This window comes from Methylobacterium dankookense, from assembly GCF_902141855.1.
Classification (GTDB): Bacteria; Pseudomonadota; Alphaproteobacteria; order Rhizobiales; family Beijerinckiaceae; genus Methylobacterium; species Methylobacterium dankookense.
Genome location: NZ_CABFVH010000015.1, coordinates 1 through 53999 on the forward strand (window position 1 = coordinate 1; position 53999 = coordinate 53999).

Genomic DNA, 53999 nt, shown 5'->3' on the forward strand with positions numbered 1-53999 from the left:
GGCCCGGGCGGCGCCGGAGCAGGTGGCGGCGCTGCCGAGCGCGGAGGTGCTCCCGATCGTGGCGCCTCCGACCGCGGCGGCGCGGAGCGGGGCGGCCAGGGCCGGGATGCCGGCGAGCGTGGCACCTCCGACCGCGGTGGTGCCGAGCGTGGCGGTGCGGAGCGCGGCGGCCGCGAGGACGGCAAGGCGGGCGCCCGCGACGCGCAGGAGCGCGGCGGTCCGGGAGCCCGCGAGGGTCGGTCCGAGCGCGGTGGCGCCGAGCGTGGCGCGTCCGAGCGTGGCGCGTCCGAGCGCGGGGCCCGGGGCGGCGGCGAGGCACGCGGCGCGGTGAACCGGCTCGACACGACCAAGCGCACCGAGTTCCGGCAGTCGATCACCCGCACCGGCGTCAGCCGCGTCACCAACGTGAACTTCAGCCTGAATGTCGGCACGGCGATCCCGCGCTCGGTCTCGCTGCACCGCCTGCCGCCGGCCATCGTCAGCCTCGTGCCGGCCTACGAGGGCTACAGCTTCATCCTGGTGCGCGACGAGATCGTCATCATCGATCCCGACACCTACGAGATCGTGGACGTGATCCCGGCCTGAGCCGGCGGAATGCGAAGGCGGGGGGCGTCAGCGCCCCCCGTCGAGCAGCTTCGAGACCACCCGGGCGGTGTAGTCGACCATCGGCACGATGCGGGCGTAGTTGAGCCGCGTCGGGCCGATGACGCCGACCACGCCGACGATCTTCTGCGAGCCGTCGCGGAAGGGCGCGGCGATCATCGAGGAGCCGGAGAGCGAGAACAGCTTGTTCTCGGAGCCGATGAAGATCCGCACCCCGTCGCCGCCCTCGGCCCGGGCGAGGAGGTCGATCACGTCCTTCTGCGTCTCCAGGTCGTTGAAGAGCAGGCGGATCCGCTCGAGGTCCTCCACCGCGCGCAGGTCGTCGAGGAGGTTCGCCTGGCCGCGCACGATGAGCTGGCGCGCCTCGGAGGGACCCACCGAGGTGGCGAGCCCGGCATCGACGAGGCGCTCGGTGATGGCGTCGAGCTCGCGCTTCATCGCCTGCCGCTCGGCCTCGATATCGGCGCGCAGCGTGCCGAGGGTGCGGCCCTTCAGCCGCGCGTTGAGGTAGTTCGAGGCCTCCTGCAGGGCGCCCGCCGGCAGGCCGCGCGGCAGGTCGAGCAGGCGGTTCTCCACCGAGCCGTCGTCCGAGACGAGGACGACGAGGGCGCGCTCGGCATCGAGGCGCACGAACTCGATATGCTTGAGGTGCACGTTCGTCTTCGTGGTCAGCACCACGCCCGCGCCGCGCGAGATGCCCGAGAGGAGCGTCGAGGCCTCGGCGAGCGCCGTATCGAAGGTGTGGCGCGAGGCGGCGGCCCGCATCTGCGCCTCGATCCGCTCCTGCTCGTCCCGGCCGACATCGCCGAGCTCCAGCATCGCGTCCACGAAGAAGCGCAGGCCCTGCTCGGTCGGCAGCCGGCCCGCCGAGGTGTGGGGCGCGAAGATCAGCCCGGAATGCTCGAGATCCGACATCACGTTGCGGATCGAGGCGGGGGAGAGCGCCATCGGCAGGACGCGCGCGAGGTTGCGCGATCCCACCGGCTCGCCCGTGGTGAGATAGCTCTCGACGATCTGCCGGAAGATCTCGCGGGCGCGCTCGTTCAGAGCGTTGAGCGCGGGCCCGGAGGGCGGGGGGGTGAAGGTTGGGTGCTCGGTCACGGGTCGGATCCTGGTCCGGCATTGTGGGCGCGGGGGGGCGCGCGATCAATCGCCCCCGCGCCGCTCTCCCCGCCGCAGGGGCGCAATGTGACACGCAACGCCGTCGCGGCCGCTTCCGATGCGTTCAGGATAAACGCGAAGCGATGGGACGGAATGGCGCCGGCTCGCGTTTCAGTGATGAGGTGGCGGCTCCGGCCGGCCTCTCCGACATCGCGAATCGAAGCCAAGAACCGAGGATGGGAGTCCCACGCATGCGCTCTGGTGCCCGATCGATCCTGCCCAAGCTCGCCGCCGCCTTCGTGCTCTGCACCGGCCTCGGCCTCGCCGCCGCGCCCCGCGGCGCCGAGGCCGCGCCGCTCGCCGTGCCCGCCGTCGAGGCGCCGGACGCGCCCCTGGTCTCGGTGCGCCACGGCTGGGGTCACCGGCACCATGGCTGGGGCCACCGCCACCACGGCTACCACCGCGGCTGGCACCATCGCCGCCACTGGAACCACCACCGCGGATACCGCCACCATCACCACCACCACCGCCGCGGCTTCTACCGCTACTGAGCCCGTATGCGCCGGGGCGGGTTGCCGCCCGCCCCGGCGGCCCTTATGAGCCCGGCCTCGATCAGACATTGAGGAGCGGGTCATGCGGCCCTCGAAGCGCGCGGCCGACGAGCTGCGCAAGGTGACGCTGGAGCGCGCGGTGGCGCGCTACGCCGAGGGGTCCTGCCTCGTCAGCTTCGGCGAGACCAAGGTGCTCTGCACCGCCTCCCTGGAGGAGCGCGGGCCGCCCTGGCTGCGCGGCTCGGGCAAGGGCTGGGTCACGGCCGAGTATTCCATGCTGCCGCGGGCGACCCATACCCGCACCCGGCGCGAGCTCTCCTCCGGCAAGCCCTCGGGCCGCACCCAGGAGATCCAGCGCCTGATCGGCCGCAGCTTGCGCGCCGTCACCAACCTGCCCGCGCTCGGCGAGCGCCAGATCACGGTCGATTGCGACGTGATCCAGGCCGATGGCGGCACCCGCACCGCCGCGATCACCGGCGCCTGGGTGGCCCTGCACGATTGCTTCGCCTGGATGCGCGAGCGTTCGATCATCTCGGTCGACCCGCTGCGCGACCACGTCGCCGCCATCTCCTGCGGCATCGCCAAGGGCACGCCGGTGCTCGACCTCGACTATGCCGAGGATTCCGCGGCCGAGACGGATGCGAACTTCGTGATGACCGGCGCGGGTGGCCTCGTGGAGGTGCAGGGCACCGCCGAGGGCGCGCCCTTCTCCGAGGCGGAGCTCATCGAGCTCCTGCGGCTCGCCCGCGGCGGCGTGGCGCAGCTCGTCACCCTCCAGAAGCAGGCGATCGGATCGTGAGCCGCATCCTCTCGGGCAAGGTCGTCATCGCGACCCACAATGCCGGCAAGCTCGTGGAGATGCGCGAGCTTCTGGAGCCCTTCGGCGTCGAGGCGGTCTCGGCCGGCGATCTCGGCCTGCCTGAGCCGGACGAGACCGGCACGATGTTCGCCGAGAACGCCGCGATCAAGGCGCAGGCCGCGGCGCAGGCCTCCGGCCTGCCGGCCTTCGCCGACGATTCCGGCCTCTGCGTGAACGCACTCGACGGAGCGCCCGGCATCTTCTCCGCCCGCTGGGCCGGCGCCTCCAAGGACTTCTCCGGCGCGATGGCGCGGATCCTGGCCGAGCTCGACCGGCGCGGCGCCACGGATCGGCGCGCCCATTTCGTCTCCGCCCTGGTTCTCGCCTGGCCGGACGGCCATACCGAGCTGTTCGAGGGCCGCGTCTTCGGCGACCTCGTCGAGCCGCGCGGCACGGCCGGCTTCGGCTACGACCCGATGTTCCGCCCCGAGGGCTTCGATCGCACCTTCGGCGAGATCTCCTCAGCCGAGAAGCACGGGGTCGACTGGCAGAGCGGCAACGCCCTCTCGCACCGCGCCCGCGCCTTCGTGGCGCTCGCCGCCGCCTGCCTGCGGCGGCCGGGCTGATTGCGGCAGGATAAGCGGCTCCTCACATCGCAGCGATGACCATGCCACCGGACCACCCGACCCGCGATGCGGGCTTCGGGGTCTACCTGCACTGGCCGTTCTGCGCGGCCAAATGCCCGTATTGCGACTTCAACAGCCATGTCCGCCACGCGCCCGTGGACGAAGCGCGTTTCCTCGCGGCCTTCCGCGCCGAGATCGCGCATGTGGCTGCGCGCACGCCCGGGCGGCGGGTGACGAGCGTGTTCCTCGGCGGCGGCACGCCCTCGCTGATGCGGCCGGAGACGGTGGCGGGGCTGATCGAAGCGGTCGACGGTGCCTGGGGCATCCTGGGGGATGCCGAGATCACCCTCGAGGCCAACCCGTCGAGCGTCGAGGCCGGCCGTTTCGCCGGCTACAAGTTGGCGGGCGTCAACCGCGTCTCGCTCGGCGTCCAGGCCTTCGACGACGTCTCGCTGAAGAAGCTCGGCCGGCTGCACGACGCCGCTGAAGCCTTCGCGGCGATCCGGGTGGCGCAGACGCATTTCGCGCGCACCTCCTTCGACCTGATCTATGCCAGGCCCGGCCAGACGCCCGCGGCGTGGCGGGCGGAACTGACGGAGGCGCTGGCGCGCGCTGCCGAGCATCTCTCGCTCTATCAGCTCACCATCGAGCCGGGCACGCCGTTCTTCGGCCTCGCCGCCGCCGGCAAGCTGGTGCCGCCGGACGAGGAGAGCGCGCGCATCCTCTACGACGTGACGCAGGAGGTCTGCGCGGGCGCCGGGCTCCCGGCCTACGAGATCTCGAACCACGCACGGCCCGGCGCCGAATCGCGGCACAACCTGCTCTACTGGCGCTACGGCGAGTATGCCGGCATCGGCCCCGGCGCGCATGGCCGCCTGGTCACCGCGGAGGGCCGCATCGGCACCGTCACCGAGCGCGCGCCGGAAGCCTGGCTCGCCCGCGTGGAGGGCGCGGGCCACGGCATCGCCGAGACCGAGACGCTCTCCGAAGCCGACCAGGGCGACGAGTTCCTGATGATGGGCCTGCGCCTGTCCGAGGGCATCGACCCGGACCGCTACGCCGCTCTGAAGGGCCGGCCGCTCGACCGGGCCCGGCTCGACGCCCTCGTCGCGGACGGGCTGGTGGCGCGCCTCGCCTCGGGCCGCATCGCGGCGACGCCGCGCGGCGCGCCGGTCCTGAACGCCCTGGTCGCCGAACTCGCAGCCTGAAATCCGAGGATTCCAAAGGGATCATCCCTTTGGCGGGGTCCGGGGCAGCGCCCCGGTATTCTCCGTGATCAGGTCCCGGGCTTGGCCAGCGCCCGCGGGGCCGGGCTCACCACGGTCACGGCGTTGTTGCGGATCTCGTAGACGGCCAGCGCCCGCTCGCTCAGGCCCTCGGGCCGCAGGCGGAAGGTGCCGTCGACCCCGGCGAAGCCCGCGCCCGTCGTCAGCGTCGGCTCCGCGAAGCGCTGCGAGCCGTATTGCCGCGCCAGGGCGGCGGCCAGGGACACCGCGTCGAAGGCGAGCGAGGCGACCCGCGGCGGGTTGGTGCCGTAGCGGGCTTGGTAGCGCCCGGCGAAGGCGGTGAAGCCGGCCGTGTCCGGGGCGGCGAAGCGGCCGCCCTGCAGCGCCGGAAGGGCGAAGAGCCGCGGCTCGTTCCAGACCGCGGTGCCGACCGGGCGCACGCGCGCGGGCGAGAACCCCGCCTTCATCAACGCCGCCGAGACGGCGGGCAAGCCCTCCGCGGTCTCGGGCAGGAACAGGGCGTCGGCCTGCGGGGCGGGGCCGCCGATGACGGAGGCGAGCCGCTCCACCGCGGGGCCGGGCTGGCCGGGCGCATAGCGCTCGATCCCGGCGAGGCGCGCGCCCTTGCGGGCCACCGCCTCGCGGAACTGGGCCTCGACCGCGTTGCCGTAGGCGCTCTCGGGGATCAGCGCCGCGAAGGAGCGCTTGCCGCCGGCCACGGACTCGTCGACGATCCGGTCCACCTCCGTCTGCGGCAGGAAGCTGAGCAGGTAGACGCCGCGCGCCGCCACGGTCGCGTCCGTCGAGAAGGCGATCACCGGCTTGCCCGCATTGCGCGCGGGCATGGCGGCGGCCTGGACGTTGGCCGCGAAGAGCGGGCCGAGCACGAGGTCGGCGCCCTCGGCGATGGCGGCCTGCGTGGCCTCGCGGGCGCCGTCGGGCGAGCCGCGGTCGTCCTTCACCAGGATCTGCAGGTCGGGCTGATGGAACTCCTCGTAGGCGAGTTCGGCGGCGTTGCGCATCGCCGCGCCGACCTGGGCGCCCGGCCCGGTCAGCGGCAGCACGAGCGCCACCTTCACCGAGCCGGCGCCGATGGAGCCGGGCTGGCCCGCGGGGCCCGGCACCGCGGTCGGGGGAAGCTCCGCCTGCTGCGGGGGCGCTTGGCGGACCGTGCGCGGCCCGTCCGGGCCCGAGAGGCAGCCGCCGAGGGCGAACAGGCCCGCACAGAGCACGGCGAGGCGTGAAGCGGGAATGCGTGAGCGCGCCATCGCAGGTCTCCCTCGCCGGACGAAACGTCCCGCCACGCTGAAGCCCAACCTGTGAAAAGGCAACGCGGGCACGGGATTCATGCCAATTTCCCACAGCAGCCGTGGCATTGTGGCCATGATGACCGAGCGATCCGACCCCGCCCGCCGCCCTGGCTCGCCGCCCCGCCGCGAGGCGCCTGCGACCTTCACCGCCTTCGGCCTCGCCAGCGAGGCCGAGCCGCTCGCGCCCGGATTGCACGTGGTGGCGACGCCGATCGGCAACCTGCGCGACATCACCATCCGCGCGCTCGCGACGCTGGCCGCGGCCGACGCGGTGCTCGCCGAGGACACCCGCGTCACCCGGACCCTGCTCGCCCATTACGGGATCACGACCCCGCTCATGGCCTATCACGAGCACTCGACGGAGAGCGTCCGCGAGCGGATGGTCGAGCGCCTGCGCGAAGGGCAGGCGCTCGCCCTCGTCTCGGATGCCGGCACGCCGCTGGTCTCGGATCCCGGCTTCAAGCTGGTTCTCGCCGCGATCGAGGCCGGCATCCCGGTGACGCCGGTGCCGGGCGCCTCGGCGGTGATGACCGCCCTCGTCGCCGCCGGCCTGCCGACCGACCGCTTCTTCTTCGAGGGCTTCCTGCCGCAGAAGGGGGGCGCCCGGCGCAACCGCCTCGCCGAGCTCGGGCAGCTTCCGGGCACGCTGGTCCTGTTCGAGTCGCCCCACCGCTTGCCCGACATGCTGGCGGATGCCGTCACGGTGCTCGGGCCCGAGCGGCCGGCGGCGGTGACGCGTGAGCTGACCAAGCTCTACGAGACCATCCGGCGCGGCACGCTGGGCGATCTCAGTGCCGCCTTCGCGGCGGAGGGGGCGCCCAAGGGCGAGATCGTGGTGCTGATCGGCGCCGGCCCCGAGGACGCGCCGGACGACGGCGACCCGGATGCCCTCGACGCGGCGCTGAGGGCGGCGCTTGCCGAGCACTCGGTGAAGGATGCGGCGAGCCTCGTCGCGGCGCGGACGGGCCGCAAGCGCCGCCTCGTCTATGCCCGCGCCGTCGAGCTCGCCCGGACGGGATCCGATGACCCTGCCTGAGGCTGCGGCGGCGCGCCGCCGGGCCACGGAGCTGCGCGGGCGGCGTGCCGAATGGCTGGCGCTCGGCGCGCTGGTGCTGAAGGGCTACCGGCCGCTCGCCCTGCGCATGGCGGCTGGCGGCGGCGAGATCGACCTGATCGTGCGCCGCGGCGGCACCATCGCCTTCGTGGAGGTGAAGGCGCGCGCGAGCCTCGACGACGCGCGCGGGGCGATCGGCGCGGTCAAGCGGCGGCGCTTCTCGAAGGCGGTTCGGGTCTGGCTCGCGCGGAACCCGGCTTGCGCCGGGCTGACGCTACGCGCGGACGCGGTCTTCGTCGGGCGCGGGCGTTGGCCGGAGCACCGGCCGGACGCGTTCCCGATCGAGGGGCTCTGATCGGCCGGCCGTCAGCCGGCCCTGCCCTTGATCGCGCCGATCAGGGTCCGCTTCAGGTCGGACTGGCTGAAGGGCTTCTGCACCACCGGGCGGTCGCGGAACGGCTCGCGGATGCCGGCACCGCCGTAGCCGGTGGAGAAGACGAGCGGCAGGTCGCGCTGAGCGATGGCTTCCGCGACCGGGTAGATCGGCTCGCCCGCGACGTTCACGTCGAGGATCGCGATGTCGAAGGTCTCAGTGCCCGCCATCTCGAGGGCGGTGGCGAGACGCGCCGCCGGCCCGACCACGTCGCAGCCGAAATCGAGGAGCATGTCCTCGAGAAGCATCGAGATCGCGGCCTCGTCCTCGACGACGAGCACGCGGATGCCCTGGAGAAGGTTCTCTGTCGGTTCCGCACTCACGCCGAGATATCTTCCCTTGGATCCGTCCCGTTCCGAGCCTCCGGCGAGGCCCGAATCCCTGCCGGAGCGGTTCGTCCACGACCCCGGAAGCATGATCCCGCGAAGCTTTCGGCCCGCGGGATCGCCTGAGCCGTCGCCCGGATGGAGGGGTATGTCAAGCGGCTCCGGCTTCCATCGATGCGGCGTGTTCGCGTCAATGTTACGCAGCGATACATTTATGGGCGGCCGATGCGGCGCAGCATCGCCCCTAGTCTAACCTAGGTTGGAAGAATGGGCGGGGGCGCCGACCTGTTGCCATGCTCAGCCGTCCTTGAACGCGACTGTCGCGCCCTTGGCGACGTGGCGGCCGAGTTCCCGTGCGCTCCAGTTGGTGAGGCGGATGCAGCCGTGCGACTCGGTCTTGCCGACCTTCTCCGGCTCGGGCGTGCCGTGGATGCCGTAGGAGTCGATGGCGAGGTCGATCCAGACCGCGCCGACGGGATTGTTCGGCCCCGGCCTGATGGTGAACTTCTCGCGCGCCTTCACGCCCTTGAACGCGTATTTCGGATTGTAGGTGTAGGTCGGGTCGAAGGCGACGCGGGTCACCTTGGTCTCGCCGCTCGGGGCCGGCTTCTCGGCGCTGCCGATCGAGGCCGGATAGAAGGCGAAGAGCTTGCCGGTCGTGTCGTAGGCGCGCAGGTCGCGGCTGCCCTTGTCGATCTCGATCCGGTCGACCTTCGGCTCCTCGGGCAGCTCCTTGGCGTTCGGCCGCCCGCTGCCCATCGGGGTCACGGCGGCCACGAGGAGCACGGTGCCCGTCTTGTCGAAGGATTTTCCGGGGTTGAGCGCGCTGAGCAGGTCGCGGCTCATGTGGAAGCGCTCGGCCAGCATCTCCCGGGCATTGGTGTAGCCGAGATCGTCGAGATCGGCCTGATCCTCCAGCTTCGCCGGGATGCGCGGCACGAACTCGGTCTTCGCGTCCGCCTCCGTCACCGTGTACTCGGTGACGGCCGGTCCGGAATCGGCCTGCAGCTTGGCGAGGATCTCCGGCGTCGGCCCCTGCGCCTCCGGCAGCCCTTGAGCCTGCGCGTAGGCCTTCAGCGCGCGCCGCATGTTGTCGCCGTCCTTGCCGTCGATGGCGCCGGGCGAGAACCGGGCCCGGTCGAGCAGGATCTGGACCTTCACGAGGAGCGGGTCCGGCCGCTCGGCCTTCGCCGCCTTCCGCTTCCTGTCCGCTTCCCTCTGCGGCAGGGCGGCGCCGTTGATGGCCTCCGCGGTGAGGGGCGGCGCCTCGGGGGCCTCGGGTCTCTTGCGCGCCTCGGCGATCCCCGTGAATCCAGCGAGCACGAGGGCGGCCAGGGGGAGGCCCAACCCGGCCCGCGACGGGAACCCGCGCATCATCGCCGTTCGACTCCGGGAGCCACACGCTCCGCCGCCTCAAGCTCCGGCGGGCGCGAAGCGTTCCGTCCGCTCCGCGGCGCTCACTGACACAGACGGTGGCCGTTGCTCCGCTCGCGCTCGTCGAGATGGAGGTGGTTGGCATGCGCCGCGTTCGAGCCCGGTCCCAGCACCGTGCGGAAGAAGGCGCAGGCCTTGCCGCGCACCGCATCGAGGAAGCGGCCTTCCTCCGAGCCCGCCGGCTGCGCCGCCACGGGCAGGCTTGCGCGTCCCTCGGTCCCGAAGCTCATCACGTCGATGCCATTGGCGAAGGCGTGCTCGCTGAGCTTGGCGTCGAGGTCGTGGTTCTGGCCGCGGCACTCGTAGGAGGTGCCGACGACGATCGTGCGCAGGGGGCGCTTCAACTCGCGCTCGGCGATCGCCTCGACCTCGGTGGCCCAGCGCGCCAGGGCCTCGGCGGCGACGCAGGTGAGGATGGCCGATTGCGGCAGGGCGACGCCTTCGAGGGCCGTCACCTTCAGGGGCAGCGGCGCGCCGCACTGGCCGCTGCTGAGCGGCGGAAGCGGCTCGAAGGCGACGCCGAGGCGCTTCAGCCGCGCGCGGCAGGCCGTGTCGTCCGGAGGCGCGACCTTGAGGGCGAGCGCCGCCTCGCCGGAGAGTTCCGGCGGACGGGCCGGGGGCAGGGGCGCCGGCTCGGCCGGCTTGGGGGCTTCCTTACCGGCTTCCTGAGTCTCCGCCGGCTTCGGCGCCTCTGCGGCCGGTGCCGGCTTGAGCTCCGCCGGGCGCTCGGGCGGCTGCGGGGGCGCCTGGAGCGCCTCGCCGGGCGGCGGGGGCGGCGTCAGCTCCTGCGGGCGCTCCGGCGGCGCGGGCGGGGGCAGGGGGACGCTGGCGGGCGGATGGTCCTGAGGCGCCGCCGCGCAGGGCAGGGCGAGCATTGCCGCGACGCAGGTGCCGGCCGCGAGGCGCGCCAGGATCTTCCACGAATGTCCCCTCGTCGCGCCCTTCCGCGCCCGCCCCTGATGCATCGCGTCCCCCTCGCACCGCATCCCGGGGGCCAGGGCCGCCGACTCGGTCTCGGCGGCAACGCTGCCGAACCGGTGATGGCTCCGCCATGCGCGGCTCCAGCCTTCTTGACGCGCTCGCGCGCCGGACCGGTAGCCACCCCGGCGGCGGGCGCGCTAGGGTCCGACATCTTTGCGGTCGGCGCGGTGGACACCCATCTCGATGCCCGACACGGACGACCAGGACGAGGACCGGAATGACGAAGGCCAGCGCAGGGCTTCCCACGCTCGATGCCGAGAACCCCTTCTCGCAGGACGGATGGGGCACGCCCTACGAGTTGCCGCCCTTCGAGCGGATCCGGCCCGAGCATTACCGCCCGGCCTTCGATGCGGCGATCGCCGCGCACGCGGCCGAGGTCGCGGCGATCGCGGGCTCGTCCGAGGCGCCGCGCTTCGCCAACACGGTGGCCGCGATGGAGCGCGCCGGGCTCGCCCTCGATCGGGTAGCCGGCGTCTTCTACAACCTCACCGGCAGCCACACGAACCCGGATCTCCAGGCGATCGAGCGCGAGACCGGCCCGAAGCTCGCCCGCCACGGCAGCGCGATCTACCTCAATGCCGAGCTGTTGGCGCGCATCTCCGCGGTCGATCCCGAGGCCGAGGGGCTCGACGAGGAGGAGCGGCGCGTGCTCGCGCGCTACCGCACGCGCTTCCGCCGCGCCGGCGCCGACCTCGCGCCGGAGGCCAAGGCGCGCATGGCCGAGATCGCGGCGCGCCTCTCCGAGCTCGGCACCCGCTTCAGCCAGAACCTGCTCGCCGACGAGAGCGCCTTCGTGCTGCCGCTGGAGGGCGAGGACGACCTCGCCGGCCTGCCGCCCTTCCTGCGCGCGGCCGCAGCGAGCGCGGCGCAGGAGCGCGGCCTCAGCGGCCATGTCGTCACCCTGTCGCGCTCGCTGATCGAGCCCTTCCTCGTCTCCTCGACGCGGCGCGACCTGCGCGAGCGCGCCTACGAGGCCTGGACCCGCCGCGGCGAGTCGGGCGGCGAGACCGACAACCGGGCGATCATCCGCGAGATCGTGCAGCTGCGCGCCGAGCGGGCGCGGCTCCTCGGCTACGCGAGCTTCGCCCATTACAAGCTCGACGACACCATGGCGGCGAGCCCGGAAGCGGCCACCGCCCTCCTCTCCGAGGTCTGGGCCCCGGCCCAGAAGCGGGCGGCCCTGGAGCGCGGGCGCCTGCAGGAGATCGTGGCGCGCGAGGGCGGCAACTTCGCCCTCCAGGCCCATGATTGGCGCCACTATGCCGAGAAGCTGCGGCGCGCCGAGCACGACCTCGACGAGGGCGAGATCAAGGCCTACCTGCCGCTGGACGGCATGATCCAGGCCGCCTTCGACACGGCCTCGCGCCTCTTCGGCCTCCGGTTCGAGGAACTCGCCGAGGTGCCGCGCTACCATCCGGACGTGCGCGTCTGGCGCGTCTCGAACGCGGACGGCTCCGAGGTCGGGCTGTTCCTGGGCGACTACTTCGCCCGCGCCTCGAAGCGCTCGGGCGCCTGGATGAGCGCCTTCCGCTCGCAGGAGCGCCTGACCGGCACGGTGACGCCGATCATCGTGAACGTGATGAACTTCGCCAAGGCCCCGCAGGGCGAGGTGCCGCTGCTCTCCTTCGACGACGCGCGCACCCTGTTCCACGAATTCGGCCACGCGCTCCACGGCCTGCTCTCGGACGTGACCTATCCGCTGCTGGCCGGCACCGCCGTCTCCGGCGACTTCGTGGAGCTGCCCTCGCAGCTCTACGAGCACTGGCTGGAGCAGCCGGAGGTCCTGCGGGCGCATGCCCGGCACCACCGGACCGGCGAGCCGATGCCCGAGAACCTGCTGAAGAAGCTGCTGGCGGCCCGCACCTTCAACCAGGGCTTCGCCACGGTGGAGTACACGGCCTCCGCCATCGTCGACATGACGCTGCACCTCTCGGCCGCGGGCGAGGGCGGGCTCGACGTGCTCGCCTTCGAGGCGGAGGCCCTGAACCGCATCGCCATGCCCGGCGAGATCGGCATGCGCCACCGCAGCCCGCATTTCGCGCATATCTTCTCGGGCGACGGCTATGCCGCCGGCTACTACAGCTATCTCTGGTCCGAGGTGCTCGACGCGGACGCCTTCGACGCCTTCAAGGAGGCGGGCGACATCTTCGATCCGGAGACGGCCAAGCGCCTGCGCACCTACGTCTACGGGGCCGGGAACCTGCGCGACCCGCGCGAGGCCTACACCCTGTTCCGCGGCCGCCTGCCGAGCACCGGCCCGCTGCTGCGCAAGCGGGGGCTCGCCGCCTGATCCGCGCGGCCGTCATGGTAACGGTTCGGTAAAGAAGCGTCCTTAACCAATGCTTTCGCGGGCATCCGCGCGGGCGGGGTGCGAGGACGAGCGATGACGAGCAAAGCCACGGAAGCGGCCTCGGCCGGCGCGAAGGCCGAGACCCAGGCCGCCCTCTCTCCCGAGGCGCTGCTGAAGGCCGTGGTCACCGGCGGCCGGGCCGAGGCGCCCGCCGCCGCGGCGCGGCGCCGGCTGGACCCGCTCCTGATGGCCGTCGGCGGTGGCGCGCTGGCCCTCGGCCTGATCTGCGGCGCCGGCCTCACCGCGGCCTCGTTGCCGCGCCCCGAGCGCACCGAGGGCCTCGCCGAGATGCAGTCCGGCATCGACGCGGCGCGCGCCGAGACGGCGCGGGTCGCCAGCGAGGTCGAGCGCCTCGTGCGCGCGGTGTCGGCCGTCCAGGACGCAGCCGAGAGCGGGCGCAAGGAATCCGGCACCCGCAGCGCCGCCCTGTCCGAGCGCGTGGGCAAGGCCGAGCAGGCCCTCTCCGCCAAGTTCGCCACCCTCTCCGAGCGCGTCGAGCAGGCGGAGCGCGAGGCGGCCGCCCGATTCGCGGCGCTGAGCGGCCAGATCGAGAAGCAGCGGGCCGCGGCCCCGGCCCCCGTGGCGCCCGTCGCGGCCAAGGTCGAGCCGGCCAAGGCGGAGCCGATGAAGGCCGAGCCCGTCCAGACGGGCAGCATCGAGCCGAAGAAGGACAAGCCCCCGGTCATCGAGACCTGGGCGGTGCGCGATGTCTATGACGGGATGGCGATCCTGGAGGACCGGCGGCGGCGCCTCGTGGAGGTGGGGCCGGGCGGTGCGGTGCCGGGCGTCGGGCGCGTCGAGGGCATCGAGCGGCGCGGTCGCGAATGGATCGTGGTGACGCGTCAGGGATTGATCACGCCGCAGGCGTGGTGACCGCAGACGGCTCCCGACCGCGCGCGGCGGAGAGCGGGCTCAGGTCGCCGAGATCGGCGTGACGGCGAGGTCGTCCGCCCCGCCGAGGGGATGGCGCACCTCGAGCGTCGTGGGATCGGCGAGCAGCGATGCGCGCTTGGCCCGGCGCCGGCCATGGGTGAGGGCGCGGACGCGCTCGGCCCGCGTCGGATGCAGGATCGCCGCGAGGAGAGCCTGGCCCTCGAAGGCGGTATCGAGATTCTTGGATTCGAAGACGGGCATGGCCGGCCTTGCAAAGCTGCGGTGAGCGAACGCTACGCGCCCGGACAACCTGGGCTGTTGGTGCGTAACGGGCAGAACCTGAACAAGTTCCGAAAGATTTCGGACGCTGACGATTTTTTAAGGATTGCATCGCCACGGCCGCGCTGCGGTGCGCAGTCGCACACGGGCCCCGCGCGGCGGGAGATCTCCAGACTACGCAGCCCTGGCCCAAGATTTCGCAAAGGTTAATGACGGGTGCTCAGCGGGTGTCCTCGCGCAGGAGATCCGTGTTGGCGGCGAAGGCCGCCATCGCGCCCTCTGCCGCGGCGACCACCGCGAACTGCACCCGCCGCGAGGCGTCGCCCGCCACGTAGAGGCCGGGCACGTTGGTGTTCTCGTAGTCGCCGGTCGGAACGGTGCCGGTGGGCCCGAGCTCGCAGCCGAGCCCCGCGATCAGGTCGGAGGGGCGGCAGCCCTCGGGCATCAGGAACACCGCCCGGCAGGGAATCGTCGTCCCGTCCGCGAAGTCGAGGCGGCTCGGCATCCGGTCCGTGCCGGTGAGGCGCCGGATCGGCGTCTCGGACACCCTGACGCCGTTGCGGGCGAGGCGGTCGCGATCCTCGTCCGAGAGCTCCGTCGGCAAGCCGTGCGTGCAGAGCGTGACCTCGCGGCTCCAGGCCGAGAGTTCCAGGGCGAAGCCCTTGGCGCCCCGTCCGTGGCCATAGGCGACGATCGGCTGGTCCGCGGCCTCGTAGCCGTCGCAATAGGGGCAGGAATGCACCCCGGTGCCCCAGAAGGTGGCGAATCCCTCGATCTCGGGCAGGTCCTGGTGCAGGCCCGTGGCGAGGATCAGGCGGCGGCCCCGCGCCGTGCCGCCATCCGAGAGGTCGACGGCGAAGCCATGGTCGAGGCGGTGCGCGGCCACCACCTCGACGCTCCGCCGCTCGACGGTGGGGTAGCGGTCGAGGTCGGCATGGGCGTGGCGGCGCAGCTCGGCCGGGGGCGTGCCGTCGCGGGTGAAGACGCCCCAGGTCAGCGGCGTCGCGGCGTTGCGGGGCCTGCCCAGGTCGCAGAGCAGGACCTTGCGGCGGCAGCGCCCGAGGATGAGGGCGGCGTTGAGCCCGGCCGGGCCGCCGCCCACGATGATCACGTCGTACATCCGCGCGGCCCGGAGAAGCGAAGTCTTCGGGCAAACGGATACGGGCGCCGAGGTTTCCGTCGCCCGCCCATGAAAAAGGGCGCTCGCGCGCCCTGATCCGTTCCCGCGTGGGGACGCTCGCCTCAGGCGGCGGCGGTCTTCACCGGCACGCCCTTCTCGGCGAGGAAGGTCTGCAGCTCGCCCGACTGGAACATCTCGCGGGTGATGTCGCAGCCGCCGACGAACTCGCCCTTCACGTAGATCTGCGGGATGGTCGGCCAGTTCGAATAGGCCTTGATGCCCTCGCGGATGTTCTGGTCGGCGAGCACGTTCACGCCCTTGAAGGGCACGCCGAGGTAGTTGAGGATCTGTACGACCTGGCCCGAGAAGCCGCATTGCGGCATCTGCGGCGTGCCCTTCATGAACACGACCACGTCCTGGGACTTGATCTCGTTCTCGATCGTGGCGTTGACGTCGGACATGTGTCTGATCCCTGTTTTCCTTGAACCGTGATCTAGTGACGATCTGGCCCCGTGTCCAACGCCTCAGCGAGACGCTGCAAGGCCCGATCCATGTCGAAATCCGGGGATACCAGTTCCTCCGGCGCGAACGGCATCGCGTTCGGCAATCCGCGAACGAGACGGTCGCCGAACATCGTCAGCTGGGCTTCGGCCTGCGCCATGGCGGCGGTCCAGAGGTCCTGCCAGTCGATCCGCTGACGCATTGATGGACGGTAGTTCTTCCGGGCCGTCCGGAGGAAAACGAGCACCTCTGAACGCCAGGATTGGGTCGACTGCGCGTTCGGCGCCGACAGGTATTTGAGGATGTGGATCAGGGCGAGCCGGAGGGCGCTGTCGACGCTGTCGATCTGGGACCGCCCTACGCTCTCGATCTCCTCGGCGATGTTCTCCCAATCGACCGCGTTCGACAGATCGCTGCGCGCGCCGAGCACGCGCAGGGCGGCGGCCTGTTCCTCGGCCCAGGTCACGATGTCGTCGTCGTAGAGGCTCGGTCGGTCCATCGGGAGAGCTCCCGCGCGGGGGCTCAATCCTGCGGTACGCCCGTGGTGAGCGCAAGCGCGTGCAGCACGCCCCCCATCCGCCCCTGGAGCGCACCATAGACCATCTGGTGCTGGGCAACGCGGGTCTTGCCCTTGAAGGCGGAGGAGAGGACGGTCGCGGCGTAGTGGTCGCCGTCGCCAGCGAGGTCGCGGATCTCGATCTGGGCATCGGGCAGCGCCTCGCGGATCATCCGCTCGATCTCGCGCGCATCCATCGGCATCGCAGAAACTCCTTCGTCCGGTTCAGGCGGCGACCGCGGCCGGCTGGCTCGCCATGTAGGCCGGCAGCCAGTCCTCGTGGGCCTGGCGGAGATCGTCCACCGAGATGGTCTCGCCGCCGGGCAGGGTCAGGCGGTCGGAGCCGGTGACGCCCACCACCGCCGCGTCGATGCCCTGCGAGGAGGCGCTGTAGAGGATGTCCGAGGCGGTCTCGGGGTCGACGGCGATCAGGTAGCGGGCCTGGTCCTCGCCGAAGAGATAGGCGTGGGCGGGCAGGTCCACCGGAACCTCGGGGAGCGCCGCGCCGATGCCGCCGGCCATCGCCATCTCGGCCAGCGCGACGGCGAGGCCGCCATCCGAGAGGTCGTGCACCGTGTCGACGAGGCCGGCGGTGATCAGGCCGCGCACGAAGTCGCCGTTGCGGCGCTCGATGCCGAGGTCGACGGGCGGCGGCGCGCCCTCCTCGCGGCCCTCGATCACCGCGAGATAGGCGGACTGGCCGAGCCAGCCCTCGCCGGAGCCGATCAGCAGCAGCACGTCGCCCTCGCGCTTCAGCGCGATGGTGGCGTGGCGCTCCACGTCGTCGAGCAGGCCGACGCCGCCGATGGTCGGGGTCGGCAGGATGCCGACGCCGTTGGTCTCGTTGTAGAGCGACACGTTGCCCGACACGACGGGGAAGTCGAGGGCCCGGCAGGCCTCGCCGATGCCGGTGAGGCAGCCGACGAGCTGGCCCATCACCTCGGGCTTCTCCGGATTGCCGAAATTGAGGTTGTCGGTGATGGCGAGGGGCTTTGCCCCCACCGCCGTGATGTTGCGCCACGCCTCGGCCACCGCCTGGCGGCCGCCCTCGACGGGGTCGGCCTCGCAGTAGCGGGGCGTCACGTCGCAGGTGAGGGCGAGGCCCTTCGGCCCGTCCTCGACGCGCACGATGGCGGCGTCGCCGCCCGGCTTCTGCACGGTGTTGCCGAGGATGTAGTGGTCGTACTGCTCGTAGACCCAGCGCTTCGACGACAGGTCCGGCGAGCCGACGATGCGGCGCAGCGCATCCGTGAGGGAGGCGGGCACCGCCACCTCGGCCGGCTTCAGCACGGGCAGGTGGGTGTTGGCGATGTGCGGCCGGTCGTAGAGCGGCGCCTCGTCGCCGAGCTCCTTGATCGGCAGGTCGGCGACCGTCTCGCCGTGCCACTTGATGACGAAGCGGAGCGTGTCGGTGGTGCGCCCGATCACCGCGAAGTCGAGGCCCCACTTCACGAAGATGGCCTCGGCCTCCTTCTCCATGCCGGGCTTGAGCACCATGAGCATGCGCTCCTGGCTCTCGGAGAGCATCATCTCGTAGGGCGTCATGCCCGCCTCGCGGGCCGGCACCTTCTCGATGTCGAGCTCCACGCCGAGATCGCCCTTGGCGCCCATCTCCACGGCCGAGCAGGTGAGCCCGGCCGCGCCCATGTCCTGGATGGCGATGACGGCGCCGGACGCCATCAGCTCCAGGCAGGCCTCGAGCAGCAGCTTCTCGGCGAAGGGGTCGCCGACCTGCACGGTCGGGCGCTTCGACTCGCTCTCCTCGTCGAACTCCGCGGACGCCATGGTGGCGCCGTGGATGCCGTCGCGCCCGGTCTTGGAGCCGAGATAGACGATCGGGTTCCCGACGCCGGCGGCGGCCGCGTAGAAGATCGAATCCGTCCGGGCGAGGCCGACCGCCATGGCGTTGACGAGGATGTTGCCGTCGTAGCGCGGGTGGAAGCCGACCTGGCCGCCCACCGTCGGCACGCCGAAGGAATTGCCGTAGCCGCCGATGCCCGCGACCACGCCCGAGACGAGGTGGCGGGTGCGCGGGTGGTCCGGCGAGCCGAAGCGGAGCGCGTTCAGCGCCGCGATCGGCCGCGCGCCCATGGTGAAGACGTCGCGCAGGATGCCGCCGACGCCCGTCGCCGCGCCCTGGTAGGGCTCAATGAAGCTCGGGTGGTTGTGGCTCTCCATCTTGAAGATGCAGGCGAGCCCGTCCCCGATGTCGATGACGCCCGCGTTCTCGCCGGGGCCCTGGATCACCCAGGGGGCCGAGGTCGGCAGGCCGCGCAGGTGCTTGCGCGAGGACTTGTAGGAGCAATGCTCGTTCCACATCGCCGAGACGATGCCGAGCTCGGTCAGCGTCGGGTCGCGCCCGATCAGGCCGCGGAAGCGTTCGTACTCGTCCGGCGTCAGACCGTGCTGACGCACGAGCTCGGGCGTGATCGGAACATCGTTGCGGAACATGCGGCGGGTCTCGGCTGGTTGTGGTCCCGCCCGCGGGACGAATCCCGCGGACACGAGCCTGAACCGGGCGGCTCTCTTGAACCGTAACGCCTCTAGAGCGGAAGCGGCGGCCCTGGCAACCATACGCCGCCGCGGCAGCGCGCAGGATTTGGGTGTATCGCCGAGCTCATGCAACCCGCGCCGTGTCCGGCGCGGCGCGCGCCGGCATCCGGCGGCAGCGGTCGATCGCCGCGCGGACCGGCTCCGGCCCGGCCACGAAGGCGATGTAGTCGAACGCCTCGGGCTTCCGGCTCGACATCAGGAGCTGGAAATGCATGCGGAACAGGTTCCAGCGCCGCCGCGCCACCGTTCGCGGCTCGATCAGGTCCTCGATCTGGACGCGCATCACCGCCGGCCGGTCCGGACCGGGGGACGGCACGCCCGAGGCGGTCAGCGGATCGCGCAGGTGGATCGAGAGCCAGTCCCAGGGCGCGCGGATGTCGAGCCAGGCGATCTGCTCGGCCGCCGCGACCCGGGCGAGGGCCCCGCGGATCCGCGCTGCGGCCGGGTCGAGGCCGATCCAGGGGATGACGCTGCCGAGCGTCACGAAGGAGACGGGCACGCGGGCCCCGAAGCCGGGATCCCGGGCGAGGATCCGGTCGAGCACCTCGACGCCGAGGAAGCTCGACGAGGAATGGCCCACCACCACGATCTCGTCGATGCCGCCCTCGGCCTCCGCGGCGGCGATCCGCGCGGCGAAGGCGTCGAGCCGTGCGGGCATCTCGGGCGTGCGGCCCGCGGCGTGGTCGTGGGTGAAGGCGGTGTCGTCCACGAGATGGGCGACGTAGAGCGGCTTGCCCCGGGTGAGGCGGATCAGCAGCGCCAGCACCGCATAGGCCAGGACCGGCACCGCGGGCCACGCCCAGGGGCGGGCCTCGGCGGGGATGAGGGCCAGGGCGCTCCCTGCGAGCACGAGGCTGAGGAGAGCGAACGCCAGATAGATCCGGTGCACGCCGTAGATCACGGTGGAGAAGCGGCGCGCCTCCTTGCGCAGGCTGCGCGTGTAGCCCGTCCGGGACAGTCGCAGCAGGAGGGCCGGCACCGCCGCGAGGCGGCGCCATTCGGGCCGGGGGAAGCGGGCACGCACGATCGCGTCCCAGCGCAGCAGGCTGTAGGCCGTCCGCGTGCTCCCGGCGGTCACCGGCCAGTCGAGGCTGATGCCGTCCTCCGCGCGGCGCGGCTCGCCCACCGCGATGGCGAGGCCCCGGCGCTCCGCGGTCAGCCGCGCCTCGCGCCGGAACAGGCCCCAGTAGGTCTCCGGCTCGCGCGGGTCGAAGCCCGGCAGGTAGAAGACGGCGCGCCGGCCGATCCTCGGCGGGAGCGCAGGCGCCGCGCCGCGGACGGTGTGTGATGCAGGAGAAATGGTCGGGCGCTCGCGCGTCTTGGTCAGGGACACGCCGTCCCTAGCAGAGGGATTGGGGCGGGGACGAGGAGAAACCGCGTCGAGGCGGCGGCGGAGGCTCAGCCCGCCGCCTGGTGTGCCAGGAACTCCGAGATCGCCCCGACGAAGCGCTCGCCATAGGCCTCGCGCTTGCGCTCGCCGACCCCGTGGACGGCCCGCAGCGCCCAGAGGTCCACGGGCTTCTGGCGCGCCATCTCGACCAGCGTCCGGTCGGGGAAGACCATGAAGGCGGCGATGCCCTCGGCGCGGGCGATGGTCGCGCGCAGGCCTCTCAGATGCTGGAACAGGGCCTCGTCGGCCTCGGAGAGGGCGAGCGCCTCGTCGTCGCGGGCGGCGGGGCCGCGGCGGCGCTCGCGGGTCTCGGGCCGCGGCTCGGGATCGGGCCGGAGCTGGATCGGCTCCCGCCCGAACAGGATCGCCTCGCCCTTCTCGGTCATCGAGAGGCTGCCATAGCCGTCCGTGTTCTCGGCGACCGCCCCCGCGGCGAAGAGCTGGCGCAGGATGGCGCGCCAAGCCGCCACCGGCTTGTCGGAGCCGACCCCGAAGGTCTTGAGCTGGCCGTGGCCGTTGCGGCGGATCTGTTCGCTCTCCTTGCCGTGCACCACGTCGCAGATATAGGCCGCGCCGAAGCGCTGGCCGGTACGCACGATGGCGGACAGCACCTTCTGGGCGGAGACGGTGCCGTCGACGAGCTGGACGCCGCCGCGGCAGAGGTCGCAGCGGCCGCACGGCCCGCTCGCCTCGCCGAAATAGGCGAGCAGCGATTGCCGGCGGCAGGTGGCGCCCTCGCAGAGCGCGATCATCGCCTCGAGCTTGCGCCGCTCGACCCGGCGCCGGTCGTCGCCGACCTCCTTCTCGTCGATCTGGCGGCGGCGTAGCGCCATGTCGTCGAGGCCGTAGAGGGTGAGCGTGTCGGCGGGCAGCCCGTCGCGGCCGGCGCGGCCGATCTCCTGGTAGTAGCCCTCGATGTTGTTCGGCATGTCGGCGTGGCAGACGAAGCGCACGTCCGGCTTGTTGATGCCCATGCCGAAGGCGATGGTCGCGGCCATCACCACCCCGTCCTCCTGCAGGAAGGTGTCCTGGTTCCTCATCCGCGTGCCCTGGTCGAGGCCCGCATGGTAGGGGAAGGCGTTGAAGCCGTCGTTGCGCAGGGTCTCGGCGAGCTGCTCGGTGCGCTTGCGCGACGAGCAGTAGATGATCCCGCTCTCGGAGCGGCGATGCTTCAGGAAGCGCTCGATCTGACGCGTCGGGTTGTCCTTCGGCGCGAAGGTCAGGCGGATGTTCGGCCGGTCGAAGGAGTGGACGAAGATCTGCGGCGCGCGGCCGGCCGGGAACAGGCGCTCTGCGATCTCGGCGCGCGTCGCGGCGTCCGCGGTGGCGGTCAGCGCCAGGACCTGCACGTTGCCGAGCGCGTCGCGGGCGCGGGCGATGTCGCGATATTCGGGCCGGAAATCGTGCCCCCATTGCGAGACGCAATGCGCCTCGTCCACGGCGAGCCGCCGCACGCCGGCCCCGCGCAGGGCGTCCATGCAGCCGTCCATCAGCAGGCGCTCGGGGGAGACGAAGAGCAGGCGCAGCTCGCCGGAGCGGATCCTGCGCCAGGTCTCGCGCGATTCCGTCTCGGCCACCGTGGAGTTCAAGGTCGCCGCCGGGATGCCGAAGGCGCGCATCTGCTGCACCTGATCGTGCATCAGCGCGATCAGCGGCGAGACCACCACCGTGAGCCCGTCCTCGACGAGAGCGGGCAACTGGTAGGTCATCGACTTGCCCGAGCCCGTCGGCATCACGGCGAACACGTCCGTTCCGTCGAGCACGGCGCCGATCACCTCGTCCTGACCGGGACGGAAATCGTCGTAGCCGAAGGTTTTTTGGAGCGCGGCGCGGGCCTCGTCGAGGCGGGATGTCATGCGGGGTCCGAGGGCTTGAAGCTAGGATTAAATGGCTTGTTCGCTTGTGCAGGCCTGAGGCTGTGCTTAACCCTAGCGCGAGCGCACGAGGCTTGCAGCCATGACCCCAAAAATCGAGAGCGCGGCGGTCGACCGGCTCGCCGAGCAAGTGGCGGCCGCGGCGGAGAGCGACAAGACCGAGGCGGTGCGTATGACACGCGCCGACGCGCTGCAACTGCTCGAAGCGTCGCTGGCGGATGCGGCCGTGCGGCGCGAACGAAGAGGCTGGCGCCCTACCCCTCCATAAGTCTCATCGCGTCGCGACGCCGAACGGGGCGAGGCGCATGGGTCTCACGGAATCAGGCTTCGGACGGCACCACGCGGCCGTCGGCGATCCGTACCATATCGGCGCGGCCTTCGAGCTCGGCGAACAGGGCCGGATCCGCCCCCGTCATCCAGACCTGTCCCGGCAGGGCTTCGAGCGCGTCGAACAGGCCGGCGCGGCGGCGCGGGTCGAGATGGGCGGCGACCTCGTCGAGGAGGATGAGCGGCGCGATGCCGCTCATCGCCTGGACGAGGCGGGCATGGGCGAGGACGAGGCCGATCAGCAGCGCCTTCTGCTCGCCGGTCGAGGCGGTCGCCGCCGGCACGTCCTTCGGGCCGTGGCGCACCACGAGATCCGTGGATTGCGGGCCGACCAGGGTGCGTCCGGCGGCGCGGTCGCGGGGGCGGCCTTGGCGAAGAGCGAGGCGGAAGCGGTCCTCCGCTTCGACCGCCGGCCAGACCGCGACGAGGTCGTCGAGGTCGCCTTCGAGCCGCACGCTCGCCCAGGGGAAGGGCTGGGCGTCGTCGCGGGTCTCGGCGATCAGCCGGTCGAGGCGCTCCACGGTCTCGCGGCGGGCGAGCGCCACGGCGACGCCGAGCTCCGCCACCTCGCGCTCCACCGCATCGAGCCATTGCCCGTCGTTCGGGCGCTCCTCCAGGAGGCGGTTGCGCGAGCGCAAGGCCCGCTCCATCGCCGAGACCCGGGCGCCATGCGCGGCATCGACGGCGAGCACCAGCCGGTCGAGGAAGCGGCGCCGGTCGCCCGCCGGGCCGCGGAACAGGCCGTCGAGATCGGGCGTCAGCCAGACCACGCGCAGGAACTCGGCGAAGGCGATGGGGGAGGGGACGCCGCCGCCATCGACCCGGCAGACCCGGGCTGCCCGGCCGTCATAGCCCGGCGGCTCGACGCCGGTGCCGAGGCGGTGCTCGTCGCCGTCGCGGGCAAGCGTCGCCGAGACGGCGAAGCCGCCGGGCCCTCCTGCGCGCGCCATGGTGAGGAGGTCCGCCCGGCGCAGGCCCCGGCCCGGCGAGAACAGCGAGATCGCCTCCAGGAGGTTGGTCTTGCCCGCCCCGTTCTCGCCGACGAGCGCCACGAAGCGGCGCTCCAGCGCGAGGTCGAGATCGGCATGGTTGCGGAAGTCGCGGGCGATCAGGCGGGTGAGACGCTGGGCCTCGGGATCAGTCATGCGGCCACAGGGCGGAGAGGTCTCGGGCCGCGTGGACGACGCGGTCGATCCGCACAGTGTCGTCGTGCACGCGGTGAAGGATGAGATAGGCACGGAAGACCAGGATGCGCAGGTCCGGATCGATCTCGGGCGCGGGCCGGTCCTGCATCGGATGATGCGACAGGGATTGGCAGCGGGCGCGCAGCTCCGTGACGAAGCGCGCCGCCCGTGCCGGATCGTCGGCGGCGATGAAGGCCGCGATTTCCCTCAGATCTGCGCGCGCATGCCAGGACAGGACGACCGGCCTCAAGGGCCGGCCTGCGCGGGCGCCGCGAATTCGGCGGCCAGATCGTCGAGGAAGGCTTCGACCGGCTCGTAATCGCCGCTCTCGACGCCCTCACGCCACGCGTCCCGCAGCTCGGAGAGGCGCGCCTCCCGGGCGTTGAGCAGGCGCAGGGCGGCCGTCACCGCCTCGTCGGCCGAGGGAAAGCGCCCCGTCGTGACGAGGCCCTCGACGAAGGCGGCTTGTGCGGAATCGAGAATGACGGGCTTCGACATCGCAGGAGAGGCGGACGGCAGGGTCGTCAGTCTAGACCGACGACGCCCCGGGTGCCACCGACCTCACACCCGCATCGGCATCAGCACGTAGAGCGCGGGCGCGCCCTCGCGGTCCTGGATCAGGGTCGGCGAGCCGGGATCGGCGAGCTTGAACAGGGCGGTGTCGCCCTCGAGCTGGCTCGTGATGTCGAGGAGGTAGCGGGCGTTGAAGCCGATATCGAGGCCGGCCGCCTCGTAGTCGACGTCGAGCTCCTCCGTGGCGCTGCCGGAATCCGGGTTGTTCACCGAGAGGGCGAGGCGCCCCTCGCCGAGGCCGAGCTTCACCGCGCGGCCGCGCTCGGACGAGATGGTGGAGACGCGGTCGACGGCGCGGGCGAAGGCCTCGCGCTCGACCGTCAGGCGCTTGTCGTTCCCCGTGGGGATGACGCGCTGGTAATCGGGGAAGGTGCCGTCGATCAGCTTCGAGATCAGGGTGACGCCGCCGGCGAAGCGCAGGCGGATCTTGGCCGGCGAGAGATCGATCTCGACGCTCTCGCCGCCGTCGTCCACGAGCTTCTGGATCTCGGCCACCGCCTTGCGGGGCACGATGATGCCGGGCATGCCGGCGCTGCCCTCGGGCGCGTCCAGCTCGACGCGGGCGAGGCGGTGGCCGTCGGTGGCGACCGCGCGCATCTTCAGGGCGCCTTCGGTCTCCAGCGTGTGCAGGTAGATGCCGTTGAGGTAGTAGCGCGTCTCCTCGGTGGAGATCGCGAACTGGGTCTTGTCGATCAGCCGCTTCAGGTCGGCGGAGGCGATCGAGAAGGTGTGGGGCAGCTCGCCCGCGGCGAGATCGGGGAAGTCGCCCTCGGGCAGGGCGCCCAGCGCGAAGCGCGAGCGGCCGGAGCGGATCGTCATCTGGCCCGCGTCGCCGGTCTCCAGAGAGACCTGCGCGCCCTCGGGCAGCTTGCGCACGATGTCGTAGATGACGTGGGCCGGCACGGTGGTGGCGCCGGGATCGGCCACGTCCGCGGGCACCGTCTCGGTCACCTCGATGTCGAGGTCGGTCGCCCGCAGCTGCAGGCCGCCGGATTCCGCGCGCAGCAGCACGTTCGACAGGATCGGGATCGTGTTGCGCCGCTCGACGACGCGGTGCACGTGGCCGAGCGACCGAAGAAGGGCCGCGCGCTCGACAGTGACTCTCATCGCAGGACTCTGGTGCTGAAGCGCCGCCGCGGCCGGCAGCGGGACTGAACTGGCCGGCCAACTTGGCGAAGGGGCGGGGCGAAGGCAAGGGCGCGCCGAGAGCGGGCCGGGGGCGCCCACAGGCGGGGGCTCCCGATCCGCAATTCTCGCCGCGCGTGCCGTCGCGCCGCCCGCTGCCTCAGTCCCGCAGGCTCAGTCCTGCAGCATGCGCTTCAGGAGCTCGACCTCGTCGCCGAGCACCGCGTCCTCGCCGATCTGCTTCTCGATCTTGCGCACCGCGTGCAGCACCGTGGTGTGGTCGCGGCCCCCGAAGCGGCGGCCGATCTCGGGCAGCGAGCGCAGCGTCAGCACCTTCGAGAGGTACATGGCGATCTGGCGCGGCTTGACCACGGCGGCGGTCCGGCGCTCCGACAGGATGTCCGAGCGCGAGACGTTGTAGCGGGAGGCCACCAGCTTCTGGATGTCCTCGATCTTGATGCGCTTCGGCTCGCGGTTCTTCACGAGGTCGCGGATCGCGGTCTCGGCCGTCTCCATGGTCACGGCGGTGCCGGTCAGGGTCGCGTGGGCGAGCAGGCGGTTCACCGCGCCCTCGAGATCGCGGCCGTTCGCCGTGATCGCGCGGGCGACGTAGGCCGCGACCGCGGGCGAGACCTCGAAGGTCGGGTGGGAGACCCGCACCGACTGGAGGCGGGCGGTGAGGATCGAGACGCGGAGCTGCTCGTCGAGGTTGCCGATCTCGACCACGAGGCCGCCGGCGAGGCGGGAGCGCACGCGCTCGTCGAGGGCTTCGAGATCGGCCGGCGGCCGGTCGGAGGCGACGACGACCTGACGGCCGGCATCGATCAGCGCGTTGATGGTGTGGCCGAACTCGGCCTGGATCGACTTGCCCTGGATGAACTGCACGTCGTCCAGGATCAGGAGGTCGATGCCGCGCAGGCGCTCCTTGTAGGCGAGCGCGTTCTGCGTCTTGAGGGCGTTGACGAAGCCGTACATGAAGCGGTCGGCGGTCAAGTAGATGACGCGCCGTCCCGCCTCGCGGGCGGCATGGCCGATCCCGTGCAGCAGGTGCGTCTTCCCCAACCCCACGCCGGCATGGAGGTAGAGCGGGTTGTAGAGCGCGCCCTCGCCGTCGTGGCGGGCCACGCGCTCGGCCGCCGCATGGGCCAGCGCGTTCGAGCGGCCGACCACGAAGCTCGTGAAGGTGAGGCGCCCATCGAGCGGCGTGCCGGTGAGGTCGCCCCCTTCCGCGCGCGCCTCGGGGGTGGACTGCGCCAGGGCGGCGACCGGGGCCGGCTGCGGCGCCGCGTGCAGGCGGGCGAGGGGGCTCGCCGCGCTCGGCTTGGCCGCGCTCGGGAGGGCGGCCTTGGCCGGCGCTCCGGTGCCGCGCACGCCGACCTCCACGCGGGCGATCTCGGCGATCTCGGCCTTGAAGGTGGTGAGCACCCGGTCGAGGTAGTGCGACTCGATCCAGCTCTTGAGGAAGCGGGTCGGCACGGTGAGGCGGGCGGTGCCCTCGACCACGTCCTCCAGCTCCAGGCGGGCGAACCAGCTCGCGAACACGTCCTCGCCGAGTTCCGCCCGCAGACGGCGCTTCACCCGCGCCCAGGCAGCCGGGGTCTCCGAGCCGTTCCCGCCGTTCCGGCCATTGCCGTCGTCGCCCGCAACGTTCCCGTCGACTTGCATCAATCGCTCTCCTCGCTCCGGGAGCGGAGAACCGCTGCGGGGCGTACGCACAACTACGCTCAAGAGCCCCGCGAATACGGGCAGGGCGCAGATCACGAACGGAGTCAAGGTCTCCGCTGCCGGCTTTCGCCGACCCCGGGACGCTATCAACAAAGACCTATCGTAGTTTTAACAGTGGGACTTGCGGGGAAACCCCAGGACGACCGGGGGAGTGCTTGGCCCAGGTGTGTCGTTACCCGGCTACCACGTTGTTCCGCCATGCGATTCGCGCGGCGCGACTCGGGCTCGTCGGATCGGGGCGGGTCTGTGACTCGCGGGACCGGCAGGCTTGTGCGCAGGTTTCCGCCGCGGAGCTTTCGCAGACAGGGTTAACGGATGGTGTCCTGACGGCCGCGCGCTTGACGCGCTCGGCAGGCGTGGCCGTGCGTCGAGGGCTGTCGGCCATGAGATCGGCCATGAGATCGATCGGCCATGAAAAAAGCCCGGCTCGTGAGAGCCGGGCTTCTTGAACCGTGAGGTTCGGCTGCCGCGTCAGGCGGCGGCCGGCACCGAGAGCGCCTTCACGCGGGCGGCGAGGCGCGAAACCTTGCGCGAGGCGTTGTTCTTGTGAACGATGCCCTTCTGCGCGGCGCGCATGATCTCGGGCTGGGCGACGCGCAGCGCGTCGGCAGCGGCGGCGGAATCGCCGCCGGCAATCGCCTCCTCGACCTTGCGGAGGAAGGTCCGCATGCGGGAGCGGCGGGAGCGGTTGATCGCCGTGCGCTTGGCGATCTTGCGGGTCATTTTCTTGGCCGACGCGGTGTTGGCCATGGGCATCCTCGTCTCGTCGGGCGATACCGACGGTCCGGTCTGGGCCGGGGGTCGGTCAACGCGTGCAGGTTGTCAGGCAATAGCGAGGCCGGGCCGCGGAGGCCGCAACCCGGCAGAGCGCGCTCTATAGCCAGGGGGGGCGCCTTCGTCAACGCGCGCCGGGCGAAGATCGCGTGCGCACCCGCTCCGGGAGGCCGGCAGCGGCCCCGCGTGCGTCCTCACACGGCCATGCTCCGTCGAATCGAAGACTGTCCTTGTCGGATCTCGCGGGCAACAGCACAGTCTTGACCGCGAATCACGACCGTTCGCGCAAGGAGCCGGCCAAGATGTTCCGTACTGTTTCACTCGCTGCCCTTCTTGGCTTGAGCCTCTGCGGGCTGGCCCGGGCGCAGGGCGCGCCGCCCGAGGCGGCGCCGGCCGTGCGCAGCCCGCAGGCCGTGCCGGCCGAGGCAAGGCCGGGGCCGCGCGCGGAGCGGCCGGCCCGGCGGCAGCGACGCGCCGCCCGCGCGCCGCGCGAGCATCGCTCGGCCACCTACCCCGGCGGGCGGGGCGCGAGCTGGAAGACGGGGCAGGATTCCTACGGCTTCGCCGGCAGCTATGGCGGCTGCCGCTTCCGCGGCAATGCCGGCCCGAACGGCTACCAGCTCGACCGCAATTGCTGAGCCTGCCCGGATCCCGGGATCCCAGGACGCGCTCTCTTTCGCCGAACCGGTGTCCACTTCGGCGGACAGCGCTCTAGGATGAGGGGCCGGGGTTCGGCGGGGGATGTTCGCGTGCCGCACAGGGTCAGCGAGTCGGATGCGGCGCGGATCGCGAGGTTCCGCCCCGCATCCGGCATGGAGACGCCGCGATTCTCCGGCCTGCCGAGCTTCATGCGGCTTCCGGTACGCGCGCCCGAGGCGGCGGAAGGCGTCGAGATCGGCCTCGTCGGCATTCCCTTCGACGGGGCCACCACCAACCGGCCCGGCGCCCGGCTAGGGCCTCGCGCCGTCCGCGAGGCCTCGACGGGCACGCGCATGGTCAACCACGCCTCCGGCATCGCGCCCTACGCCCTCGCGGCCTGCGCCGATCTCGGCGACGTGCCGGTCAACCCGATCGACGCGGCCGAGACCTGCCGGCGGATCGAGGCGTTCTTCGCCGATCTCCGGGCCGCCGACATCGTGCCGCTCTCGGTCGGCGGCGACCATCTCGTCAGCTATCCGGTGCTGCGCGCCCTCGGCGCGGGACGGCCGCTCGGCCTCGTCCATATCGACGCGCACAGCGATACCGATGACGGCCAGTATGGCGGCACGCGGCTCACCCACGGCACGCCCTTCCGCCGGGCGATCGAGGACGGGGTGCTCGATCCGCGCCGCTGCGTACAGATCGGCATCCGCGGCAGCCTGGATGCGCCGGACGAGCGCGACTGGGCCTGCGCCCAGGGCGTCCGTGTGATCGCGATGGAGGAAGCCACGGCGCGCGGCCTGCCGGAGGTCGCGGCCGAGGCCCGCGCGATCGTCGGCGCGGGGCCGACCTATCTCAGCTTCGACATCGACGTCCTCGACCCGGCCTATGCCCCCGGCACCGGCACGCCCGAGATCGGCGGCTTCACCAGCCGCGAGGCGCTCTACCTCGTGCGGGCTTTGCGCGGGCTCGATCTCGTCGGCGCCGACCTCGTGGAGGTGGCCCCCTCCCTCGACCCCGCGGGGGTGACGGCGCTGGCGGGCGGGCAGATCGCCTTCGAGATCCTGTGCCTGCTCGCCGACGCCGTGGCGACGCGCCGGGCGCAGGCCCAGGCCGAAGCCCGGGCCGAAACTCAGGCGAACACGTAGCCGCCGACGATGCGCAGGCCCACGTCGCGGCCGGCCGCGTAGCGCTCGCCGTCGAAATCCTCGACGAGGAGCGGGCGGCCCTCGCCGCGGTCGACCTCGATGCGCTGGCGCCCCTGGCTGCGGTGCGAGGCGCGCACCGTGCCGTGGAGATGGGCGGCGGCGGGCTCGGTGAGCTGGATCTGCCAGGGCCGCACGTAGAGCTTGACCGGGCCGATCAGCCCGTCCGGCGCCACCACGCTCGGGACCGGGCGGCCCTCCACGCGCACCTGGCCGCCCTCGGCGATCGCCTCGACCTCGACGGCGTCGCCGAGGAACTTCAGCACGGTGGCCGAGGCCGGGCTGTCCTGGACCTCGTCCGGCGTGCCGACCTGCTCCAGGCGGCCCTTGTCGAGCACCGCGACCCGGTCGGAGAGCTCCAGCGCCTCGTCCTGGTCGTGGGTCACGAAGATCGTGGTCTGGCCGGTGCGGTCGTGGATCTCGCGCAGCCAGCGGCGCAGGTCCTTGCGCACCTGGGCGTCGAGCGCCCCGAAGGGCTCGTCGAGGAGGAGCACCCGCGGTTCCACGGCGAGCGCGCGGGCCAGAGCCACGCGCTGGCGCTGGCCGCCCGAGAGCTGCGACGGGTAGCGGTCGCCGAAGCCCGACAGCTTGATCAGGTCGAGCAGGTCGCCGACCCGGCGCCGGATCTCGGTGCGGCTCGGCCGGTCGCTGCGCTTCCGGGCGTTGAGGCCGTAGGCGATGTTGTCGGCCACGCTCATGTGCTTGAACAGGGCGTAGTGCTGGAACACGAAGCCCACCGCCCGCTGCTGCACCGGCAGGCCGGTGGCGTCGTCGCCGCCGAACAGCACCCGGCCGCGGTCGGGGAAGTCGAGCCCGGCGATGATGCGCAGCAGCGTCGTCTTGCCCGAGCCCGAGGGGCCGAGCAGGCCGAGCAGCTCGCCCGCCCGCACGTCGAGGTGGAAATCGTGCAGCACGGCCGCCGTGTCGAAGGTCTTCGACAGGCCCTCGACGCGGATCGCCGTGGAGGGCTTGGCGCTAGTGCCGTCCGCCGGCGGCGAGCTCGCCCGCGTAGCGCCACTCCAGGACGGATTTGAGGAGGAGCGTGACAAGGGCAAGGCCGGCGAGGAGAGAGGCGACGGCGAAAGCCGCGACGAAGTTGTACTCATTGTAGAGGATCTCCACGTGGAGCGGGATCGTGTTGGTGAGGCCGCGGATGTGGCCCGACACCACGGAGACCGCGCCGAATTCGCCCATCGCCCGGGCATTGCAGAGGAGCACGCTGTAGAGCAGGCCCCAGCGGATGTTCGGAAGCGTGACCGTGAGGAAGGCCCAGAGCCCGGAGGCGCCGAGCGTCAGCGCCGCCTCCTCCTCGGCGGTGCCCTGTTCCTGCATCAGCGGGATCAGCTCGCGGGCGACGAAGGGGAAGGTGACGAAGATCGTCGCGAGCACGATGCCGGGCAGCGCGAACAGGATCTGGATGCCGTGCGCGGCGAAGAAGCCGCCGAACACGCCCTGCGAGCCGAAGACCAGCACGTAGATCAGCCCCGACACCACGGGCGAGACCGAGAAGGGCAGGTCGATCAGCGTCACGAGCAGGCTCTTGCCCGGGAACTCGAACTTGGCGATCGCCCAGGCCGCCGCCACCCCGAAGACGAGGTTGAAGGGCACGGCGATGGCCGCGACGGTCAGCGTGAGCTTCACCGCCGCGATGGCATCGGGCTCGCGGAAGGTGGCGAGATAGGTCTCCCAGCCCTTCGAGAAGGCCTGCACGAAGATCGTCAGCATCGGCAGGACGAGGAACAGGGCCAGGAACACGATCGCCACGGCGATCAGCGTCCAGCGCACGGCCCGGCCCTCGCCGACGGCGCTCTGCGCCCGCGCCGCGGGCGGTGGCCCGCTCAGGATGACGGCGCCCTCAGACATAGCCGAATCTCCGGCGGCTCCAGGCCTGGATCAGGTTGATCGCCAGCAGCGTCAGGAACGAGATGCCGAGCATGATCGTGGCGATCGCGGCGGCGCCCGCGTAGTCGTATTCCGAGAGCTTGATGACGATGAGCAGCGGCGCGATCTCGGAGACGTAAGGCAGGTTGCCCGCGATGAAGATGATCGAGCCGTACTCGCCGACGCCGCGGGCGAAGGCGAGCGCGAAGCCGGTCAGCACCGCCGGGATGAGGGGCGGCAGCACCACCTTCACCAGCGTCGCGCGGCGGCTCGCGCCGAGGGTGGCGGAGGCCTCCTCGACCTCCTTGTCGATCTCGGCGATCAGCGGCTGCACGGTGCGCACCGCGAAGGGCAGCCCGATGAACACCATCGCGATGAAGATGCCGACCGGCGTGTAGGCGGCCTGGATGCCGATCCGCTCGAGCTGCGCCCCGACGAGGCCGGTCGGCGCGTAGAGCGAGGCCAGCGCGATGCCGGCCACCGCGGTCGGCAGGGCGAAGGGCAGGTCGACCGTGGCGTCCACGATCCGGCGGCCGGGGAAGCGGTAGCGGGTCAGAACCCAGGCCACCACGAAGCCGAAGATCGAGGCCGTGAGCGCGGCGAGCAGCGACACGCCGAAGCTGATCTTCAGCGCGCTCGCCACGCGCGGATCGCGGGCGACGTCGATGATGCCCGACAGGCCGAGCCCGGAGGCACGCCAGACGAGCGCCGCCAGCGGCAGCAGCACGACGAGGGACAGGCAGGTCAGCGTGTAGCCGAAGGTGATCCCGAAGCCTGGGATCACGCTCGGCCGGCGGAAGTGCCAGCGGGGTTTGTGTGGCTCGGTCATCGAGGGGCCCTGGGGCGCGCCCCGCCAAGGCGGCTACCGCTTCGGCGGGGCGCGAGGGAAATCAACGGCTCTTAGCGGCCGGCCTTGCTGAGCTGGTCGAACAGGCCGCCATTGTCGAAGTTCTTCTTCTGGATCGTGTCCCAGTCGCCCTGCAGATCCTCGATCTTGAAGAGCTTGATCTCGGGCAGGAGCGCGAGGTCCTTCGGGTCGGCGGCCTCGCGCTTGATCGGCCGGTAGCGGTGCTTGGCGAAGATCGCCTGCGCCTTGTCGCTGAACAGGAACTGCAGATAGGCCTCGGCCTGTTTCCGGGTCCCCTTCGCGTCGACGTTGGCGTCGACCAGGGCGACCGGCGGCTCGGCGTAGATCGAGACCGGCGGCACCACGATGTCGAACTTGTCGGCGCCGAATTCCTGCAGCACGAGGAAGGCCTCGTTCTCCCAGGCCGGCAGCACGTCGCCGAGGCCGCGCTGGGCGAAGGTGACGGTGGAGCCGCGCGCGCCCGTGTCGAGCACCGGCACGTTCTTGTAGATCTGCCCAACGAAGGCGTCGGCCTTGGCCGTGTCCTTGCCGTCGCGCTCGTAGGCGTAGCCCCAGGCCGCGAGGAAGTTCCAGCGCCCGCCCGCCGAGGTCTTCGGGTTCGGGGTGATGACCTTGATGTCGGGCTTGGCGAGGTCCGCCCAGTCCTTCACGCCCTTCGGGTTGCCCTTGCGCACGAGGAAGACCACCGTCGAGGTGTAGGGCAGGCCCTGGTTCGGCAGCTTGGTGCGCCAGTCGGCGTTGATCTTCTTCGAGATCTTGGCGATGGCGTCGATGTCGGAGGGGATGCCGAGCGTCACCACGTCGGCCGGCACGCCGTCGATCACCGTGCGGGCCTGCGAGCCCGAGCCGCCGTGCGAGGCGCGGACCGTGATGTCCTGGCCGGTCTTGGCCTTCCACTCCGCGGCGAAGGCCGCGTTGACGTCCCGGTAGAGTTCCCGCGTCGGGTCGTAGGAGACGTTGAGGAGCTCGCTCTGCGCGGACGCGCCGACTGGCAGCGCGGTGCAGAGCGCAAGGCCGAGGGCGAGCATCCGGCATGCGAGCCGGGCCCGAGCGGTCCGGTCCTGTCGAGAAGCGCGCTGAACGGCCACGGATACCTCCTGAGATCGGCCGCGCCTCATTGCGGCCGGATGGGATGCCCTGTGGTGTTCGTTTTACAGAACGATGTCAAGCATCGCCGCGGGCTCGCGCCGGCCCGTCCACACGGCCTCCTCGACCGCAATGCTCTGCCAAGCCCCTGGTGTGCCAGGGGCAAGGCGGAGGATCTTTCTCGTTTGGCCTCAGCGGTAGACGGATCTTGCCGTGCTGGCAGCGTCCTGAAGAAAGAACGTTTCTCCAGTCCGCGCCGGACGCCGTCAGCGGGTGATCCGCGACGGCGCGATCGGATCGCTCGCTGGAAAGGTCTCCTCGATGGCTTCGTCGAGCAGGCGCTCCTGACGCTCGCGTGGGGTCTCGTCCCGCCCTCGCGGCGGGGCCGCATCGGCGGTGCGGTTCGGGTCCAACCGCCTGCGCACGGCCGGATGCCGGCCCGCCGCGACGAGACCCCAGATCAGCAGCGCGGCCGCGGAGGTCAGGGCGACGGCGGCACCGGCGGTTTGGAGATGCGCGGGGAAGCCGCCACCCCGCCCGTGCAGGGCCCGCCTGCGGGCGCCCACGAAGGCATCCGCGACCCGTTCCAGATCCGGGCCGAAGAGCCGGGCTCGGGCGGCCGGCGCCAGTTCGTGCCGGTGGCGGTGGAGCCACCGGTCCACCGCGTAGGTCGCGTCCGCGAAACGGTCGAGCCAGCCCCGTGCACCCGACCGTTCCCGCTGCAGCCGGCGCAGGGCCCGCATGAAGCCGGCCTCCTCGTCCGCGAGATCGGCGACGAGGCGCGCCGTGCCGGGATCGCGCCGCAGCGCCGGATAGAGGCTTCCGGCGAGGGAGGCCGCGTGCAGGTCGAGTTCGTCGATCAGGTCGGCGAGAAGCCGGTCGCGGCTGCGCAGGACGCCCGAGCCGGGGAAGGCCGCCGGCATCTCGTGGATGAGATGCGCGATGTTGGCGTGGTCGCGCTCGATGAAATGCCAGATGTCCATGCGGCCTCCTCCCAGGCCCGGGACCGCCGGTCCCGGGCTCGCGTTCCGGATCAAGGCCGCAGGGGCGCGGAAGGTTTCCCGGCCGGGGTGCTCAACCGTGCTGGCGCCGCTTGAGGCTGCCGTCGTCGCCCGAGGAGCCCATGCTCGGGCTGGACAGCCCGCTGCTGTTGGCCTCGCCCGCCGGGGGCTCGGGTGGGGCCTGCCGGTTGCCGGCATGGTCCTGGTACTGCTCGGTCTGGACATGCTTGCCGTCGAGGCCGCGCGCCTCGCCGTGCAGGCTCTTGTCCCGGTTGCTCAGCACCATGTTCTCCGGGAGGACGCCTTCGGGCAGATCGGTCAGCGCGCCGGTCCCGGAGCCCTTGCCCTGCGCGCCCGGGCCCATGTTGTGCCTGTTGGCATTCGCCATGATCATCCTCCGTGTCTCGCTGCACCGGATTGGGTACGACAGCCAGGATGACGAACATGGCCGCGCACCGCGGCGCTGCAAGCGCGGCAAGGGCGAATTTATGTGCGGACTTATTGGGAACTTCACCGTTCTATCCAGGGTATGGGCGCCGGATATGACAAGATATACGGAGCGGTAGGCCGAATCGTCTTGGGCTTGCGCCTGAATTGCGCGCAGAGGGTCGGTTGCAGCCCTCGCGGGTGCCGGGCTGAGGTGACGATTCCCCGCCCGGTGCGGCCGGAGGGTGGAAAAATTTCTTCACGGCCGAACGGTCCCGGATGGATTGACCGGAAGCTTTGCCGTTCCGTAACTGCACCCATGCGCCGGTGCCTGCCCAGAATGGTCCAGAGCCGCGCGATCATCGGGGTGATCGCGCTCTACGCGCTGTTGCTCCAGGCCTTCCTCGGCGGCCTCTCCCCGTCGGTATCGACCCCGGCCGGTCCCGAGATCTGCGCCCGGCACGACGCCGCGAGCGTGCCGGTCGACCATGAATCGGCCTGCCGGCAGCACGTCTGCTGCACGGCGATGCAGGGGGCCGGCTGGCTCCTCCCGCTCCCGACGGCCTTCGCCACCGTGACCTGGGCGCCCGTGCAGGTGGCCTCCGCCGCCTGGCGCGAGGCCGGCCCGGTGCGGGCCCGGGCGCCTCCCGACCGATCCGTCGGCCCACGCGGTCCGCCCATCCTCTGATCGATCCGCCTTCCCGATCGCTCAGACCCGGACCGCTTTTTTCATGTCACGTCTTCTCCACGGCGGCGCTGCGGCGTCGGCCGCCTCCGCACGCATGCCTGCGGGCGACGCTCGCCGCAGAGTCCGGCCCGCCGCCACCGCGCCCCTCGCCGCGCTGCTGCTGGCCACGCTCACGCCCGTCTTCGCAACGGCCCGGGAGGCGGCCGACAGCGTCACGCTCGAGGAACTCTCCGTCGTCGGCGAGGGAGGCCCAGCCCGGCCGGGCGCACCGGGCTTCGGCGTCGCCGCGCCGCAGGGCTCGGCCCCTTCGGTGATCGAGAATCCGGTCGGGCAGGTCGTCACCGCCATCGACCGGCGCAACGTCATCGCCGACCGTCCGGCCACGAATGTCGGCTCGGTCCTCGTCAACAGCCCCGGCGTCACCGTGCGCCAGGGCAACGGCGCGCGCGACGTCATCGTCTCGATCCGCGGCAACAATGCCCGCTCCACCGGCGTGATCAAGAACATGGTCGTGCTGGAGGACGGCTTCGTGGTGACCCAGCCCGACGGCGCCGCGCGCTTCGACTACACCGATCCGCGCGCCTATGGCCGCATCGACGTGTTCCGCGGGCCGCAATCGGCGCTGTTCGGCAATTACGCGACCGGCGGCGCCATCGCCTTCCGCACGCGCACGGGCCGCGAGATCGCGGGCTATGAGTACGGTGTCGATGCCGGCGCCTATGGCTACCTGTCGAACTATGTCACCGTCGGCGGCGCCAGCGGCCCGGTCGAGATCAGCCTGTTCGCCAGCGACGTGCGCGGCAACGGCTACCAGGACCATGCGAGCTTCGACACGCAGACAATCAACCTGCTGGCGAGCTACACCCCGACGCCCGACAACCGCTTCACCCTCAAGGTGATCAACAACGACCTGCACGCCAACCTCGCGGCGCGCGCCTCGCTGGCCCAGTACCGGATCAACCCCTACCAGCGCGGCTGCACTGCGGCGGCGAGCTCCGCGCCGGGCTGCACCACCTACAATTACTTCCGCAACGGCGTCTTCGGGCCCACCGTGCCGGTGACGGCGACGGAGGCCGCGCTCCAGCGCAACGACCGGCGCACCATCGTGGCGGCGCGCTGGGAGCACGACATCGACGCCTTCACCACCTGGCGCACGCAGCTCGGCTTCGACGAGCGCAACTTCAACCAGCCCTTCTACACGACCTCGTCGCGCGGCTCGTATCCGTCCTGGAACTTCCTCACCGACCTCACCCGGCGCGGCGACCTCTTCGGCCTGCCGGCAACCGGCTACGTGGCGCTCGCCTACAACACGATCGACAACCACATCACCACCTACAACCGCGCGCCCTATGGCGGGCCCCGGCTCGGCGCGCTGATCGGCGATCAGGAGGCGGTGCAGTCGAATCTCGGCGGGCGCGCCCGGGTCGAACTCGCGCTCTCGGAGCGCTGGACCGGCGTGCTCGGCATCTCCGCCGAGGACACCGCCATCACCGGCCGGAATTTCGCCTACGCGACCAACGCGGCCGGCACGACGCGCACGGTCGCCGACGTGAACCGCAGCTTCCTCAACGTCGCTCCGGAACTCGCGCTGGTCTACCGGCCCTCGGACGCGTGGCAGGTCCGCGGGCGCGTGGCGACCGGCTACACGACGCCGGCCGCCGCCAACCTGTTCGTCACGCCGGCGGGCCTGCCCGGCAACAACACCCAGCTCCGGACGCAGGAGAATCTCGGGCTCGACCTCGGGGCGGACTGGACGCCATTGCCGGGCGTCTCGGTGAGCCTGACCGGGTTCTACGAGTTCTTCCGCAACGAGCTCGTCTCGCAATCGCCCGGCGCCGGCCTCCTCGCCTACACCTTCAACGCGCCGGCCTCGGAGCATCGCGGCGTCGAGCTCGGCGCCAACTGGGACTTCGCGCCGGGCTGGCGCGCGACGCTCGCCTACGGCTTCAACGACCAGATCTACACCGACTATGTCGAACAGATCAGCGCCGGCAGCCTGACGCGGCTCTTCGACCGGGCCGGCCGGACCATTCCCGGCGTGCCCACCCACCAATTGCTCGCGCGCCTCGGCTACGACGTGCCCTCCGGCCCGCTCGCCGGCCTCGGCGCCTTCGTCGAGACGGTGGTCCAGGGGGATTTCTACCTCGACAACGCCAACCTCCTGAAGGCGCCGGGCTACGCCGTCGTCAACGCCAACCTGCATTACGACACGGATCTCGCCGGCACCTACGCGAAGCGGCTGAGCCTCTATGTCGAGGTGCGCAACCTGTTCGACACGGCCTATGTCGCCTCGGCGCAGAACCTCGCCGACACGATCAGCGCGACGACGGGCCTGCAGAACGGCGCCGCCGTGCTCGCCGCCACCACGGGCTCGATCTATGCGGGCGCGCCCCGCACGATCGCGGGCGGCATGAAGCTCTCCTTCTGAAGTCCCGGGCGATGCCGGGCAGCGTCCGGCATCGCCGCCCCTGTGAACCGCGCGGCCTCCCTGGCGTTGGCCTCACGAGACCGGCGACGCGAAGCCCTCCCGGTTCCGTCGCCGCCGCGCCGCTCAGGTGCCTCGGCCCGCGGCAGATGCCGCGCTCACGGCCGATCCGCCCGGGCATCATGACCAGAACAGGGACGCCGCATGACCACCAAGCCGCCACCCGTGCCGCCCGCGAACCGCTCGGACAAGGGGCCGGGCAGCGCATCCGAGGCCCCGACCGCCACCGGTCCCAAGGGCTCGCCCCAGTCCGCCGATCCGGACAAGCTCGGCCAGTCGGGCAACACGAAGGTCAACACCACCAACAAGGGATACCAGCAGGATCGATGAGAACCTCGACCAAGAATCCGGCTGCCGACCGCCACCAGGGCGGCCCCGGCAGCAGCCATCAGAACGCGGCGAAGCCCGGCCGGCCGGACGATCGCGGCCCTGCGCCCGGATCGCCGACGAGCGACTCGCGCTCCCACGTCTCCGGCGGGGGCGGCGAGCGCGACCGGCATCACCGCCACAGCGGCACCGGCCACGCGCCGGACCGCGCCGACCGCTCGCACTGACGAGCCGCCGGCCGCGCCCCATGCGCGGCCGGCTCGATGGACGTTCAAGCCGCCCGGCTCACCGTGCCTCGGGCGCGGCGGCGGTGGATCCGATCGGCCTCGTCCCGCCGAGCCCGTAGCGGAAACAGTCGGTCAGATAGCGAAGTGTCCGCCAGTAGACGGTCCATCCCGCATCGTTGACGAACATGTATTGCGATCGATGCTGGGACAGGGTGTCGATGGTGAGGAAGCGTCTGTGATTCTTGATGCCGTCGTGCAGTAATCTCAGCACATTCGACGGCGTATAGGCATGCAGGCCGGCACTGCTGCGCCGCGCCGTATCGTCAGCCTGATCCGGCAGATACGCGACGACCGGAACCGCGGAACGCTGATAGATCTCCCGAAGCGCTCCGAATGGCCGCTCGGGAGCGAGATCGACGACGAGCCGGGGCCGCGCCCCGACCCGGCTCGGCTTGCCGAAGCGTTCCACGAGGCTCGGCATGTCCTCGGCGGCGAAGTCGAAGATCTCGACGGTTGCATGCGACTCCCATTGCTTGACGACGTTGCGCAGGGCATCCGCCAGGGCCTTCGAGCGATCATCGCAGAGGATGTGAAAGACGGGCTGATAGGTCGGCTCGGACCCCCAGTAACGCACGACCGGACCGGCATCCCGGTAGTAATGGGATGTCTCGTAAAAAGACACGTTCGGCAGTTTGGAGAGATGCGCGGAATAGGCGTTGCGGCGGGAGAAGATGAAGACCGACGAGTTCGGGTTGTCGGTCGCGAACGCCTTGAGATCGAGGCCACCCTCGCCGGGCGCATCGAACACGGCCAGATCGCCATGGTAGGCGTCCAGGACCTGCTCGTAGGTGGACGAGCAATCCATGATCACGAGAAGCGCGATGTCGTGGGTGACGATGCCGTCGGTTCCGATCTGCAGGCGGCAGACGGAGTTCAGCTTGCGAAGCGCGGTCGGATCGATGCGCACATCGGAGGGGAGAACGACGTCGCAGCGGGATACGCCTTTCGAGAACTGAAGCAGTTCCCACAAGCGCCGGAATTCGAGGGAATCGGGCGATCCGATATTCGGCTGAGCGAGGATCGTGAAGAGCGGCACGCGGGATCTGACGCTGCGCAGGAGCTGATCCACGGCGACGCTCAAGCGCCTGTCCGAGTCCGTCCATGCCCGCGCCGTTGCAGCGACCAGAGGCGGCAGAAGGCTCCGATCGAACGAGAGATCGACGCAGGCCTGCGCCAGCGTCTCGAAGCTCTCGCAGCGCATATAGGGATGAGGCGCCGAATAGCCTTCGGCGGCATGGGCCGTCGAGATCACGGGCTTCGAACTCGCAAGACCCTCCGCAAACTTGATCTTGATGCCGCTCGACCAGATCATGGGCACGAGGACGACATCGATCATCGAATAGAAGTCGTCGACGTTCTCGACGTACCCGACCTGGCGCACATAGGGATTCTTGTAATCCGTCAATGCGTCGCAGACGCCGCCGCCGACGATGATCTCGATCGCCGCCAGATGCCGCGAGAAGATCGGCGTCGCGACGCGCATGAACTCCAGGAAGTTCTCGCGATTGATCGTGTTGTATCCGCCCATCACGCCGATCTTCAGGACGGGCGAGGCGGGGGGCGAGCCGGTCCTGAACCTGGGCTCGAAATGCGGCACCGTCAGAACGGCACTGCGGCAGATCCTGCGAAAATACTCTTCTTCCTGCTCCTTGACGGCGATGACCGTGTCCGCGCGCGCGCAGGCCTTGGCTTCCTCGCTCTCGTCGAGATGGAAGAATTCGCGGTTGAAGCCCCTGCTCTCGAACAATTGCCGGCGCTGTCCAAAGCGGTCGGCGGTGTAGAGCACCTTATGGACGGGTTGCGGGGCGAAGGTCAGCGCCTTGGACAGCCAGGTGTAGTGAACGAAGAAGGCATCGAACTGGCTGCGATCGAACCGCCATTTGAGATAGTCTCCGATCGCCTCGTCCCACCACTCGTCGGCATGGTGGTCCTCGCCCAGCGCCCAGGTATGGACCGGGCGCGTCGGCGTGACGATGTGGAGCGAGTCCCACTGCGCGCGCATGCCTTCATAGGCGGCCTCGTCGAAGCCGTCCCGCCATTCCCCTTCGGCCGCGTAGAGCACGAAATGGATCCGCCCATGGTCCTGCAAGCGCTTGTGCAGGGATACGATGCCGCGACGGCCTCCCAGATTCGCCGGCCAGGTCGGTGTCGGAGCGAGAACGAGGAACTCCATCTCAACATTCCTCGAACAATTCGCCCCGGCACAAGGTCAGTGAGTACAATTCGTACAGCGCCTGCGTCTGCCAGAAGAACATATCGGGGTTGGACTCGTCGTAGAAGAACGCGCGCAGCGATCGCTCGCGGGCGGGGACGGCGGCGATGAAATCGAGGAGCGACTTTTCCGCCTCGTCGCGAGGCTTATCCAGCGGCTTGCCGGCGACGATGTCGGAAATCGCCTGCCACATGATCCGGCGCCTGATCCATTCCCTGGTGACGCGGGCGGCCGGAACGAGATGGGTGACGCGCGCATCCGGGACGTAGATCGTCACGCCGCCCGCCGCGTGGATTCGATCCTGCAAGTCGGTCTCCTCGTTCGACATGAGGCTACCGCCGGATCCGATCCGCCCGAGCGCGACGTTGCAGCCGCCGGCCATCAGATAGGCATCGCGTCGAAAGGCGTTGTTCGCCCCCGCGACCCATTTCGATTTGTCCAATATCTTTGGTCTGTCGCCCCAATTGATGATCGTGAAATAGGTCAACAACCGATCATGAAGCCACGATGGACGCGCGGCCTCGAATACCGGGTCGATCCGTCCTCCGGCGATCTGGGCGCTGGGCCCGAATGATGCGAAGGCGGCGATATAGGCGCTGATCCAATCCGGCGACGCTTCGGCATCGTCGTCGAGGAATGCGACGATCTCGCCCCGTGCCAATCCCACGGCCACGTTGCGCGCATTGGCCAAGCCCGGGATGTCCTCGGTGACGTAGCGCAGCCCGGCCCGATCACCGAATGTCTGCCGCCACGCATCGCGCTCCACGCCCGGCGGCGAATTGTCGACCACGATGATCTCGAACGAGGCAGGGTCGCAATTCTGGGCCAACAGGCTGCCGACGGCCTTTTCAAGATAGTCATATCGATTATAGGTGCAGATAATGGCTGATACCACGGGCGTAGCTGGCGTCTGATCTCCCATCTCGACCTCGATTGTTTCTATTTTTCTAAGCTATAAAAAGACTAACTATGCGTCTTGATCGTCAGTGAATGCACCGCGATGCCGAGCACTCTCGGATCGGGATGGGCTGCGGGCTGAACGTCGGGCAGTTCGAACTCGACCAGGAGCGTGCGGCTTCCCGGCTTGGCCGGGACGTCGGCGTGCAGTTCGTGGGATCGCTCAAGCTCCGTCACCTGAACAGGTTCGAGCTTGCCGTCGATGCGGCACAGAACCTTCGCCATCTCGAATTTCGCATGACTGAACAAGGCCGTCAGAACGAGGCGTGCAGACGCGTCCCGATTGAAGGTGACGAGGAAGCGGAAGGCGCGATGCGGCCCTGTCCAGCGAAAGGGGATGCCCTCGCTGTCCCATTCCACGGCGTAGAACCCGTCCGCAGGATCCCAGAGCTCATTGGAAACAAGCTTGATACGATTGGGAGCATCGAGCGGTTTTTTTGAAGGATTGATTTCTGATGCAAGTCGATTGTCCAGGATTTTCAATCCTTCCAATACATCGTGATTGGATTGCAAATCGGCAATCTTGTCGTTGATCGCGTTGATCTCGACGCATATCTCGGAAACGACCTCCGCGAACCATGAGGGGCCTATGCCGGCCTTCGGGCTGTTTGAGATTTGGTCCAGAATGCGTTTCTTCACATCGTCCCGTGTATTATTCTTATTAAACAGATCAAGACCGCTCAACGTGTGGTCTCCTCTCCGCACATTTATGGATTGTCATGGAAATACTCGGCGCAAGGCACAAGTCTGCATCGATAGCGTGGCTATATTTTGCCTGCAGCTGTCTATAGACGGTCCGTGGCGTGACTGCAACCCCTGTAAGTTAAGCTTTAGAGTCTATTGCTTGAATTATGGTGGGTTATTTTAAGTATAAATCCTGTAATTCTGTGAAAACAGAAACAAAATATCTCATTATGCAGCGTATCCGCCGGCCTCTGTTGAATTTTATCCGGAGGGGATCGCGATCTTGCAGATAATAAATATAGACATGTTATTATGCTGGGTCGCTATTCAGATCATGATTACGAATTCGGGGCATGTGAATTTTACAGGCTTGGTCGCCGACATTGATCTCGCCGCAGGCAGCGCGGTCGGTTCGCCTCTGTCCCGGGTTGCAGCCCGGCAACCCCGGAGCAGCGGGCGGCGGCCTCGTTCGCCCGCAAGGTGGCGTGGTTCAGCCGCGACGGGCAGGAGAACCCGGGATGGTCCACGGAGATGAGCCCGGTCTGCGGTCCTCAGGACATCCAATTCTGCCCGCTACGCCCACCAAGCGCCGCCTCGCGCAGCTCAAGGGGACCCAACCGCGGAACGTGTAGATGCCTTCTTGCGGCGAACGAGGCGGGTCTCAAGGCCTATCGGAGGGGCCACCTGGAACAACGACCTGTAGCACAGGCGTCGCCCAACCCGCTGAAAGTCAACGCTTCTTCGCGGGACAATTGGTTGACGCGGGTATGGCGGAAGGGGTGGGATTCGAACCCACGGTGGAGTTGCCCCCACGGCGGTTTTCAAGACCGCTGCCTTAAACCACTCGGCCACCCTTCCAAGCCGTTGTGGGGGCTGGCGAACTCAGCCCCGCTGCGCGATGCGGACGGTGTCCGTCCCCAGCATCTGCCACCCTCTCGACCGGCGGTCTTCTCTATGGCCGGCCGCCGGGCAGCGTCAACTGGCCCGGCCCGCCCGCGCCGATTGTCAACGGCGGCCGAATCCTGCACGCTCGGAACACGTGCCGGCTCCGGCCGCGCAAGCATCCGGTGCCGCGCGAGACGGCGCCGGTCTCGGAGGAAACGGGACCATGAGCGATGCCCGGACGGACCGCGACGGTCTCGCATCGCCGCAACGGCGCCATGTCCTGGGGCGGGGCCTGGCCCTGGTCGGGGGCGCCGTCGTCGGGAACGCGGCCGCGGAGAAGGCCGCGGCCGAGAGTGCCGCCGCGCCGCCTGACGTGCCCGAATGGATGAAGGCGCCCGGCGCCGATGTCGGCAGCGAGCCCTATGGGTCGCCCTCGCGCTTCGAGAGGGATCTGATCCGGAACATCCCGAAGAGCCTGCCGCAATACACCTCCGCCTCCAGCCGCACGCCGCTGCAGGACCTCGACGGGATCATCACGCCCAACGGCCTGTTCTACGAGCGCCACCATGGCGGCATTCCGGAGATCGACCCGGACCGGCACCGGCTGATGATCCACGGCCTCGTCGAGCGGCCGCTGATCCTGACCATGGCGGAGATCCGCCGCTTCCCGTCGGAATCGCAGATCTACTTCCTCGAATGCTCCGGCAATCCGGGCTTCGAGGCGATGACCGGGCGCACCGCCTCGGACCTCGTCGGGCTGGTCAGCTGCGCGGAATGGACCGGCGTCCGCCTCCGGACGGTGCTGGAGGAGGCGGGCCTCAAGCCCGAGGCGCGCTGGGTCGTCGCCGAGGGCGCGGACGCCGCCGCGATGACGCGCAGCATCCCGCTCGCCAAGTGCCTCGACGACGCGATGCTCGTCTACAGCCAGAACGGTGAGCGGCTGCGCCCGCAGCAGGGCTACCCCCTCCGGGTGCTCCTGCCCGGCTTCGAGGGCAATATGAGCGTGAAATGGCTGCGCCGCCTCAACGTGACGGCCGAGCCTGCCCATTCGCGCGAGGAGACCTCGAAATACACCGACCTGATGCCGGACGGCACGGCGCGGCAATTCACCTTCATGATGGAGGCGAAGTCGATCATCACCCGGCCGTCCGGCACGCAGCGGATCGCCAGGGGCTTCAACGAGATCACCGGCATCGCCTGGAGCGGCCGGGGCCGCATCGCGCAGGTCGAGGTCTCGGTGGATGACGGCCAGAGCTGGACGGTCGCGCAGCTCCAGGCGCCCGTCCTCACCCGGGCCCTGACCCGCTTCCGCCTGCCCTGGACCTGGGAGGGCGCGCCGACGACCATCCTCAGCCGCGCGACCGACGAAACCGGCTACGTGCAGCCGCATTTCGCCGAGCTGACGGCGGTCCGCGGCGTGAAGTCGTTCTACCACAACAACGCGATCATCCCGTGGCGGATCACGGCGAGCGGCGAGGTCACCAATGGCTTCCTCAAGGCCTAGAGCGCGCTCCGCCGAGGTCGATTCCGCGTCGGCTCGTGAGGGCGCGCCGGGGCGAAGGCCTGGATTCGCGGTCGGGCACGGGTCCCGCTGGGTTCTCGCCGCGGCTGCTCTCGCCGCGCTCGCGGCGGCCGCGCAGGCCGGGCCGCGCTACGGGCTCGGGCGCCCGGCGACCCAGGCCGAGATCGCCGCCTGGGACATCGACATCGACCGCGACGGGCGCAAGCTTCCGCCCGGAAGCGGCAGCGTCGCGCAGGGCCGCACCCTCTTCGCGGCGCAATGCGCGGGCTGCCACGGGGCGAAAGGGGAGGGCGGCAGCGGCGAGCGGCTCGTCGGCGGCCAGGGCAGCCTGGCCTCGGGCAAGCCGCTCAAGACGGTCGGCAGCTTCTGGCCCTACGCGCCGACGCTGTTCGACTACATCCGCCGGGCGATGCCGCTGAACGCGCCGCAATCGCTGACGAGCGAGGAAGTCTATGCGGTCTCGGCCTATGTGCTGAACCTGAACGGCCTCGTGCCGGACGACACCGTCCTCGATGCGGCCGCGCTGGCCGCGGTCCGGATGCCGAACCGCGACGGCTTCCGGCCGGATCCGCGGCCGGACGTGCCGCTCCGTGCCCGGCCGGAGTGATCGCTGCCCCTACTCCGCGGGAGCGAGCTGGCGGGCGGCATCCAGGCGCGTCAGCCCGTAGAAGCCGAGGGCCGAGGCGAAGATGACGGTGCCGAAGGCGGCGGCGATGGCGAGCACCAGCCCGAAGCCGCCGCGCTCGTGCATCAGGGCGATCATGGGCACGACGAAGCCGCTGACCGTGAAGCCGAGGAAGTAGCGCACGCTGTAGGCCCTGGCCCGGAAGGCCGGCGGCACGTAGCGGGCGACCATCGCGTCGTTGATGACCACCTGCCCGTAGAGGGCCGCCATCGTCAGGACGAGGCCGAGGAGGAGGGGCACGCCCGTGCTCGCCGCCGCGATGCCGAGGCCGACCGGCTGCAGGATCGACAGGCCGAGGCCGACCGGCTGCAGGATCGACAGGCCGAGGAAGAGCGTCGGCAGGCTGTAGCGGTCGATCAGGCGGCCCATCAGCAGCTGGGTCAGGGCGCCGAACACGAAGACGAGGGTCGCCACCGAGCCGATCAGGGCGAGCGGCAGCCCGTCGCCGACGCGCTCGTCCACGATCTTCGGCAGGGCGATGGTGGTGATGTTGAAGGTCATGCCGCCCGCCACGATGGCGAAGGCGAAGACGAGGAGCAGCGGCAGCGGGCGCGCGACCGGGATGACCGGGGCGCCGCCGGCCTTGCCGCGGGCGCCGTCGCCGTCGCCGGGGACGAGGGCCAGGAAGGCGGCGCCGCAGGCGAGGCAGAACAGGCCGGGCACGACGAAGGCCGCCTGCCAGCCGAGCCCCGCCGCCAGGAGCGCCGTGACGCCCGAGGCGGTGGCCGCGCCGAAATTGCCCCAGACCCCGTTCACGCCGAGGTCGCGGCCGAGGCGGCGGGCATGGGTCACCAGCATGGTCGAGCCGACGGGATGGTAGATCGCGGAGGCGAGCCCCAGCACGCAGAGCCACACCGCGAAGGCGGTCGGGCTCGCGGCGCTCGCCACGCCGAGGCAGGACAGGCCGTAGCCGAAGAAGAAGATCGCCAGCATGGTCCGCCGCCCGAACCGGTCGGCGAGCCAGCCCATCGGCAGCGAGCAGAGGCCGAAGGCCACGAAGGCGCCGGTGGCGAGCCCGATCAGCTCGCCGTAGCCCAGGCCCGTCTGCGCCGCGATGGCGATGACGGCGGTCGGGTAGATGAGCAGCACGAAATGATCGAGGGCGTGCGCCACGTTGACGAAGCGCAGGGTGCGGCGGGGCAGGGGTTCGGCGGCCATCGGGCTTCTCGGCGTGTCTGGTCCCTGTCTACATGACCCGTTGGACGGCGTCGGGCCGAAGGTGTACGCGATCGGGTCAAGATCAGCGGGGTGCGGCAAGCGCGATGCGTTCGATCCGGGCCGAGGACTACCAGGACGTGCCGCGCGCGGTCGCGGTGATGCCGAAATCCTTCGCCGCCGGCAGCAGCACGGACCGGCATTTCCACCCGCGCGCCCAGCTCCTCTACGCCACCGCCGGCCTGATGATGGCGACCGCCGAGGACGGCACCTGGGTCGTGCCGGAGGGCCACGCCCTCTGGATCCCGCCGCGCCTGCCGCATGCGGTGGCGATGCACGGCGACGTCTCGATGTGCACGGCCTATCTCGCGGCCGATGCCATCCCGGGCTTTCCCGCCCGCGCCCGCGTCATCGAGGTCTCGCCGCTGCTCGCCGCCGCGCTGGCGGCCCTCACGCAGGAGCCGGTGCTCTACGACGAGGCCGGGCGCGGCGGCCATCTGGCGGCGCTGGTGCTCGACGAGATCCGGCGCGCTCCGGAGACCAAGCTCACGCTGCCCCTGCCGGGCGATGCCCGCCTTCGGCGGATCTGCCTCGGGCTGATCGACGATCCGGCCTCCGATTTCGACCTGGATGAATGGGCCGACCATGCCGGCGTCAGCCGCCGCACCCTGACGCGCGGGTTCCGCCGCGAGACGGGTCTCAGCTTCGGGCAGTGGCGCGCCCGGGCCCGGGTGGTGCGCGCCCTGGCGCTCGCCGCCGACGGCCAGGCTCCGCGCCAGGTCGCGGCCTCGGTCGGCTACCGCAGCGTCCAGGCGCTGCGCGGCCGGACCACGAACCTGATCGGCAGCGCGGCGGAGGCGTGATCGATCGGCCGGACGATCCAGTCCCTGCCGGCACGGATGCCCCGTCGACCGCCTCGCGGATGCGCCATTCTTGCCGTCCGGGATTCATGTCCTCGGAGCGGCGACGCGACTTCTGTCGGGGCAGGCCCGGCAGGCCGGCGGGTATCCCGATCTTGGCGTTCAAGAGGTAGAGTGTTCTATCGATCCGCAGGATGGTTGCAGGCTCGCTGGATCTTGGTAGAAAACTCCCTGAAGAAATCGATTTTCAGGTCCGTTTTGAAGCAAATTGGGCAATGATGGAATTCGCACGCTACCAGGGCGGGACGGCTTGGCGCTGCTCCGGCCGATCGACTGATGAAATTCTGTCGAGCGGCGTGCACAAGGCAATCATTTTCGGAGAGACTGCGGTCAATCCGACGCGCATGCTTGCGCTCGCGGATGCGGATCCGACGGAGGATCATTACAATCGACTGGGGAGCCTCGCCCCGGTGGTCGGACCTCTGGGCCTCTATTTCTGCTACGATGTCGAGATGATGGGGCCGGGCTTCATCTTCAAGAACGGCCTTCTGCTCGACGGTCTCGATCTGATCCCGACCTACGTCGCCCACGATGTCGATGCCGGCCGGCAATGGGATCTGAAGCCGGAGCTGGGCAGGACGGCGGTGGAGAGGCCCTGCATCGTGCTCGTCTCCAACGCCTATCGCATCTACGGGCACTGGCTGGTCGACATGCTGCCCAAGCTCTGGCTCTGCCAGCGCTTCCTCGGCGATCTCTCGAGCTTCAGCATCATCGTCCCGCGCGGCACGCCCGCCTGGGCCCTGTCGATCATGGAGCGCTTCTTCGGCGTCACGAACATCCTCTGGCACGAAATCAACAACGAGGTGCTGAAGCTCTCGAGCTGCGTGGTGCCGTCCCTGCTGCACAACGACCACTACTTCCACCCGCGCATGAACGATTTCGTCTCGCATCTCCTGGCTCACCCGCATGTCGCGGCGGCGGCTGCCTCGGCACGGCCGGCCGAGCGCCTCTACATCACCCGCCGCGCCTTCCGGGACCGGAGTACGAGCTACAGCCGAACGATCGCCAACGAGGAGCAGGTCGTCGACCTGATGACCGAGTTCGGCTTCACCACCATCGCCCCCGAAGAGCTGCCCTGGGAGGAGCAGATCGCTCTGTTCTCACGGGCGCGGATCATCGTCGGCGAGAGCGGGTCCGGTCTCCACAACACGATCTTCAGCCCGGCCGACGCCTGCGTCGTCTGCCTGAATCCCGAGAACCAGCTCCAGATGTCGATCGCGGCCCTCCGCGACCAGATCGTGATCAACCAGGTCTCGCCGAAGCGGACGGTCGAGGCTTCGACGTCCTACGTCGTCGACCTTGGCCGGCTCCGCCGTGCGGTGGCGGCTGCGATCGCCGCGACCAATCCAGGTCGCGCCTGATCGCGCGCGTCGGGGTCGGAAGGCGCGCTGGGGCTCGCTTATCGGATCAGAGCTCGCTCTCCAGCGTCACCACGATGTTGCCCTGGCTCCTGATCCCGGTCGGCGTGACGGCGACGACCACGTTGGTGGGGTCGACCGAGACGACGAAGACGGACACGCCGGAGATGGCCGCCGCCCCCGCGCCGTAGGCGGAGGCGCCGAGCTTGAACTTCGTCGGGATGGCGGCGAGCCCGTGGGCGATGCTGAGATAGCCGCCGCCGGTCGCCGTCGCGTAGGTCCCGAGCCTCGTCGAGCGCGTCGCGCCCGCCAGCGGATGGCCGGTGATGAGGAGATGGTTCTTGCCCGGGCATTGGTCGGCCGGGCCGAGATCGACGGTGCCCAGGAGCGCGGCGTCGGAGAACTGCACGCAATGCCCGGCGGCGTGGCCATGCATGTAGTTGCCGACGAAGCTCGCCGTGATCCCCGGCACGAGGCTGGCGCCCATCGTCCCGAAGGCGATGTCGTTGCCGATGAACCGCACGCCCCCGGCGACGGCTCCGTTCCGGCCCGCCTGATTCTGGATGGCCGGAGCCTTCGCCTTGCCTCCGACCGCCGAGATGTAGTTGCCGGATACCAGGACGCCGTCGATGCCGTAGCCGCCATAGCCACCGGGCTCGAAGCGCAGGGCGCCCCGGGCGTCGTTCTGGTCCATCATGTTGCCGAAGACCCGCGCCGACATCACCGACGACAGGGTCAGGAACGGGCCGCCGGTGAGCACCGACTCGTTGAAGGCGACGAGGGTGCCCTCGGGCCGCGCCGCCGTGCCGCTGTCGCCGATCCAGCCGCCCGACCCGGTTCCGCCCATGGAGTTGCGGATGACCTGGTTGTTGATCGAGATCCGCGCAGGGTCGTTGCGGATCTGGCGCCAGGTGAGGGCGCCCGGGCGCAGGTTGGTGATGCTGTTGTCGTGGATATGGACGTTGCTTGCCGTGAACTCGATTACCGGGTCGGGGTTGGCGCCATTTCGTGCCGTGATCCGGTTCCGGTAGATCTCGTGCGCGTCATGATTCAGCGCGAAGACGCGCCCGGCCGGGCCGTCGTGCAGGATCGTGAGATCGTGGACCTTGGCGAGCGTGTCGGTGGTGACGAACAGGTCGGTCGGCGCGCTCGTCGTGACGCAGCCGCCGGCGCCGACGATCTCGACGCGCGCGATGTCGAGGCTGGATCCGATGCGGAAGCAGGCGCCTCCGGCCACGCTCGGGATGATGAGCGGCCGCCCGGCGGCGCGCGCCGCGGCCACGGCCTGCCGCATCGGGGCCGCCACGTCGAGGCCGGCGACCACGCTGGCGACCGGCACATGGAACAGGGCGTTGATCCCGTTGAGCACGGCCGCATCCGCGAGCGTCGCCGCGTTCGCGGCGCCGGTGGGCCGGAGGGTCGAGACGGAGACATCGCCGCGCGGGCCCGGCGGCCCGAGCGCGGTCTCCTCCGCCGGCGACGCCGAGGCGAATGCGAGGAGGGTTGCGAGGGCGAGGAACAGGCCGCGCATCGGACCCTCCGCATGTCGGCGCCGAGGCGCGGGATCAGGTTCAGGTAGGGCGGCTGCTTCGACGCGCTCCCTCGCGTCCGAGCCCGTCCGCCCGGGACGACGCGCGGATGGGAATGCGCGGACGGCGACCGCGTTCACGAGATCGCCGGTGGCAGGCTTTCGACCGTGACGCAGCGCTCAGGCTAGATCCTGCGAGCCAGGGCGAAAATCAGCATATCTATCAGGGAGTTTGCTGGGCTGCGGTAATCGGGACCCGCTCTGCCCTTGATGATGGTCGGAGTGGCAGGATTTGAACCTGCGACCCCCACGTCCCGAACGTGGTGCGCTACCAGACTGCGCTACACTCCGAAGGCCGGGCGTTGCCGGCGAGCGGGCTTATAGCGGTGCCTTTTCCGGGCCGCAAGCGGGGTGAGGGATCCTTTTTGCGCCCGCGTCGGAATCGGTCCCGTCAGGGCAGCAGATCCGGCCAGTCGGGGGGCAGGGCGCGGCAGGTGAGATCGCTCACGGGAGCCGCCGCGGCGAGGGCGCCGACCGTGCCGGGGCCGGGCTCGAGATGGTGCAGGGTCCAGGTGCTGGGGGCGCCCGGGACATCGAGGCGCAGCAGGCGCGGGGGGCCGGGCGGCAGGCTGACGCTGAAGCGGGTCAGCGGCAGGGCGAGGCCGGCGCCGAGCGCCTTCACCACCGCTTCCTTCCGCGTCCACAGGGCGAAGAAGGCCGCCTCGCGGGCCGGGCCGTCGAGCCGGGCCAGGGAGGCGGTCTCGTCCGGCGCGAAATGGCCGCGGGCGATGCGGAGCGCGTCGGGCAGGGGGCGGAGCGTCTCGACGTCGACGCCGACCGGCGCCTCGGTGGAGAGCGCCACCAGGGCCCGCTGCCCGGAATGCGAGAGGTTGAAGGACAGCCCCGCCCCCGCGAGCTCCGGCCGTCCGCCGGGGGCGAGGACGAAGGCGATCGCCCGCGGGTCGCGGCCGAGCGCCCGGCCGAGGATCAGCCGCAGGGCGGCGTGGCTCGCCGCGAAGCGGGCGCGATCCTCGGGCCGCAGATAGCGCGCCATGCGCGCGCGCTCGTCCGGGGAGAGGGCCTCGGCGCAGCGCGCGAGGTCCGCCTCGGCGCGGGCGAGGTCGATCCTCCACACGCCCGTGCCCGCGTGGCGGCCGGGCTCGGCCGCGGTCCAGGGGCTCACGGGCGGGCCGGCAGGGGCGGGAAGTGGAGGGGGCGCACGGGCGGGGGGCTCGGTGAGGGCGGGTCAGGATCGGGCGCCGGCACGCGGAGCGCAAGCATCGACCACCCGTGCAAAGCGTGGAGACCGGGGCTGCGGGCGCTTCGCCCGGCATGCCGGAGCATGCCATAGAGGCGGCCGACCGTCAGACAGCCGAGCCGCCATGCCCGCCAGGAAGCCCGCTCCGCCGATCCCGGACCTCGAGCCGGATCTGACGCCCGAGGCGGCGCGCGCCGCGCATGCCGCGCTCTCGGAGCAGATCGCCGAGGCCGACCGGCTCTACCACCAGGAGGATGCGCCCGAGATCACGGACGCCGAGTACGACGCGCTGCGCCGCCGGCTGGAGGCGATCGAGGCGCGCTTCCCCGATCTCGCCGGCACGGGCGCGGCGAGCGCCTCGGTCGGCGCCAAGCCCTCCGAGAAGTTCGCCAAGGTGCGCCACGCGGTGCCGATGCTCTCGCTCGGCAACGCCTTCGCCGACGCGGAGGTCGAGGAGTTCGCCGCCCGCGTGCGCCGCTTCCTGAACTGGCCGGAGGGCGAGCCGCTCGCCTTCACCGCCGAGCCGAAGATCGACGGCCTCTCCCTGTCGCTGCGCTACGAGGACGGCATCCTCGTCACTGCGGCGACCCGCGGCGACGGCGAGGTCGGCGAGAACGTCACCGCCAATGCCCGCACGGTGCGGGACATCCCCGAGCGGCTGGTGGGGGAGGGGGTGCCGCCGCTGTGCGAGGTGCGCGGCGAGATCTATCTGAGCCATGCGGACTTCGCCGCGATCAACGCGCGCCAGGAAGCCCAGGGCAAGCCGCTCTTCGCCAACCCGCGCAACGCGGCGGCCGGCTCGCTGCGCCAGCTCGATCCGGCGATCACCGCCGCGCGGCCGCTCCGCTTCTTCGCCTATGCCTGGGGCGCGGTGGAGCCCGCCTTCGAGGGCACGCAATCCGGCGTCATCGCGCGCTTCCGGGAGTGGGGCCTGCCGGTGAACCCGCTCAGCGTGCGCTGCGCCGACATCGCGGCGATGCTGGCGCATTACCGGTCGATCGAGCGGCAGCGGGCCGATCTCGGCTACGACATCGACGGCGTCGTCTACAAGGTCGACGACCTCGCCCTGCAGCGCCGGCTCGGCTTCGTCTCGCGCTCGCCGCGCTGGGCGCTCGCGCACAAGTTCGCGGCGCAGGAAGCCTTCACGGTGGTGGAGGGGATCGACATCAATGTCGGCCGCACCGGCTCGCTCAACCCGCTCGCCAAGCTCCGCCCGGTGACGGTGGGCGGCGTGGTGGTGTCGAACGCGACCCTCCACAACGAGGGCTACGTGAAGGGCGTAGGTGGCGACGGCGAGCCGATCCGCGAGGGCCGCGACATCCGCGTCGGTGACACGGTGATCGTGCTGCGCGCGGGCGACGTCATCCCGAAGGTGATGGACGTCGTCCTCGACAAGCGCCCGGCCGATTCGCAAGCCTACGCCTTCCCCGAGGCCTGCCCGGCCTGCGGCAGCAAGGCGGTGCGGGCCTTCAACCCGCGCACCAAGAAGCCGGATTCGGTGCGCCGCTGCACCGGCGGCCTGATCTGCCCGGCGCAGGCCGTGGAGCGCCTGAAGCACTTCGTCTCGCGCAACGCCTTCGACATCGAGGGCTTCGGCGAGACCTATATCGAGACCCTGTTCGAGGACGGCCTGGTGCGCCAGCCGGCGGATATCTTCCGGCTCGATTTCGAGAAGGTGGCAGCCTCCCTCGCGGCGCGCCGCCGGGCGCTCGCCGAGGCGCGGGCGCGGCAGAAGGAGGAGGCGGCGCGCGCGGCCGGCGAGACGCTGAAGCCGGTCAAGGCCGCCAAGAAGAAGGAGGGCGAGCGCCAGCTCGCCATCGAGAACCTGTTCGCGGCGATCGCGGCGCGCCGCACGGTCGCCTTCCCGCGCCTCCTGTTCGCGCTCGGCATCCCGAATGTCGGCGAGGTGACGGCCAAGGAGCTCGCCAAGGTCTTCCCCGACATGCGCGCCCTAATCGCTTCGGTCGACGCGGCCGCCGCCTGCCGGCCCGGCGAGGGCTGGCTCGCCCTCGACGCGGTCGACCGCATCGGCTCGGTCGCCCGCGACGCGCTGCTCGACCACGTGGCGGCGCGCGCCGAGGCGGGCGAGCCGGGGGACGGACTGCCGCCCGGCGCGGTGAAGGGGCTCGGTCCTGCCGCCCGCGAGAATCTGGTCGCGGCCTTCGGCGAGGGTGAGGCCCTCGATGCCGCGCTCCTGCGCGCCGCCCGCGAGCGCCCCTGCGCCGCCTATCTCGGCTTCGCGGAAGGCGCGAGCGATGTCGGCGACGTGGTCAAGGACGCGCTGATCGACTTCT

At 70.7% G+C, this 53999-nt stretch carries 52 protein-coding genes and 2 tRNA genes (1 of these 54 running past the window's edge); 21 read left to right on the forward strand and 33 right to left on the reverse strand.

The annotated features are described in order from the left end of the window. The coding region (locus tag MTDSW087_RS30795) for a DUF1236 domain-containing protein (protein WP_244948386.1) at nt 1–585 on the forward strand (585 nt) is incomplete at its 5' end. 27 nt (nt 586–612) lie between these two features. Here MTDSW087_RS30795 and hrcA read toward each other — a convergent pair. Then, nucleotides 613–1704, reverse strand: a complete 1092-nt coding sequence (gene hrcA, locus MTDSW087_RS13115; protein ID WP_144764527.1) for a heat-inducible transcriptional repressor HrcA — start codon at nt 1702–1704, stop codon at nt 613–615. A gap of 251 nt (nt 1705–1955) precedes the next feature. Between hrcA and MTDSW087_RS13120 the strand changes: the two genes are divergently transcribed. From MTDSW087_RS13120 to hemW, 4 genes are all read left to right on the forward strand, one after another. Continuing rightward, on the forward strand, nt 1956–2255 hold the full coding sequence (locus tag MTDSW087_RS13120) for a hypothetical protein (protein WP_144764529.1): 300 nt from the start codon (nt 1956–1958) through the stop codon (nt 2253–2255). An 82-nt stretch (nt 2256–2337) separates the two neighbouring features. Next, nucleotides 2338–3054, forward strand: a complete 717-nt coding sequence (gene rph / locus MTDSW087_RS13125; protein WP_144764531.1) for a ribonuclease PH — start codon at nt 2338–2340, stop codon at nt 3052–3054. Next, nucleotides 3051–3680 carry an RdgB/HAM1 family non-canonical purine NTP pyrophosphatase gene (gene rdgB, locus MTDSW087_RS13130; RefSeq protein WP_144764533.1) on the forward strand — a complete coding sequence of 210 codons (630 nt, stop codon included), beginning with the start codon at nt 3051–3053 and terminating at the stop codon, nt 3678–3680. The genes rph and rdgB overlap by 4 nt, the downstream gene beginning before the upstream one ends. Before the next feature lie 35 nt (nt 3681–3715). Next, nucleotides 3716–4888: a radical SAM family heme chaperone HemW gene (gene hemW / locus MTDSW087_RS13135; RefSeq protein ID WP_144764535.1), complete on the forward strand. Its 1173-nt coding sequence runs from the start codon at nt 3716–3718 to the stop codon at nt 4886–4888. 68 nt (nt 4889–4956) lie between these two features. Here hemW and MTDSW087_RS13140 read toward each other — a convergent pair whose 3' ends face one another. After that, nucleotides 4957–6174, reverse strand: coding sequence for a penicillin-binding protein activator (locus MTDSW087_RS13140; RefSeq protein WP_144764537.1), 1218 nt, complete (start codon nt 6172–6174; stop codon nt 4957–4959). Nucleotides 6175–6292: 118 nt separating this feature from the next. Between MTDSW087_RS13140 and rsmI the strand changes: the two genes are divergently transcribed. Next, complete coding sequence (rsmI, locus tag MTDSW087_RS13145) at nt 6293–7252, forward strand: 16S rRNA (cytidine(1402)-2'-O)-methyltransferase (protein ID WP_144764713.1); 960 nt, start codon at nt 6293–6295, stop codon at nt 7250–7252. After that, nucleotides 7239–7625, forward strand: a complete 387-nt coding sequence (locus tag MTDSW087_RS13150) for a YraN family protein (RefSeq protein ID WP_186383829.1) — start codon at nt 7239–7241, stop codon at nt 7623–7625. The genes rsmI and MTDSW087_RS13150 overlap by 14 nt, the downstream gene beginning before the upstream one ends. Before the next feature lie 11 nt (nt 7626–7636). On the opposite strand, the gene MTDSW087_RS13155 is transcribed toward MTDSW087_RS13150, so the two are convergent. From MTDSW087_RS13155 to MTDSW087_RS13165, 3 genes are all read right to left on the reverse strand, one after another. Next, complete coding sequence (locus MTDSW087_RS13155; RefSeq protein ID WP_144764541.1) at nt 7637–8026, reverse strand: response regulator; 390 nt, start codon at nt 8024–8026, stop codon at nt 7637–7639. Nucleotides 8027–8326: 300 nt separating this feature from the next. Then, the gene (locus MTDSW087_RS13160) at nt 8327–9406 is read right to left on the reverse strand and encodes a L,D-transpeptidase family protein (protein WP_144764543.1); all 1080 of its coding nucleotides are present in this window, start codon (nt 9404–9406) and stop codon (nt 8327–8329) included. 80 nt (nt 9407–9486) lie between these two features. Continuing rightward, complete coding sequence (locus MTDSW087_RS13165) at nt 9487–10428, reverse strand: extensin-like domain-containing protein (protein WP_373322001.1); 942 nt, start codon at nt 10426–10428, stop codon at nt 9487–9489. A gap of 233 nt (nt 10429–10661) precedes the next feature. Here MTDSW087_RS13165 and MTDSW087_RS13170 point away from each other — a divergent pair, with 233 nt between their 5' ends. Together MTDSW087_RS13170 and MTDSW087_RS13175 are read left to right on the forward strand one after the other, a co-directional pair. Continuing rightward, a complete protein-coding gene (locus tag MTDSW087_RS13170; RefSeq protein ID WP_144764545.1) occupies nt 10662–12734 on the forward strand; it encodes a M3 family metallopeptidase in 2073 nt (690 codons plus the stop codon). 93 nt (nt 12735–12827) lie between these two features. Beyond that, nucleotides 12828–13667 (forward strand): hypothetical protein, encoded by an 840-nt coding sequence (locus MTDSW087_RS13175; protein ID WP_144764547.1) that lies wholly within the window; start codon nt 12828–12830, stop codon nt 13665–13667. A gap of 39 nt (nt 13668–13706) precedes the next feature. Here MTDSW087_RS13175 and MTDSW087_RS13180 read toward each other — a convergent pair whose 3' ends face one another. The 8 genes from MTDSW087_RS13180 to recQ form a co-directional block, all read right to left on the reverse strand. Then, nucleotides 13707–13928 carry a hypothetical protein gene (locus MTDSW087_RS13180; protein ID WP_144764549.1) on the reverse strand — a complete coding sequence of 74 codons (222 nt, stop codon included), beginning with the start codon at nt 13926–13928 and terminating at the stop codon, nt 13707–13709. A 238-nt stretch (nt 13929–14166) separates the two neighbouring features. Beyond that, entirely contained in the window at nt 14167–15066 is a 900-nt protein-coding gene (locus MTDSW087_RS13185) for an NAD(P)/FAD-dependent oxidoreductase (protein WP_144764551.1), read from the reverse strand. Nucleotides 15067–15188: 122 nt separating this feature from the next. Continuing rightward, nucleotides 15189–15527: a Grx4 family monothiol glutaredoxin gene (grxD, locus tag MTDSW087_RS13190; RefSeq protein ID WP_144764553.1), complete on the reverse strand. Its 339-nt coding sequence runs from the start codon at nt 15525–15527 to the stop codon at nt 15189–15191. A 32-nt stretch (nt 15528–15559) separates the two neighbouring features. After that, nucleotides 15560–16066 carry a DUF29 domain-containing protein gene (locus MTDSW087_RS13195; RefSeq protein ID WP_144764555.1) on the reverse strand — a complete coding sequence of 169 codons (507 nt, stop codon included), beginning with the start codon at nt 16064–16066 and terminating at the stop codon, nt 15560–15562. A 23-nt stretch (nt 16067–16089) separates the two neighbouring features. Continuing rightward, on the reverse strand, nt 16090–16326 hold the full coding sequence (locus MTDSW087_RS13200; protein WP_142582862.1) for a BolA family protein: 237 nt from the start codon (nt 16324–16326) through the stop codon (nt 16090–16092). A 22-nt stretch (nt 16327–16348) separates the two neighbouring features. Next, entirely contained in the window at nt 16349–18574 is a 2226-nt protein-coding gene (gene purL / locus MTDSW087_RS13205) for a phosphoribosylformylglycinamidine synthase subunit PurL (protein WP_144764556.1), read from the reverse strand. Nucleotides 18575–18740: 166 nt separating this feature from the next. Further along, nucleotides 18741–19922 carry a hydrolase gene (locus MTDSW087_RS13210; RefSeq protein WP_144764717.1) on the reverse strand — a complete coding sequence of 394 codons (1182 nt, stop codon included), beginning with the start codon at nt 19920–19922 and terminating at the stop codon, nt 18741–18743. Between the two features lie 152 nt (nt 19923–20074). Next, nucleotides 20075–21922, reverse strand: coding sequence for a DNA helicase RecQ (recQ, locus tag MTDSW087_RS13215; RefSeq protein WP_144764558.1), 1848 nt, complete (start codon nt 21920–21922; stop codon nt 20075–20077). Between the two features lie 100 nt (nt 21923–22022). Here recQ and MTDSW087_RS13220 point away from each other — a divergent pair, with 100 nt between their 5' ends. After that, complete coding sequence (locus MTDSW087_RS13220) at nt 22023–22208, forward strand: hypothetical protein (RefSeq protein WP_144764560.1); 186 nt, start codon at nt 22023–22025, stop codon at nt 22206–22208. 52 nt (nt 22209–22260) lie between these two features. Here the strand turns inward: MTDSW087_RS13220 and recF are convergent, their stop codons facing one another. The 6 genes from recF to rpsT form a co-directional block, all read right to left on the reverse strand. Further along, nucleotides 22261–23412, reverse strand: a complete 1152-nt coding sequence (recF, locus tag MTDSW087_RS13225) for a DNA replication/repair protein RecF (protein WP_144764562.1) — start codon at nt 23410–23412, stop codon at nt 22261–22263. Beyond that, complete coding sequence (locus tag MTDSW087_RS13230; protein ID WP_186383831.1) at nt 23405–23701, reverse strand: type II toxin-antitoxin system RelE/ParE family toxin; 297 nt, start codon at nt 23699–23701, stop codon at nt 23405–23407. Before MTDSW087_RS13230 ends, recF begins: the two co-directional genes overlap by 8 nt. Beyond that, complete coding sequence (locus MTDSW087_RS13235) at nt 23698–23949, reverse strand: type II toxin-antitoxin system ParD family antitoxin (RefSeq protein ID WP_144764565.1); 252 nt, start codon at nt 23947–23949, stop codon at nt 23698–23700. The genes MTDSW087_RS13230 and MTDSW087_RS13235 overlap by 4 nt, the downstream gene beginning before the upstream one ends. Nucleotides 23950–24012: 63 nt before the next feature. Then, nucleotides 24013–25131, reverse strand: coding sequence for a DNA polymerase III subunit beta (dnaN, locus tag MTDSW087_RS13240; RefSeq protein ID WP_144764567.1), 1119 nt, complete (start codon nt 25129–25131; stop codon nt 24013–24015). A 192-nt stretch (nt 25132–25323) separates the two neighbouring features. Further along, nucleotides 25324–26814 carry a chromosomal replication initiator protein DnaA gene (dnaA, locus tag MTDSW087_RS13245; RefSeq protein ID WP_144764569.1) on the reverse strand — a complete coding sequence of 497 codons (1491 nt, stop codon included), beginning with the start codon at nt 26812–26814 and terminating at the stop codon, nt 25324–25326. A gap of 531 nt (nt 26815–27345) precedes the next feature. Further along, a complete protein-coding gene (gene rpsT / locus MTDSW087_RS13250; protein ID WP_144764572.1) occupies nt 27346–27624 on the reverse strand; it encodes a 30S ribosomal protein S20 in 279 nt (92 codons plus the stop codon). Between the two features lie 326 nt (nt 27625–27950). On the opposite strand from rpsT, the gene MTDSW087_RS13255 reads away from it, so the two are divergent. Both MTDSW087_RS13255 and speB read left to right on the forward strand, forming a co-directional pair. Then, nucleotides 27951–28286 carry a translation initiation factor IF-2 gene (locus tag MTDSW087_RS13255; protein ID WP_144764573.1) on the forward strand — a complete coding sequence of 112 codons (336 nt, stop codon included), beginning with the start codon at nt 27951–27953 and terminating at the stop codon, nt 28284–28286. Nucleotides 28287–28460: 174 nt separating this feature from the next. After that, nucleotides 28461–29435 carry an agmatinase gene (gene speB / locus MTDSW087_RS13260; RefSeq protein WP_238179300.1) on the forward strand — a complete coding sequence of 325 codons (975 nt, stop codon included), beginning with the start codon at nt 28461–28463 and terminating at the stop codon, nt 29433–29435. On the opposite strand, the gene MTDSW087_RS13265 is transcribed toward speB, so the two are convergent. The 6 genes from MTDSW087_RS13265 to MTDSW087_RS13290 form a co-directional block, all read right to left on the reverse strand. After that, on the reverse strand, nt 29420–30406 hold the full coding sequence (locus MTDSW087_RS13265) for a sulfate/molybdate ABC transporter ATP-binding protein (RefSeq protein WP_238179301.1): 987 nt from the start codon (nt 30404–30406) through the stop codon (nt 29420–29422). The genes speB and MTDSW087_RS13265 overlap by 16 nt on opposite strands. A gap of 61 nt (nt 30407–30467) precedes the next feature. Then, nucleotides 30468–31355 (reverse strand): sulfate ABC transporter permease subunit CysW, encoded by an 888-nt coding sequence (gene cysW, locus MTDSW087_RS13270; RefSeq protein WP_144764577.1) that lies wholly within the window; start codon nt 31353–31355, stop codon nt 30468–30470. Further along, the gene (cysT, locus tag MTDSW087_RS13275; protein WP_144764579.1) at nt 31348–32202 is read right to left on the reverse strand and encodes a sulfate ABC transporter permease subunit CysT; all 855 of its coding nucleotides are present in this window, start codon (nt 32200–32202) and stop codon (nt 31348–31350) included. The genes cysW and cysT overlap by 8 nt, the downstream gene beginning before the upstream one ends. 71 nt (nt 32203–32273) lie before the next feature. Continuing rightward, nucleotides 32274–33269 carry a sulfate ABC transporter substrate-binding protein gene (locus MTDSW087_RS13280; RefSeq protein ID WP_144764721.1) on the reverse strand — a complete coding sequence of 332 codons (996 nt, stop codon included), beginning with the start codon at nt 33267–33269 and terminating at the stop codon, nt 32274–32276. A 324-nt stretch (nt 33270–33593) separates the two neighbouring features. Beyond that, nucleotides 33594–34310 carry a hemerythrin domain-containing protein gene (locus MTDSW087_RS13285; RefSeq protein ID WP_144764581.1) on the reverse strand — a complete coding sequence of 239 codons (717 nt, stop codon included), beginning with the start codon at nt 34308–34310 and terminating at the stop codon, nt 33594–33596. A 91-nt stretch (nt 34311–34401) separates the two neighbouring features. Next, nucleotides 34402–34716 carry a hypothetical protein gene (locus MTDSW087_RS13290; protein WP_144764582.1) on the reverse strand — a complete coding sequence of 105 codons (315 nt, stop codon included), beginning with the start codon at nt 34714–34716 and terminating at the stop codon, nt 34402–34404. Between the two features lie 378 nt (nt 34717–35094). On the opposite strand from MTDSW087_RS13290, the gene MTDSW087_RS13295 reads away from it, so the two are divergent. From MTDSW087_RS13295 to MTDSW087_RS13310, 4 genes are all read left to right on the forward strand, one after another. Continuing rightward, a complete protein-coding gene (locus MTDSW087_RS13295; RefSeq protein ID WP_238178599.1) occupies nt 35095–35442 on the forward strand; it encodes a hypothetical protein in 348 nt (115 codons plus the stop codon). A gap of 94 nt (nt 35443–35536) precedes the next feature. Then, entirely contained in the window at nt 35537–37870 is a 2334-nt protein-coding gene (locus MTDSW087_RS13300) for a TonB-dependent receptor family protein (protein WP_144764723.1), read from the forward strand. A gap of 201 nt (nt 37871–38071) precedes the next feature. After that, nucleotides 38072–38257: a hypothetical protein gene (locus MTDSW087_RS13305; RefSeq protein WP_144764586.1), complete on the forward strand. Its 186-nt coding sequence runs from the start codon at nt 38072–38074 to the stop codon at nt 38255–38257. Then, nucleotides 38254–38481, forward strand: a complete 228-nt coding sequence (locus MTDSW087_RS13310) for a hypothetical protein (protein WP_144764588.1) — start codon at nt 38254–38256, stop codon at nt 38479–38481. Before MTDSW087_RS13305 ends, MTDSW087_RS13310 begins: the two co-directional genes overlap by 4 nt. Before the next feature lie 58 nt (nt 38482–38539). Here the strand turns inward: MTDSW087_RS13310 and MTDSW087_RS13315 are convergent, their stop codons facing one another. The 4 genes from MTDSW087_RS13315 to MTDSW087_RS13330 all read right to left on the reverse strand — a co-directional run bounded on the left by MTDSW087_RS13315 (nt 38540) and on the right by MTDSW087_RS13330 (nt 43252). After that, nucleotides 38540–40714, reverse strand: a complete 2175-nt coding sequence (locus MTDSW087_RS13315) for a glycosyltransferase (RefSeq protein WP_144764590.1) — start codon at nt 40712–40714, stop codon at nt 38540–38542. A 1-nt stretch (nt 40715) separates the two neighbouring features. Continuing rightward, nucleotides 40716–41675 (reverse strand): glycosyltransferase family 2 protein, encoded by a 960-nt coding sequence (locus MTDSW087_RS13320; protein ID WP_144764593.1) that lies wholly within the window; start codon nt 41673–41675, stop codon nt 40716–40718. A 41-nt stretch (nt 41676–41716) separates the two neighbouring features. Beyond that, nucleotides 41717–42394: a hypothetical protein gene (locus tag MTDSW087_RS13325; RefSeq protein ID WP_144764595.1), complete on the reverse strand. Its 678-nt coding sequence runs from the start codon at nt 42392–42394 to the stop codon at nt 41717–41719. Between the two features lie 768 nt (nt 42395–43162). Further along, nucleotides 43163–43252 (reverse strand) — tRNA-Ser (locus MTDSW087_RS13330). A gap of 250 nt (nt 43253–43502) precedes the next feature. On the opposite strand from MTDSW087_RS13330, the gene soxC reads away from it, so the two are divergent. Both soxC and MTDSW087_RS13340 read left to right on the forward strand, forming a co-directional pair. Further along, complete coding sequence (soxC, locus tag MTDSW087_RS13335) at nt 43503–44783, forward strand: sulfite dehydrogenase (protein ID WP_144764597.1); 1281 nt, start codon at nt 43503–43505, stop codon at nt 44781–44783. After that, nucleotides 44764–45408 (forward strand): c-type cytochrome, encoded by a 645-nt coding sequence (locus MTDSW087_RS13340; RefSeq protein WP_144764599.1) that lies wholly within the window; start codon nt 44764–44766, stop codon nt 45406–45408. The genes soxC and MTDSW087_RS13340 overlap by 20 nt, the downstream gene beginning before the upstream one ends. 9 nt (nt 45409–45417) lie before the next feature. Here MTDSW087_RS13340 and MTDSW087_RS13345 read toward each other — a convergent pair whose 3' ends face one another. After that, nucleotides 45418–46644 (reverse strand): MFS transporter, encoded by a 1227-nt coding sequence (locus MTDSW087_RS13345; protein ID WP_144764601.1) that lies wholly within the window; start codon nt 46642–46644, stop codon nt 45418–45420. Between the two features lie 104 nt (nt 46645–46748). On the opposite strand from MTDSW087_RS13345, the gene MTDSW087_RS13350 reads away from it, so the two are divergent. Then, nucleotides 46749–47504, forward strand: a complete 756-nt coding sequence (locus MTDSW087_RS13350) for an AraC family transcriptional regulator (protein WP_144764603.1) — start codon at nt 46749–46751, stop codon at nt 47502–47504. A gap of 467 nt (nt 47505–47971) precedes the next feature. Further along, entirely contained in the window at nt 47972–48922 is a 951-nt protein-coding gene (locus MTDSW087_RS13355; protein ID WP_186383832.1) for a glycosyltransferase family 61 protein, read from the forward strand. 46 nt (nt 48923–48968) lie between these two features. Here the strand turns inward: MTDSW087_RS13355 and MTDSW087_RS13360 are convergent, their stop codons facing one another. The 3 genes from MTDSW087_RS13360 to MTDSW087_RS13370 form a co-directional block, all read right to left on the reverse strand. Further along, nucleotides 48969–50450: a hypothetical protein gene (locus MTDSW087_RS13360; RefSeq protein WP_144764607.1), complete on the reverse strand. Its 1482-nt coding sequence runs from the start codon at nt 50448–50450 to the stop codon at nt 48969–48971. A gap of 271 nt (nt 50451–50721) precedes the next feature. Continuing rightward, nucleotides 50722–50798, reverse strand: a tRNA-Pro gene (locus MTDSW087_RS13365). Between the two features lie 100 nt (nt 50799–50898). Continuing rightward, complete coding sequence (locus MTDSW087_RS13370) at nt 50899–51630, reverse strand: 4'-phosphopantetheinyl transferase family protein (protein WP_238178601.1); 732 nt, start codon at nt 51628–51630, stop codon at nt 50899–50901. 199 nt (nt 51631–51829) lie between these two features. On the opposite strand from MTDSW087_RS13370, the gene ligA reads away from it, so the two are divergent. Further along, nucleotides 51830–53999 carry the 5' portion of an NAD-dependent DNA ligase LigA gene (gene ligA, locus MTDSW087_RS13375; protein WP_144764609.1) on the forward strand. 323 nt of this gene lie beyond the right edge of the window, so 2170 of the gene's 2493 nt are visible here — the first part of the coding sequence; it begins with the start codon at nt 51830–51832; its stop codon lies beyond the right edge, outside the window.

Excerpts from the sequence above, each read along its gene's own strand:
- MTDSW087_RS13180 (WP_144764549.1), bottom strand. The coding sequence starts at position 13,928 with ATGCCCGTCTTCGAATCCAAGAATCTCGATACCGCCTTCGAGGGCCAG.
- MTDSW087_RS13280 (WP_144764721.1), bottom strand. The coding sequence starts at position 33,269 with ATGCTCGCCCTCGGCCTTGCGCTCTGCACCGCGCTGCCAGTCGGCGCG.
- MTDSW087_RS13285 (WP_144764581.1), bottom strand. The coding sequence starts at position 34,310 with ATGGACATCTGGCATTTCATCGAGCGCGACCACGCCAACATCGCGCAT.
- MTDSW087_RS13350 (WP_144764603.1), top strand. The coding sequence starts at position 46,749 with ATGCGTTCGATCCGGGCCGAGGACTACCAGGACGTGCCGCGCGCGGTC.
- cysT (WP_144764579.1), bottom strand. The coding sequence starts at position 32,202 with ATGACCGAGCCACACAAACCCCGCTGGCACTTCCGCCGGCCGAGCGTG.
- MTDSW087_RS13235 (WP_144764565.1), bottom strand. The coding sequence starts at position 23,949 with ATGTCGAAGCCCGTCATTCTCGATTCCGCACAAGCCGCCTTCGTCGAG.
- soxC (WP_144764597.1), top strand. The coding sequence starts at position 43,503 with ATGAGCGATGCCCGGACGGACCGCGACGGTCTCGCATCGCCGCAACGG.
- rsmI (WP_144764713.1), top strand. The coding sequence starts at position 6,293 with ATGACCGAGCGATCCGACCCCGCCCGCCGCCCTGGCTCGCCGCCCCGC.
- rph (WP_144764531.1), top strand. The coding sequence starts at position 2,338 with ATGCGGCCCTCGAAGCGCGCGGCCGACGAGCTGCGCAAGGTGACGCTG.
- MTDSW087_RS13360 (WP_144764607.1), bottom strand. The coding sequence starts at position 50,450 with ATGCGCGGCCTGTTCCTCGCCCTCGCAACCCTCCTCGCATTCGCCTCG.
- MTDSW087_RS13310 (WP_144764588.1), top strand. The coding sequence starts at position 38,254 with ATGAGAACCTCGACCAAGAATCCGGCTGCCGACCGCCACCAGGGCGGC.
- rpsT (WP_144764572.1), bottom strand. The coding sequence starts at position 27,624 with ATGGCCAACACCGCGTCGGCCAAGAAAATGACCCGCAAGATCGCCAAG.
- MTDSW087_RS13195 (WP_144764555.1), bottom strand. The coding sequence starts at position 16,066 with ATGGACCGACCGAGCCTCTACGACGACGACATCGTGACCTGGGCCGAG.
- grxD (WP_144764553.1), bottom strand. The coding sequence starts at position 15,527 with ATGTCCGACGTCAACGCCACGATCGAGAACGAGATCAAGTCCCAGGAC.
- speB (WP_238179300.1), top strand. The coding sequence starts at position 28,461 with ATGGAGACGCCGCGATTCTCCGGCCTGCCGAGCTTCATGCGGCTTCCG.
- hemW (WP_144764535.1), top strand. The coding sequence starts at position 3,716 with ATGACCATGCCACCGGACCACCCGACCCGCGATGCGGGCTTCGGGGTC.
- recF (WP_144764562.1), bottom strand. The coding sequence starts at position 23,412 with ATGACTGATCCCGAGGCCCAGCGTCTCACCCGCCTGATCGCCCGCGAC.
- MTDSW087_RS13340 (WP_144764599.1), top strand. The coding sequence starts at position 44,764 with ATGGCTTCCTCAAGGCCTAGAGCGCGCTCCGCCGAGGTCGATTCCGCG.
- MTDSW087_RS13220 (WP_144764560.1), top strand. The coding sequence starts at position 22,023 with ATGACCCCAAAAATCGAGAGCGCGGCGGTCGACCGGCTCGCCGAGCAA.
- dnaN (WP_144764567.1), bottom strand. The coding sequence starts at position 25,131 with ATGAGAGTCACTGTCGAGCGCGCGGCCCTTCTTCGGTCGCTCGGCCAC.
- MTDSW087_RS13290 (WP_144764582.1), bottom strand. The coding sequence starts at position 34,716 with ATGGCGAATGCCAACAGGCACAACATGGGCCCGGGCGCGCAGGGCAAG.
- MTDSW087_RS13305 (WP_144764586.1), top strand. The coding sequence starts at position 38,072 with ATGACCACCAAGCCGCCACCCGTGCCGCCCGCGAACCGCTCGGACAAG.
- MTDSW087_RS13160 (WP_144764543.1), bottom strand. The coding sequence starts at position 9,406 with ATGATGCGCGGGTTCCCGTCGCGGGCCGGGTTGGGCCTCCCCCTGGCC.
- MTDSW087_RS13165 (WP_373322001.1), bottom strand. The coding sequence starts at position 10,428 with ATGCATCAGGGGCGGGCGCGGAAGGGCGCGACGAGGGGACATTCGTGG.
- MTDSW087_RS13120 (WP_144764529.1), top strand. The coding sequence starts at position 1,956 with ATGCGCTCTGGTGCCCGATCGATCCTGCCCAAGCTCGCCGCCGCCTTC.
- purL (WP_144764556.1), bottom strand. The coding sequence starts at position 18,574 with ATGTTCCGCAACGATGTTCCGATCACGCCCGAGCTCGTGCGTCAGCAC.
- MTDSW087_RS13170 (WP_144764545.1), top strand. The coding sequence starts at position 10,662 with ATGACGAAGGCCAGCGCAGGGCTTCCCACGCTCGATGCCGAGAACCCC.
- MTDSW087_RS13295 (WP_238178599.1), top strand. The coding sequence starts at position 35,095 with ATGGTCCAGAGCCGCGCGATCATCGGGGTGATCGCGCTCTACGCGCTG.
- MTDSW087_RS13255 (WP_144764573.1), top strand. The coding sequence starts at position 27,951 with ATGTTCCGTACTGTTTCACTCGCTGCCCTTCTTGGCTTGAGCCTCTGC.
- dnaA (WP_144764569.1), bottom strand. The coding sequence starts at position 26,814 with ATGCAAGTCGACGGGAACGTTGCGGGCGACGACGGCAATGGCCGGAAC.
- MTDSW087_RS13175 (WP_144764547.1), top strand. The coding sequence starts at position 12,828 with ATGACGAGCAAAGCCACGGAAGCGGCCTCGGCCGGCGCGAAGGCCGAG.
- MTDSW087_RS13140 (WP_144764537.1), bottom strand. The coding sequence starts at position 6,174 with ATGGCGCGCTCACGCATTCCCGCTTCACGCCTCGCCGTGCTCTGTGCG.
- MTDSW087_RS13150 (WP_186383829.1), top strand. The coding sequence starts at position 7,239 with ATGACCCTGCCTGAGGCTGCGGCGGCGCGCCGCCGGGCCACGGAGCTG.
- MTDSW087_RS13185 (WP_144764551.1), bottom strand. The coding sequence starts at position 15,066 with ATGTACGACGTGATCATCGTGGGCGGCGGCCCGGCCGGGCTCAACGCC.
- MTDSW087_RS13200 (WP_142582862.1), bottom strand. The coding sequence starts at position 16,326 with ATGCCGATGGATGCGCGCGAGATCGAGCGGATGATCCGCGAGGCGCTG.
- cysW (WP_144764577.1), bottom strand. The coding sequence starts at position 31,355 with ATGTCTGAGGGCGCCGTCATCCTGAGCGGGCCACCGCCCGCGGCGCGG.
- MTDSW087_RS13345 (WP_144764601.1), bottom strand. The coding sequence starts at position 46,644 with ATGGCCGCCGAACCCCTGCCCCGCCGCACCCTGCGCTTCGTCAACGTG.
- MTDSW087_RS13300 (WP_144764723.1), top strand. The coding sequence starts at position 35,537 with ATGCCTGCGGGCGACGCTCGCCGCAGAGTCCGGCCCGCCGCCACCGCG.
- MTDSW087_RS13315 (WP_144764590.1), bottom strand. The coding sequence starts at position 40,714 with ATGGAGTTCCTCGTTCTCGCTCCGACACCGACCTGGCCGGCGAATCTG.
- recQ (WP_144764558.1), bottom strand. The coding sequence starts at position 21,922 with ATGACATCCCGCCTCGACGAGGCCCGCGCCGCGCTCCAAAAAACCTTC.
- MTDSW087_RS13320 (WP_144764593.1), bottom strand. The coding sequence starts at position 41,675 with ATGGGAGATCAGACGCCAGCTACGCCCGTGGTATCAGCCATTATCTGC.